Below are 56,735 nucleotides of genomic sequence, written 5' to 3'. Positions count from 1 at the left end.
GTTCCACAATTAACTTAACGGGCGAGACGCCCGTTCCACAATTAACTTAACGGGCGAGACGCCCGTTCCACAATTAACTTAACGGGCGAGACGCCCGTTCCACAATTAATGCAAATGATAAGCTGTTTTGCATTTAATTTTCACAATCCTCTCCCTTGTCTTTGCGGGCGGGCGATGCCGAACCAATTGTAGATTTACAAGGGTTATTAAATGGGGTTTACGATCGCGCCGCCTATGACTTGAGAATTGATTACACCGCCGCACCCCGAAGTGCGCTGTCGGAAACTCATGCTGCTTGGGCGGATGTTTTTTTGCGGGAGAGGAGATCGATCGGATGCTTGAGGGATGTTTAAGTGCGATGGCTCGCATATGTTGCAAGATGTGAGTTAAAATAAGCTTTCAAAAGATCCGCATTCTGACAACCCGCGATCGGTACAGGCTATAGGTTCAATCTAAAATCTAAAATCCCAAATCTAAAATCCGATGACTTCACTGCCAGCCAACCGCGCCAAAACACTCAAAGAAGCTTACCGCGCTTGCGATGTCAAGCCTCTAACGGGGGAAAATATGGCGCGATATTATGTTGAGTTGTCCGCAGTACGCAACACTGAAGCCATCGAAGGTGTCAGCACAGATGTGGATATTCATGAACCGGGAGAATTTGACACAATTTTGTTTACCGGGCATCGGGGATGTGGCAAAACTACAGAGTTAAAACGCATTCAGTCGCAGTGCGAAAACGCATATCGGGTGATTTACAGAGAATTCGATTGGGAACGGGATGTTAATGATGCTGAATATACCGATATATATTTGCTTTTTATCAAAAAAGTAGCTGATGATTTAACTGAATTACGTTTGAAGTTTGACCCCAAACTCTTAGATAGTTTTGAAGCGTGGTTTAAAGATGTTACAGAAGAAACTGAAGCCACTGTTCAATCTTCCGTCAGCATCGAAACTGAAGCAAGTGCAGGGGCAGAAATTCCATTTGTTTCTAAGTTGGCGGCAAAATTAATCGCTCAAATTCGAGGTTCTAATCAACAAAAAAAAGTTATCCGCGAAACTCGTGGGCGCAATCTATCCCGCTGGGAAACAGATATTAATCTGTGGTTGGAAAATACTTTTGACAAGCTGAAACGCCAAGATGCAGACCGCTACCAAAAAGGATTTTTGGTAATTGTTGATAATTTAGACCGGATTCCTCCAAGTGTTGGCAATCATTTGTTTTTTGATGGCGCTCCACAACTCCAAGAACTAGACTGTACAATTATCTATACAGTGCCGATTTCGGTAATTTATTCATATAAAAATGTCAGCAATTTCTTTGGTAATCCCAACATTGTGCCAATGGTGAATATTTATGAAGTTAGTCGCAGTGAGTGCGATTTAAATTACAATCAGCAAAGATTGGATGGAGTGGGGAGTTTGAGCGATCGGCGGGTTGATGTAAGTGCCATATTTGCCGATCGACAGCAGTTACTAGATTTGGTAATAGCCAGTGGCGGCCATGTGCGACAGTTGATGCAAGTAAGTCGATCGGCTTGCCGCACTGCGATTACTCGCAAACACAGTAAAATTTTGGCTGAAAATGTAACTTACGCTTTAAAGCAACAGCAATTTGACTTGGAAAAATCTACTCCTGGATCAGAATATTATACAAAATTACCGGAAGTTGGCATCGAGAAAGAGATTACTAAAGATAAAAGCGGACAAAAGTTATTATTCAATCTTTCCGTTGTGGAATACAACGGCAATAGTCGGTGGAATTATGTCAACCCACTCGTAAAACAAAGCTATGCTTTCCAATAAGCCCTTGAATCAATCCAGGGAAATCCCTGAAATAGGTCGGCAAAGGATAATTGAACTAAATCAAGAGTCTTTTGACCAATTGCTGACGTTTGTCGATATTGTTCCCGACAATGCCTTTGATTTGGGATTTATCGAAAGTAATTTTGCGAAGGATAGGGATGCGATTATTCAGGCATTAATTAGCCATCCCGATTGTCAAGAGATGCAGTTTGAGATTTGGGATTTTCCCGATCCCGATCTGGGCTTTTTGATGGATGAAATTCTTAAGGTTTTGCCAACAGTCAAAGTTCAACCACACAAGAAGTTAATTTTAATTGTGCGGGGGTTGGAAAATTCGATCGGGATCGCGGGGGAAGATCCGCCGATCCTGGTAGATTTTAATTGGGTGCGAGATGCTTATCCGATTAAAGTGCCGCATCCAATGCTTTTTTGTTTGCCGCATTATGCGATCGCGCGAATTGCTAATTTTGCGCCGGATTTGTGGGCTAAAAATTCGGGGACTTTTGTGTTCACAACCCCTGCAAATACAAGAGATGATGCGGTTTCTCAAACTCTGGATGCTAGCAAGGGGATTACAAATTGCGAGGTGCCGGAAAAGCAGGAACGCATCGATTTATTAAAACGATTCTTGATGGAATATACTCCCTCGAATGGGCGCGGGGAAACTCAAGGGAATTTGAAAAATCGCATCAGAATTTTGAAGGAGTTGGGAACTGCCTATCGCAGCCGGAGTGAATACGCAACAGCAAAATACTATCTAGAACAAGCGTTAGATTTGGCGAAAGATGATGAAGAATTAAGATATTTAAAAGGAAATACTTTGCATGAATTAGGAATAAGTTATGCGAATCAAGGGGAAGTAGCCAAGGCGATCGCACTTTATGAAGAATCTCTCGAACTTACGCGAAAGATTGGCGATGTTCTAGGGAAAGCTGCTACTTTGCACGAAATAGCAGGAATTTATGCCAATCAAGGGGAAGTAGCCAAGGCGATCGCATTTTATGAACAATCTCTCGAACTTAAGGAAAAGATTGGCGATGTTCAAGGGAAAGCTGCTACTTTGCACCAACTAGCAGGAATTTATGCCAATCAAGGGGAAGTAGCCAAGGCGATCGCATTTTATCAAGAATCTCTCGAACTTCAGGAAAAAATTGGCGATGTTCTAGGGAAAGCTGCTACTTTGCCCCAACTAGCAATAATTTATGCGAATCAAGGGGAAGTAGCCAAGGCGATCGCACTTTATGAAAAATCTCTCGAACTTCAGGAACAGATTGGCAATGTTCAAGGGAAAGCTGCTACTTTGCACCAACTAGCAGGAATTTATGCCGATCGAGGGGAAGTAGCCAAGGCGATCGCATTTTATGAAGAATCTCTGGAACTTAAGGAAAACATTGGCAATCTTCAAGGGAAAGCTGCTACTTTGCACTGTCTAGCAATAATTTATGCGACTCAAGGGGAAGTAGCCAAGGCGATCGCATTTTATCAACAATCTCTCGAACTTAAGGAACAGATTGGCGATAGTCGAGGGAAAGCTGCTACTTTCGCAATGCTAGGACAGTTGTTAGCAGATAAGAAGGGAGATTTTGGCAAAGCCTTGAATTATTTACAGCAATCTTTGGACATTTTGCAGCATTTGGGATCGCCCGACGCGGAGACAGTGAGGCAACTTATTGCTGGGGTTCAGCAGAAGGCTGGAAATTGATAGTGAGTTAACAGTTTATACAATGTTAAGCGCTTAACCGCTTTTTCAAAGCATCCAAAAAATGAACAGACCAATATTCAAGAAAGCGCTTTTTCAGAGGTTTGATGAATTTATCCCAAGGATTGAGGTCAACAATATAATAACCGATTTGGATGCCAATCGGCTCTAAATGTTTGCCTTCTATTTCCTTGCTCAATAAAGGCAATTTTCTATTGCTTAGCTGTTCTATGAGCCAAAGTACATCGCTGTTTTTTTGTTGTTCGGGACTTTTGTTGATATCATTGGTAGAACCAGCAATTTCATCTCGATCGAAAGAAATTATTGCTGTTAAATTAAACAGAGAACTATTAGCAATAAAGCATTGAGTTTGTTCTCGGGTTGGTAGCACTCCTAAGCGGAATTTGTCTAACAATTGTGCTAGCGATCGCACTGGGATAGCGCTCTCTGTATTGCTGATATCAGGAGCAAGTAATAAGGACGGCTGGCCTTTAATGGAAGGTCTGTCGATGCCCAGATTTTCGATTAACCTTTGAATCTGCTCGCAGTCAGGGCGATCGCAGAATTTATCCACAATATTTGGATATCCATCGTCGCTTAAAAATTCTAAAAGAGCAATGTACTTGCATCCCAGACTGTGACCGACCCAAAAATAACTCGATAGTTCTTGATAAATTTCGCTTTCATAGCCTAATCTTTGAGCAATTTTGGTCAGTTCTGTTCTCAGAATCTCCTGCTCTTTTAATAACCCAATAGCTATCGGCCAGTGACGAAAAGTAAATCTAAACGGCAAAGCAACTACGGTATAACCTTCTTCAAACAACTGCTGTAAAAAATATCGATAAAACAAAGTTGGCAAACTACCAAAAAAAGTTCCACCAATAAATTGAACAACACCTTTGGGCTGGGGATGAACAGCTACCCAACTAAAAGAAACAGGCTGAAATTTAAATGAGTTCGACATTTTAATAAAGCTCAATCAGTGTATAAGCGGGCGTAATTAAACGTAAATAAAGGTAAGGTGGGCAATGCCCACCCTACAGTTACTTACCTTTTAACAGTTCTAGATGCTAGACATTCTGACAGGAATATCGATTTTTTCCATCACTGTACTTAGGTCTTTCAAATTGACCTCACTGGCATCGAGTTGGGCTAGCAGTTGCACTAGCATTTAAGCTTTTTTTGAATTGTCGGCTACCAAACTAGCCAAGTCCAAAGTACCGTTGCGTAACTGTTCCAAAATTGGCTCAAGAGTTGGGACATCGAGGGTAAAAGATGCGGAGTCTGTTTCATTGCCTGTTACATTAGGTATTTCGTTCAAGCCTTTTCCACTGGCGATCGCTAAAGTGTAATTGATTTGATCGAAGTCTAGTTCAGTAGGAACTACTGATGGGAAATTATTCGGCAAGAAAGTACCGCGAATTTCGGGATTCAATAATACCTTGACTGGTGGGAAGGATGCGGGTGGAAACCCAAATACTGCGCGCGATAGTGAGACATATCCGCGCACTTCCAACAAACCTGGAGTCAGAACGTTTGGCAGTTTAGGCAACAATTGAACAGATGCAGTTTTGTGAGCGGGTATTGTGAAAAATCCGCGATATACCTCAGGTTGCCCCGACACCGGAGTCAGAGGTACCTCGGTGTTAGCGCCTTCAAAATCAACAAGTAAGACAGCGTTGTTGAGCAAGATTTTATTCGGGTCTGCCGGCACGGGTAAGCTGATGGTAAAGTCAATCCGATATACCACGCTGAACGCTTCGAGATTGGAGATGGTGAGAAAGTATCCCTGAACGATTCGGCGAGCCACTGGGAGGAGTGCTGGAGGGAGGCCCATCACAGGTGCGATTGGTGCGGTGAGGAGTTCAAAGGTGGAAATTTCCATGTTGTTTTCAGAGTAATTTAACTTTTTGGGCTAGTCTTTACCTGGAAAAATTTGTTTCTGTTTTTCCGTGGCTATATCTATGAATAACTGCCGGTCGCGGTTGGTTAACAGTCCCTTTTTCTGGTGACACTCGTTTGAGTTAACTCAAGTGAGTGTCGCTTGAGTGTGGGACTTGACAATTTAAAAATTTTTGTTAAAGCGCACAGGAACACGGATCGGGACTTTAATTTATCCTCCTGTATCTGAAGATCAAAATAAAATATCGAATCGATCGTCAGCCCGATCGCACATTAATCTGTTGGTAAGCTGTTGTGCATTTAAATTGTATATTTCGAGTCCCGATCAAAAATCGTCAAATCCTCTCCCCCTCTCCCCTTCACCCCCTCTCCCTCTCTAATACCATAGGCAATCTAGATGCAACACAGCTTACAATCCCCCTTCCAGGGGCCCGCGGCGATCGAAAAACTAAAAATAGCTACACAAAACGTTACATATTTGTTAATATCGGGACGAGCCTGTCCTCAGCAGCGCCTCTGTTAACCTTCTAAACTAACGACTATGAGTCAACCTCCCTCAGCACTTCCCGCCTCGGAAGAGTCCGCCGAAACCCCGACAGCGCCGACAAACAATGCACCTCCACCGAGTTATGTCAAGCTGGCGATGCGGAACATGGTTCGCAAGCGGGCGACTTCTGTGTTTCATTTTGCCTTGACAGCGGCCGGACTTTTAGGCGTACTCGTCGGTTTGGCATTTCTCGATCGATATTTCAATTCTTAATTGGGGATTCAAACAATCAGCCTCTAATTTCCGCTGATGTTTTTCATCTTTCTTAATTGAGAGTTAATCTGATTGTGTTCTCGGGCTGTTGCAATCTTCAACAGATTATTGTAAGGTGCCTGCTGAAAGCAAAAAGTAATTCTGCTCGATCGCGCAATTGGAGATTGTAAAAAAATTGAATATATCGCTTGACAGGAGATTATAAAAATGCTAATTGAGGTGAACGTCGAAGACTGTTACGGGCGAAGCCAGCGGTCAGCCGACGCTTCCAACCTCCCTGAGAGTGCAGCCAGCGGGGAGATTTCAGCCCAAACGTGGGAAAATTGGTTTAGCGTTTGGCTGCAAAACCAGGAGGCCGATGTGCCAGTGGCTCCGGGCTACGAAGTCAGTCTGCGTTTAACCGCCGATCACCAGATGCAAAGCCTCAACCTCCAGTACCGCCAGCTCGATCGACCGACGGATGTCCTAGCTTTCGCAGCTTTAGAGGTAGAGTGTCCTCAGCTAGAGGAAATGCTGTCGTCTCAGCCCTTATACTTGGGTGATATCGCGATCTCGATCGATACAGCTCAGCGACAAGCCCAGCAGCAAGGACATTCCCTGAAGACCGAACTAGCTTGGCTCGCAGCCCACGGTTTTCTGCACCTTTTGGGGTGGGATCACCCGGATGAAGAAAGTCTGACTCAAATGCTCGCTCAACAAGAAACATTGCTGCAGGCGATCGGTCTTGCGATCCAAACAGCATAACTGAAGTTGATCGTTACTTAACAAATCGTGTCAAGCCCCACATAACTTTCTGAAATTACACCAAAACTTTAGTAAAAACTTAGGAAAGTTACCGAGACTTGATGAAATTAATTTGAAAAGTCTAGCTTTCATTCATCTCTGGAACTTAAAGTTGGTTGTTTATGACACTAAATAAACCCTCAATTTCATCAAAAATCGCACAGTTTCTGCCCATGCCTCAAGACTCTTCCAGCCCGACAGTCCACGAGTCTACAAAAGCCTTGAAATACAACCGAGAATTGTCCTGGAAAATCGCATCTAGCTTAGCTACGAGTTTTATATACGCTTGGGGGGGCCTGAGTTATGCTTTTGAAACTCAGCGAAATTTTAGGATTCACACTGTTATAGGAACATTGGCGATCGGACTGGGGCTATTTTTGCACTTGAAACCAGTAGAAATATCTGTGGTCGGTGTCACCATTGGCATAGTTTTAGCAATGGAACTGTTGAATACGGCGATCGAATCGGTGGTAGACTTGACCGTCGGGCAATCTTGTCACGAACTAGCCAGAATTGCCAAAGACTGCGCTGCCGGAGCAGTTCTGGTATCGGCAATGGCTGCGATCATCGTCGGTGCTGCACTTCTGCTTCCTCCTTTGTGGGCAGTCGTTCAAATTGCGATCGCCCGTTAGTAACTTATTGGGCGATTAAGAGCCCGATAGCTTCGCTTCACGCAAATTTTAGGTTTTAGATGACCAATTTGAGGTTTTTAGTTTTATTTGTCTATATTGCAGCTATTTTTATCTTCGGCATCAATCTAAAATCTTGAAACCCTTGCTTTCAGGCACCGAGTCAATCTAAAATCTAAAATCTCCAACCTAAAATATAACTTAACCCGTGATTATAGTCATCGATAACTACGACAGTTTTACATACAATTTGGTACAGTATCTAGGAGAACTCGGTGCTGAGTTGCCGGTAGCAAGGGAAGTGCAAGTCTACCGCAACGACCAAATTTCGTTAGCCGAAATTCGCCAATTGCAGCCAGCAGCAGTGGTGATTTCTCCAGGCCCGGGGCGGCCGGAAGATGCGGGAATTTCTCTGGAATTAATCAAAGAATTGGGGCCGACTCTACCAATCTTAGGCGTGTGCCTCGGACATCAAAGTATCGGTCAAGTATTCGGCGGCAAAATTGTTTCTGCACCCGTGTTGATGCACGGCAAAACTTCTCAGGTAGAACACGCAGGAGTTGGAGTTTTTGAGGGCGTCGAATCGCCGATGATTGCAACTCGCTATCACAGTTTGGTAATTGAAAAGCAGAGTTGTCCAGAAGTTTTGGAAATTACGGCTTGGGTTGAAGACGGAACTATTATGGGCGTGCGGCACCGGGAATATCCGCATATTGAAGGTGTGCAGTTTCACCCGGAAAGTATTTTGACGACTGCGGGAAAGCAATTATTGCGAAATTTCTTAGAAAGACTTTAGTTGAATTTCTAAGAATTTGTAGGGTTCGCTTTTCTAGCACCTTACGGTGATAGTAGGGTAAACATTTTCGCACCTGAACCGCCCCAAAAAGGATACAAGCCTCCCACTCCTGTCGTGGTGAACCCCAAATTTTAGACTCCTGTTCGAGATTCCAGATTCAATGCTGCAAGTAAATCTAAAATCTAAAATCTAAAATCTAAAATCGACTGACGGTGTTTTGTGCTATAACAACAAACGACCAACCCCCGACAACCCCAACCACAAGGTAAGCAACCCCAGTCTAAAGACACGGGGCTTTAGCAAACAAGCTAAAGCCGTGCTTACCCGCTATCGTCTTAATTGACTACGTTATTCAGGTCATAACACTCCTTGAATGCGACGCTAGTTTTCCGCTCTGTTGTTTGCAATTAAACAGTTCTAAGGTCACGCTCAACAGTGTTGCAAGCGCAAAAAGCCTTTATAACTTTGGCAAAGCGAACTTTACGAGGAATCGAAGGGACACAACAATGTCTATCCTAAAACCCAACTACGTCTTTGTTCTAGATGCTAACCGCAAACCACTAACACCATGCAAACCATCTTTGGCGCGTAAATTGTTAAAGGTTGGTAAAGCTAAAGTTTTCAGGCTTTACCCTTTCACAATCCTCTTGAAAAAAGAAGTAACTGAAGACCCGCAGCCTGTAACTCTGAAGATTGACCCCGGCTCAAAAGTTACTGGACTTGCCATAATTCTAGATTCCAGTCTAATCTGGGTGGCCGAACTAGCCCATCGCGGTCAAGCAATTAAAACATCGCTAGAGTCGCGTCGTTCTCTGCGGCACGGTCGCAGAAGTCGGCACACAAGATATCGTCAAGCGAGATTTTTAAACCGGACTAAACCCAAAGTTTGGTTGGCTCAAGGCCTTCGACACCGCGTAGAGACAACTTTAACTTGGGTCAACAAGCTATCAAAACTTGCACCAGTTAAAACAATCTTTCAAGAATTAGTCAGATTTGATTTACAGAAGATAGAAAACCCGGAGATTTCAGGAGTTGAGTATCAGCAGGGTGTGTTAGCTGGTTACGAAGTTCGCGAGTATTTACTCAATAAATGGGAGAGACGATGTGCTTACTGTAGCGCGGAAAATATACCGCTACAAGTTGAGCACATTCATCCTAAAGCGTCGGGCGGCACCAATAGAATATCTAATCTATGCTTAGCCTGTGAACCTTGCAATACCAAGAAAGGGACTCAGGATATCAAGATATTCTTAGCAAAAAAGCCCGATATTTTGAAGAAAATCTTGGTACAAGCTAAGCGCCCGTTGAAGGATGCCACTGCTGTCAACTCAACCCGATGGGCTTTGTTTACTCGCCTAAAAGAGACAGGCAAAGTGATTATCGCGGGTTCTGGCGGGTTGACCAAATTCAACCGCCTACGGTTGGGATTACCAAAAACCAACTTCTTTGATGCTGCTTGCGTAGGTGATACGCCTAATATTTCCGTATTAGCAAATCAGCCCCTAAATATCAAAGCTACGGGGCATGGTTCAAGGCAGATGTGTCGCACAGATAAGTTTGGATTTCCTTCTCGGTACGTTCCTAGATTCAAGTTTGTCAAGGGTTTTCAGACAGGCGACATTATAAAAGCCGTTGTTACTTCGGGCAAGAAGGTTGGAACTTATACAGGTAGGGTCGCTGTTCGCTCATCTGGTAGTTTTAATGTGTCAGCAGTCCAGGGATTAATTCAAGGAATCAATCACAAATATTGTTTTTCTATTCATCAAAAGGATGGATATAACTATGGATTTTAAAAGTCTTGACGGGACACTAAAGTATCCCGTGTCTCTTTTCCTCCCAGGGCTAAAGCCACTGGGTTTCCAAGCTCGCGTGAGGTTTTTATGAAACGGCGACAATTAATACGTTACGCACAGACGGGTTTGCTAGCAGCTTTAGCAACTGGCTTGCCCTCTGGATGGGAAAGCTATCAAGCTCAAACTTCTGATTCTTTGTCGGTTCAGTGGTTGGGCCACACTTGCTTCTTGTTCGCCGGAGGCGGTGCGAGGGTGCTGGTGAATCCTTTTCGCCCCCTGGGCTGTACGGCAGGCTATCGCTCTCCTAAAGTGCCAACAGATTTGATTCTGATTAGCAGCCGGTTGCTCGATGAAGGGGCGATCGACGGATTTTCCGGCAATCCCGGCCTTTTGTACGAACCGGGCGCTTACAACTCTAACGGACTGCGGATTCAAGGGATTCGGACTCAAAAAGACCGTGAGGGAGGAAGGCGATTTGGGGTCAATGTGGCTTGGCTGTGGCAGCAAGCGGGCGTTAAGATTTTACACTTGGGCGGAGTTGCTGGTCCGATCGGCATTGAAGAACAAATCTTGATCGGGCGGCCCGATGTAGTGCTGATTCCCGTGGGCGGCGGGCCGAAAGCTTACACTCCGGCGGAAGCGAAGCAAACTTTGCAACTTCTCAAACCAAAGATGGTGATTCCGACACATTTCAAAACCCAAGCCGCCGATGCTGCTGCGTGCGATTTGGTACCGCTAGATGAATTCTTGGCGCTGATGGAGGGTACGCCGGTGCGCCGATTGAATAATGACACGATTTCGATCAAATCTGCTGACTTACCCCAAACTGGTTCGGTGATTGAGGTTTTGAGTTACAGATTTAGCGGTTGATGCCCGATTTCTCAGCTTGCGTTATAGTAAGGAAGTTTTGGTCGATCGCGGATCGAAGAGAATTTTCTCTCTACCTTAGCCTCTGGCAACCTTGCTTTTTGTCGAGATTTGGCTAACATAACAATTCATGTTCACTGTTTTATCTCCTAAGGAAATGCAAGCGCAGTCAGGAACCTCAGCCTAAAAGCATGAGGCTTGAAGGAGGAATCTAACAAGCCATTCTGACCAGCCTAAGTCTTAACTGACTACGTTTTTTGAGTCACGATACCCTGGGATGCGTAGCTAGTCCCTTGCTCTATCGTTGAGAGTTAAACAGTTCTAAGGTCACTGGAACAGTGCTTTCAGCCTAACAAGCTCACTAAACATTGGCGAAGCTAACTTTACTCCGAAAAGAGATTGAGGCAACATACCTCACCGGAGGGGCAACCATACCCCTCCACCCCGCGAGGGGATTCAATTCAATGTAAAGCCGTCCTAAAAGGACGGGGTTTCAAACCCATAGTTCTGATGAAAAATCAAAATTTACCTAGCTGGATGAAACAACTCACAGGTTTCGCAGGAGTAATCGGCGCTACCGCGTTGATTGGTTTCCCTGCTTGGGCTCACATCACCTCCAACACCAGTGTTGCCAATGCAACTCAAACTCAACAAGTTGCAGGAAATGTGAAAACCGCTGCTTCACCGGCACCAAATGGCGCTTCACCGGCACCAATGGCCGCTGGTAAGGATATTGTTGCTATTGCATCTGGCGACGCTCAATTCAAGACGCTGACAAAGGCTTTGGGATCTGCTGGTTTGGTTACAACTTTACAAGGCAAAGGTCCTTTCACTGTTTTTGCTCCGACTGACGCGGCATTTGCTGCTTTGCCAAAAGGAACTGTGGAGGATTTGCTCAAACCGGCAAACAAAGCCAAACTTACTAAGATTTTAACTTACCACGTTGTTCCTGGTGCGGTTTTATCTACTAGCCTGAAATCCGGCGATGTTAAAAGTGTTGAAGGCACCTCGCTGAAGGTGGCAGTTAGCCCAGGCAAAGTTACTGTCGGCGGCGCTAATGTTGTGAAAGCTGATATCAAAGCTAGCAACGGCGTTATTCACGTAATTGACAAGGTATTGATGCCGGCCGATGGGATGTAAAAATAGCCGTTTTTGCATCAATTGATGTCAGATTCGGTTAAATGAAGGCGAAGTAAGGACACAACATTGTTGTGTCCTTATTTGTATGGCAGGCAATTCAGAATTAATATAGATAAAGCTTTAGCTAGCTGCGGGTATTTACAAAAAGGGCTGCCAACCCTTACCCCGATAGCCAAAATCGAAGATTTCGGGATGGAGAATTTCTGCTAAAATTTCTAACGAATCAACCAATCTCGGTCCCGGCCGATTAAAGTAAGAATTGCCGTCAGTTATGTAAACTTTCCCGGTTTTTACTGCTTGCAACTTAGGCCATTCTGCGTATTTAGTTATCTGCATTGCTTCGCTGCGAGTTCGGCTTAAATCGAAGCCGCAAGGCATGAAAATAATTACATCGGGATTAGCTTCTACTAGCGATTCCCATTTTAACCAAGGGGAATGTTCGCCGACAATTCCAAATAGCGAATTGCCTCCCGCCATTGCTACTAATTCGGGAATCCAGTTACCCGCAGCCATCAAAGGCTCAATCCACTCGATGCAAGCTACTTTGGGAACTCTCTCTTTTGTGGTAAGAATAGATGATGCTTGTGTTTGGGAGATAATAGCATCGATGCGGGAGTGCAAAAGATCGATCGCACTTTTGCCATCTACGCCCAAAGCATCAGCAACTCGCTGAATATCCGTCCAGATTTCTGCTAGCAGATTCGGCTGCAAAGAAATAATTTCCGGCTTGCTATTTACTAGGGTGCTTACTGCTTGTTCAACTTCTGTTAGAGAACAAGCGCAGACTTCACATTGAGCTTGAGTAATAATGTGAGTCGGCTGCAATTTTTCCAAAGTATCTATTTCTACTTTATACACGCTGAGGGCATTTTGCAACAATTCTGTCACGCGGTTGTGAATTTCGCTGCTAGTTCCTTCGGGATTGAATTTAGGCTGAGTGCAAACAGGTAAATTTTGGATTTCTGGGGGATAGTCGCATTCGTGGGAACGGCCCACAATTGCATCGGTTAATCCTAAAAGTGCTACAATTTCGGTGGCACTGGGAATTAGAGAGACAATTCTTGGTTGGTTCATTGGTTTTCTGTTTTTTACCGCTTCGGAAGCACAGGCGAAGCACAGGCAAGCACAGGCGAAGCACAGGCGAAGCACAGGCGAAGCACAGGCAAGCACAGGCGAAGCACAGGCGGGACGCCCGTGCCACAATAAAAGGGGTTGTTAAATTTTTAGTTTTTTTAAGTATTGCAAATCTTGCCATGCTTGAATGAGATTACCTTGCATCAGAGCCGCTACACCGTTTAAAATTCTAATTTCCGGTAGATTGGAGTTGAGAGCGAGAGCAGGTTTTAAGGCTGTTTGAGCGGCTTTGGGATGCCAGCCGTAAAGCTGGACGAAAGCGAGATAAGCATAGGCGTATGGGTTTTGAGAGTCGAGTTGGGTAACTTTTTCTAAGGCGGCGATCGCACTTTTGACATTCTGCTGCAATACTCGAGAAAATGCCAAAGCATAAGCCAATTCTAGATTATTTGGTTCCTGTTTCAACCGATATTCTAACGTTTGTTCCGCTTGCACGGTATAATCTTGAATTGGGTCGTACTGATTGATGCGCCCAATCTGCTCGAACACGGGTTCTAAACCTGGCAATCCTTTGGGTAAATTAGTCGCCATCGCCCGCAATTGAGTCACCAAATCTAACTCAGGCTTATCTGTATTATCCTCGTTCCCAGGCTCTGCCTGAGAACGCATATCCAGAGGCTCTGCCTCGATTTTAACACTAACTGCCGGCACATTAATCGGATAAGTTTCGCCGGTTTTCCGATTTAGATAAGTAGCTTGCAGATTGTAAGTTCCCGGGGCAATATTAGCAGGAGGAAGCATCGCCGTGCGATCGACAACTCGAAACCCCACAGCAAATTTATCCGCTTCCAGCATCCCCGGATGCAAAGTCGCCTGGGCGATCGCGCGATCGTGTAAAATCCTGAAAGTCTGTCCCGGTGGAATATTGCCAGACTGCTGATTTTGCCACGTTACCAACACTAAACCAGACTGCAACTGCTGCCAAGACCCAGACCAAGTATAAGTAACTGGCAGCGCGACTCCGGGAACTGCTTTTGCAGCGACAGTAACTCGATCTAATTGTACTTGCGATCGCCCTTCATTCAACGGCTGTACTTCGACAGGCTGCTCTCGCTTGCGATAAAGATTTAAATTAGTATAATCCGGCAAAATCCAAGTTTTTTCTAACTGAAACTTATCACCGTTTTCAATCGCGGTTACTGCTGCATTTTGAGCTTTTTTAATCCGTTCGCGAATCGAACCTTGCGGGCCAGTTTTGGTTACGAACCAAGAGAGCGATCGCACATCTTGCGGCACTTGTTTTAAATTCGTCCCCACCTGCCGCCCGTAAACCTGAAAATTAGCCAAAGCACCGTAAAAATTCAAATTATGCTGGTTAATTTCCGGCGTCGAAGGCAACACGCCTAAAGTAGATTGTAAATAAGGTTCCCTATCAATAATTTCTGCAATTACCTCTCGGTGCGGCCACTCTTTCCCCAAGTAAGGATAGTTAGAATTGCCGGGACTGATAATTTGGACTAAGCTATTTCCCAGAGCACCTCCCAGCGGCAAGATATGGAACAGCATCGCCAGAATTGCCAAGCCAATTGTACCCCAGCGAATTTGTCGTCCCCACCGAGAAGGCCACAGCGTTAAACAGTATGCTAAGAAAATAGATAAAACTGGCAAATAAGGTATCACATATCGGTCGTCTTTGTTGATATTTAGAGAATTAATTAAATAAGCTCCTACCCAGAAAACAGCCAGCCACCGACAGGAGTTGAGATAAAAGATGGACGAACTATCTTGCCGACGACGCCAATAAAGTATCAATCCTACTAAGGGAATAAGTAACAGAGGCCAAGAAATGTGTTCGGGTAAGTGCTGACCGTAGTAAATCCAAGCGTCGATCGTATTGATGCCCGGATCTCCTTCGGCGATCGCAGAATCCAGCGTTGCCCGTTTTCCCCCGGTCAAAATTAACAGCCAATTGGTTTTCGCCCACGGGCCAAACACCGCCGCCGACAGCAACAAAGCACCAGTTAATTGACCTAATCTCCCCCAAGCTTTTTGCCGCACAGCACCAACAGCCAACCACACAATCGGGGTAAACAGAAATAATACGGTAGTGTGTTTAACTAATATTGATAAACCGAGAGAAATTCCAAAGGCGATCGCCCAAAAGAAAGACGACGGGGAGAGGGGGAGAGTGGGGGAGGGGGAGAGGGGGAGATTGGGGGAGGGGGAGAGGGGGAGAGTGGGGGAGGGGGAGAGGGGGAGATTGGGGGAGGGGGAGAGGGGGAGATTGGGGGAGGGGGAGAGGGGGAGATTGGGGGAGGGGGAGAGGGGGAGATCCGGAGAATGGGGACAATCTTCCTTGATTTCTCTTCCTTGATTTCTCTTCCTTCTTCCTTCTTCCTTCTTCCTTCTTCCTTCTTCCTTCTTCCTTCTTCCTTCAGAAGCCTTCCACATTGTCAGACAATAGAAAGCAAAAGTAATCGCAGCAGTGAGGGGATAGTCGAGCAAAAATTGCAAGCGGAACCGATAAAGTCCCGGTAACAAAACGCAAATTGCAGCGGCCCACAAACCGACTTGCCGGTTAAACAGTTGGACGCCCAGACTGTAGACTGAGGCGAGGAGAATAGCACTAAATAATAAATGAACGAGGGTTGCCCGATCGGCCCCAGTACCGAAAACCTGAAGAAACGGAACCGTTAAGATGTATGCCAAGGGCGGAATTTTCGTCGAAAGCAGCCAGAAGTTTGTCCACCACTCCCCGGAAAGCCACTGAGGATGCTGCAACGCCTGCAAGTATTTCAGGCTGCTAGTCAGATAGTCTGCTTGATCCCACGCCGGGACAGATCGATCGAGGGCAAACCAGAGGCGATCGCTAATTGCCCCCAGCAGCCAAATTACTCCCAAGACAAGCAGACTCTTACTTCCACTGTCCCGATGTTGCTGTGCCATTGCGATTTTTGGATTTTAGGTTGCAGCTTTTAGCTTACAGGCGGGCGGTTCCGGGCGATCGAAAAATTAATTTGAAAAAGTGCTTGCTAAATTCTGTATGTGTCTGCTAAGATAGTAAAGCGCGAAAAAACAAGCCGGGATAGCTCAGTTGGTAGAGCAGTGGACTGAAAATCCACGTGTCACGAGTTCAAGTCTCGTTCCTGGCATCGCAAAGCCCTCACAATGTTGAGGGCTTTTTTTTTAGGAAAAATGCGGGCCATGCAGCTAATCAAAATGTAGGTTTGCCGGTGGGGGGGGTGACAAGCCCGCCGGAAACCCAGACAGAGCTAATATTTGACCGACTTGTACTAAAAAAAACATAGGTCAAATCAGACAAAAATTACAATCGAGTATAGTTGTCAGATTAATAAGTCCAGTTTTGCTTGGTCTGCAAGCTATAGGTTCCATCTTTCACATTCACCCGCTCAGGAATCAGACCTAAATCTTTAAACATATTTGCCTGGTGCTGTAGGGCCGTGAGCGATTGGTCGTCGATCGGGATAATAGCGCGTTCGGCACTGCGTTGCTGTAAAATTTCTACAATGGATGGATCTATTTCATGGTGTTCTGCCAATCGCACAGTAGCTTCTAATTCCTGTTTCTTAGCCCAAGCTCCCGCTTCATTTACCTCTTCTAAAATCACCTTGAGCAAGTCGGGATAGTCGCGTACCAACTCTGGAATCGCGTAGTAATATGTCGGAACTTCTAAAGAGGCTTTGTCACCAAAGATGCTCTCTAAGTCTGCAATCGAGCGCCCTGGATAAGCACTTCGGACTTGAGTTGTCGTGTAGGGAACCCAAATCACCCAAGCATCGACCTCACCCGCGCGGAATAGGGGCAGCGCCTGTGGCTGGGTCAGATAAATTGGCTCAATGTCACTAAACTCTAATCCCACTTTTGCCAGTGCTCGCACCAGCACATAATGAGCGCTTGAGCCTTTGTCAAAAGCTATCTTTTTACCCTTCAGGTCGGCAACCGTCTGAATTGGCGAATCTTCTGGTACTAGAATCGCTTGACCTTTGGGAGCAGTATATTTTTCTTTAGCCACCCGCACAAACACATGATCTGCTGCTTGCGAGAAGATGCTGGCTGTACCACCGCCGCCGCAGAAATCGATCGTCCCATTGCTTAATGCTTCTATCAAAGCAGAAGCTGATAAGAAGCTTGTCCAAGTAACACTCAGCCCAAATGGTCCCAGACGGCTTTCGAGCAAACCTCGATCGCGCAGGACTTCCAGATTTGTCATACCCTCTGGATAACCGATTTTGAGTTGCTTGAGCCGCCGCGCTTGCTCAGCTAAGGGTGTGTTGCCCGATTGAGCAGAACGGTTAGAAAACCAGCGATCCAAAACTATACAGAAAATGATGCCTCCCACAAACAGTCCCACAGTTTCCAGTACCCGAGTTGTTGAGTCTTTAGGTAGTGCGGTCTGATTTACCTGACTGACTAGAGGGGAGAGTACATTGCCAGAGGCAGAAGCGGCAACAACATGACTGTCAGAAACCAGACTCAAGACCAAAATCGTGGCAAGACTGAGGCAAAATCGCACTGCAAACCGATAGGCAAGCGATTTGGGAATAACCGATCTGAGCGATCGTAAGATGTGGCGGCCTGTGCCTCTAGGCAGACGGTCAATCAAAGGGCTAATCATCAGAAAAATGGGTAGAAACCCCGTCCTTTTAGGACGGCTTTACAATTGAATGGGGGGGGGAGGATTAGTCCCCCGTTAAGCTTGCTACCGCCTTGGAACTACTAAATGCCGTGTACTTTTGTGCTGTACTTTCGTCGGGACAATTGCCGGCTGACACTGTTTGTCCTGTACGCATAGCAAGTGGCGGTAAGCCCGTGTGTATATATCCCTTCGCTACTGACTATTCGAGAGGTTACAGACTAGGGAAGCATCCAGTAACGTCGTTCGGTGTACCACCACCAGATAGTTCAGTTTGGGTTCGAAACCCGCAAGCTAGACACTTTTTTAGTCTCAGATTTAAAAGGTGGTGAGCCTTTCTCTTCTTTGCCCCATTCCTTTAGGCTGGGGTTGGTGACAATGACTCTTTTAATAAACACAGGTGATGGATGCTGGATCGATTGAAGATGGGGGATCGAGTCAAAGCACCGCTTGATACGGATAAACTACCAGATTTGCTCGCTCGTTACACCCAATATGCGATACTCACACTATCCTATCGACATTGTGGTAATTTGTACAATGGTTGAGCGATCGCTCGTTGCGGCGATCGGATAGGTGTTAAGTGAGGAATGGTAATGGATTGGTTAATTGCAACGCTTAAGATCGGGCTAGCTGCTGCAGTGGCAACAACGTTTGACGACAATATTTATCTGACGGCCTTCTTCAGTGAAGTTAATCGTACTTTTCGCCCTCAGCACGTTGTGGTTGGTGAGCTTCTAGGGTTCACGGTATTGATGATAGTAAGTTTGGTTGGTTTCTTTCTGGGGCTAGTGATTCCGTCCACTTGGACTGGTCTACTGGGGATTCTGCCGATACTGATTGGCTTGAACAATTTGCTCAACCTCAATAAGGATGATTCATCCGAAGATAAGTCAGATAATCTGAAAAGAAACTCTAAATTTCGGGGATTTGATTCAAGAAGGCGATCGCTCTGGGACGTAATCCGCGATCCGCAGACCTATCGCGTCTCCTCGGTCACGATTGCTAACGGCGGCAACAATCTTGGGATCTATATCCCTTTGTTTGCCACTAGCTCAATCCAAAATCTGTCCGTAATTATACCCGTTTGCTATTTGATTGTTTGCTGCTGGCTGTTTATGTCCTATACTCTGACGCATCTACCCGGTATTGCTTTGGTACTCAGCCGTTATGCGAGCAAGATTTTCCCTTTCGTGCTGATGTGGCTGGGTTTCAGAATTCTGATGGACAGCGAATCCTATCGTCTTTTTCTACCGAACGCTTGACAGACTCATGCGATCGAAGCATCGAAAAAATCCATGACAACAGTAGCATTCCCTACAATAAAGGAAGAAAAAAGACTTTAACATAATAGAATAATACAAAAAAAAGCGAGGCCGTAAATCCCAAATTAGTCGTCTATCAATTTAATCTCCTTGCCATTCCCGATCTTGGAGATCCTTTTGAGGGAGTAGCGACGTGCCTTCAATTTCTTGCCGGATTTCTGTTGTGACTTCGCAGTTACTATTCAAGCAGTCGATCGGGAGTTGAACGGATGCAGAGGTAAAAATAATCTCTGCGTCGCTGGTTGTGCTAAGCTGTTGTGCATTTAAATAGAATGTCAACAAACAATTCGGTGTCTTGTGGGGTGGGCGTCTCGCCCGCCCTGAATATGCAATTTAAATGCGTGACAGCTTAGTCATTCATACCCGCCAATCCATTCTCAACAGTTTCCCCGGAAAATACTTGTTAATGGCAACGCCATCAAGCATCGGAGTGACAATAATCATTCCCTGGACACCTTGGCAACCCTGCTCGGATTTCAACCATTGCCTTTGAGTTTTATGCTGGTTCTGGGGGCTTTGGGTGCTGGTTGCGTTACTGCAGCCGAGAATGTGAAACGAGTGTTTTCCATTCTCGTAAAATTTTATTTTTCAAGCCGCAGCACTTATGAATTTAGACATACCTTCCTACTTTTTAGAGCTATTATCGGCTTCAGTAAGCTAGCCACTCGAGATTGCCGCGGAGCGATAGGCGATCGCTTTACTTAACCTCCAACGTTATATTTGATACCAATCTCTAAAATAGTTAAACTTTATAAATTGCTGCAATTACCAACTTTAGAATAAAGATAACTGTGCTTCTTTAAGTTCCTTGTCCCTCACAAAAATATCGATTCTATTAGCCACAATCTCACAGTAATCAGCCCTAATTTCAAATCCAATAACTTGTCGCTGCAAACCCACAGCCACAATTGCTGTAGTCCCGGAACCCATAAACGGATCTAAAACAATTTCGTTTAAATTCGATGCAGACTTGATGATGCGATCGACAACAGCAACAGGAAATTGAGCGGGGTGAGGCGTGCGTTCTTTTGAAGCTCGGTTTTTCCCCGACGTAACTTTTGGGAACTGCCAAACATCCGTCGGATTTTTGCCTTTTAAGTTTACTTTTATCTTGCCGTTCTTTTTCTGATTCGGATATTTCACATTTGGGTCGCGGACTTCATCCAAATTAAATGTATACTTATCTTGATTTTTCACATACCAGAGAAACTTTTCATTGCGGGGTGAAAAGAACTTGCTGCCCGCAACTCCCGCGCCGTAGTTCCAGACAACTTCTTGAATCAGATAAAAAGGCACTTTATCCCAAAGCAGGTAGGAAATCGGAATTGCTTTTGCCCGATCGCGAATTGACAAATAACCTAAATTCAGCCAAAATGCTCCTCGATCGAGCGTTACCCGGTAAACCTCGGCTATCCACTGCTCGCACCAGTTTAAATACTCCTCTAACACCAAGGATTTTTCGTACTCTTTGCCGATGTTATAAGGCGGGCTGGTAACAGTTAAATCTACAAATTGATCCGGCAGCAGCTTCAATGCTTCCAAACAATCCAGGTTATAAATTAGGCAATTAGGAGCTTGGAAGTACGGTTTACCTAAAAGCTTCGCGATATCAGTCAAGCTCATGAAATATTAGGGATCTATTTTGTTGACAAAGTACAAGGTTTATAGTAAATGAGTTCAGAAATCTTGTCAAACTCATCTCGATCGGGGAATGCCCCTGCCGGAAACAAAAGGTTACAATCACAAATAGATTCTATTTCCATAACATTACAGTTTATAGCTTGAACTCCTCAGTGCAAAATAACAACACCTCAACTCAATCCTTTCAATTTGACTCAATTGACAGCGCCCTTGTAGACCTCAAAGCAGGTCGCCTCCTGGTAGTAGTCGATGACGAAAATCGCGAAAACGAAGGCGACGTGATTTGTGCCGCCCAATTCGCCACCCCCGACAACATCAATTTTATGGCCGTGAACGCCCGGGGTTTGATTTGTCTGGCTTTGAGTGGCGAAAGGCTCGATCGCCTGGAACTGCCCCTCATGGTCAGCAAAAACACCGACAACAACCAAACAGCCTTCACCGTCAGCATTGATGCAGTCAACGGTGTCAGTACCGGCATCTCCGCCGAAGACCGGGCGCGCACCATCCAAGTAGCCATCCACCCGGACACCAAACCTCAAGACTTGCGCCGTCCCGGTCACATTTTCCCCCTGCGGGCGATAGACGGTGGCGTCCTCAAACGCGCCGGTCACACCGAGGCCTCGGTTGACCTCGCCAGACTCGCCGGGCTGTATCCCAGCGGCGTGATCTGCGAAATTCAAAACCCCGACGGTTCGATGGCGAGGTTGCCCGAATTAATCGACTACGGCAAAACCCACAACCTTAAAATAATCAGTATTGCTGACTTAATTAGCTACCGGCTCAAGCACGATCGATTCGTCCGCCGCGAAACCGTCGCCAAATTGCCCACTCAATTCGGCGAGTTTATGATTTACGCCTACCGCGACACCCAAGACAATTCAGAACACGTTGCTATTGTCAAGGGCGACCCGGCAGAATTTAAAGAAAAACCCGTGATGGTGCGGGTCCATTCCGAATGCCTGACCGGCGATGCTTTGGGTTCCCTGCGCTGCGACTGCCGGATGCAACTGCAAGCGGCACTGAAAATGATCGATAATGTCGGTTCTGGCGTCATAGTTTACTTGCGCCAAGAAGGTCGGGGCATTGGATTGGTAAATAAACTAAAAGCTTACTCGCTGCAAGATTTGGGATTCGATACCGTAGAAGCCAACGAGAGGTTGGGATTTCCCGCCGACTTGCGGAACTACGGCGTCGGAGCGCAAATGCTCAACGATTTGGGAGTTAAAAAAATTCGGTTGATTACCAACAACCCCCGCAAAATTGCAGGTTTGAAAGGTTACGGAATTGAAGTAGCCGATCGCGTCCCCTTACTGATTGAAGCCACAGATTACAACTCGATCTATCTGGCAACAAAAGCCGAAAAACTCGGTCATATGCTGCTGCAAACTTATTTAGTAACAGTGGCGATTCAGTGGAACGAAACGAAGGAAGAAGCCAGAAGCCAAAAAGCAGAAGGAAAAGAGGAAGATTCTGCAATTCAAAATCGGTACCAACACCTGGAGAAACTGCGGCATTTGGCGGCTGGCCAGCACTTGCTGCTGCAAGAAGAAGCGCGGCCGGTAGGAATAGCCCTTTTCGGAGAAGGCTCCCTCATCGTTCACCTTGGCTTCGATCAAGCCGGACTCGCAGCCCCCAACTGGTACTCTGAGGTAAACCATCCTTACGTCAAGGCGATCCGCCACATTCTGGCCGACCTCAGCACTGAGCCGAATTTGCAAACATTAGAATTGATGGTTTCCTCCGGTGCAGATCCGCTCAAAACCCTGCAAGTCCAGCTCGATCGCGAGACATTCCCTTTGTCGGAATTAGTCGGAATTTGCGATCGGCTCGAACCTCAAAAAATCTACAGTTTTGCCCCTATTCCCTGAAGGCAGAAGGTAGAAGCCTTCCCCCCTATCCCAGCAGGGGGGAAGGCCGGGGCCCAGAAAAACAGTGAATTTCCGAACAATACTTGTTGATACCAACATCTTCCTTTCCTCAGAAAGCAGCAGCCCCGAAAAACAGTGAATAACAATGTTGATTGCAGTCTAACAAGTCGAGGCAGCGAACATTTGAGAGAGTATCGTAGATGCACATTTATCTTTTTAACAAGTATTAAGAGTCATTAAATCATTCGATAGGGATTTTACTTAATGTTAATTTTCTTAGATATTGATGGTGTCCTTATTCCTAACAGAACACATGAAAAATATGGAGCGCCAGCAGACATAATGAAATTTAATTCAGCTTGCCTTAATCAATTGGAAAATGTCCTTCGTTCCTATCCTAATACGCGAGTAGTAATTTCATCCTCTTGGCGTGAAATATTTCCCTTCGAGGTAATCCCTCCATTATTTTCACCAGATATCGCTATCCGTATTATCGGATTCACCCCTTTCCTCAATCCCAAAAATATTCACCAACACAAATATCTACGACACCAGGAAGTTCTTGAGTATCTTCGACAAAATCAAGCAGAAAATTCAGCTTGGGTCGCCATTGACGATATTCCCGAACACTATCCGCCAGATTCGCCAGTTGTGGCTATTGATGATTACAATGGTTTTGACCAGAACTCAGCAAAGGTACTTTCAGAATATCTAACTTGATTTCAAATGTTAGGAAAAAAGTATCGGAATAGAGAGGGCGCATTGATATGGAAATGAACGCTGGTGACTTACTGCAGCGGCTCGACCTCAGGGGACAAGCGCTTAAAGGCGCCAACCTCGGAGGTGCGGAACTCCGGGGAGCCAACCTCAGAGGCACCGACCTCCGAGAAACCAACCTCAGCAACGCTCTTCTCAGGTATGCAGACCTGATCGACGCCGACCTCACCGGCGCCAATCTCAGCGGGGCGGATTTAGCTGAATCATTTCTCAATTTAGCTAACCTCACTAGAGCCGATTTGACCAGTGCTGTCCTCCGAGAAGCTACTCTTGTAGGAGCCGAACTCGTGGGCGCCAACCTCAAAGGCGCAAGTTTGATCAAGGCTAATTTAGTTGGAGCAAATCTCCACGAAGCCAACTTAACCAGAGCCAACCTCAGCGGAGCCGATTTCCGCGGTTCTCAGTTGAGCAGTGCCATTCTAGACAAGGCCGTATACAACAACCGGACTATCTTTCCCGAGGATATTGACCCGGGTGCAATGGGAGCATTTTTGCTAGCTCCCAATGCTTCGCTCGTCGGCTTAAATCTGGCTATGGTAGATTTGACCGAAGCCGATTTAAAAGGAGCCGATTTGCGGCGGACAAATTTATACAAAGCTATTTTATTTGGCGCAAAACTCGATCGGGCAAACTTAGCAGGAGCCAACCTCAGCGGAGCGGACTTGAGGGAAGCCAGTTTGAACGCCACGATTTTAGAAAAATCTGTTTATAGCAACAAGACTTTGTTTTCAGCAGGTATCGACCCCAGTCTGGGCGGAGCTTATTTGATTGCTCCCAATGTATCGCTGCAAGGGGTAAACTTAACCGGAGCCGACTTAAACGGGTCAGATTTAAGTGGAGCTAATTTGAGCGGTTCTAACTTAAGTTCGGTCAATCTCAGAAATGTAGACCTCAGCAGAGCTAGCTTAAAAAAAGCTGACCTCAAAGGTGCAAACTTGGAGGGAACAGATTTGAGAGGAGCCGATTTAAGCGGCGCAATTTTAAACGAAGTAAACTTGAGTTCTGCTGACCTCCGGGGTGTAGACTTAACAAGGGCAGACCTCAGTGGCGCTAATTTAAGCGATGCCGATTTGAGGGAGACAGATTTCACCGGAGCTACTTTGCTGTTCGCTAACTTGAGCGGGGCAGACTTAAGAGGTGTAGACTTGACAAAAGCTGACCTCAGCGGCGCGAAGTTAAACGAAGCTGACCTTAGAAAAGCAGATTTGATGAGAGTAAATTTGGAGGGAGCAGATTTAACTGAGGTAGACTTGAGCGATGCTCATTTATTCCGGGTTAATCTCAGAGGTGCTAACCTCAAAGGTGCTAACCTCAAAGGCGCAAGTTTAAAAGGGGTATTTTTGACCGACGCTTATTTGAGCGAAACGGATTTGACCGATATAGAGCTGAGCCCGAGTTTTTTTGAAGTGCCAGTAGAATCGGAATGGTAATTCCTTGACTGTTAACAATCGAAAATCAAAAATAAAAAAGCTCCCAGCGAAAATTGCTCGATTATTAACAATCTAAAATCTAAAATCTAAAATCTAAAATGGATCGACCGTTAGGCTCTGTTATTCAAGGTTCCCTCAGCAAGGGATTAGAAGTGCGACTGCACGCCGATGTTTCGGTGGAAGATATGAGGGTGGGGAAATTTCTAGTAGTGCGGGGGGTGCGATCGCACTTTTTCTGTATGCTCACCGACGTGTCTCTCGGAACTTCCAGCGCTCGCATTTTATCGAATCCTCCCAATCCCAACGACGATTTTCTTCTAGCAGTGCTAGCCGGTAGCAGCACCTACGGCACGATAGAACTCTCGCCGATGTTGATGTTGACTGCAGAACGAGAAAAACAGCAGGCAATTTTCGACCCCAAAGGCGGCCCAGTCCGCGAGAAAAAGTTGGCGTTAGGAAATTTGGCTTCTTTTGAGTCACAAACGGGTGCGGATATTGAGTTGCTGCCGGTCAAAACTATTCCCAGCCACTTTTCCCAGGTGTTTGATGCCAAAGAAACCGATTTTCGGGCAGTTTTTGGCTGGGAAGATGACCCGTACCGCCGCAATTTTGCGATCGGCAAACCGATTGACATGGACGTTGCTGTGTGCTTGGATTTAGACAGGTTTGTGGAACGCAGCAACGGAGTTTTTGGCAAGTCGGGAACGGGAAAGTCTTTTCTGACTCGCTTGCTTCTATCGGGAATTATTCGCAAGCAAGCTGCTGTTAATTTAATTTTCGATATGCACTCGGAGTACGGGTGGGAAGCTGTTTCGGAAGGGAAACAGTTCAGCACAGTTAAAGGTTTGCGGCAGTTGTTTCCCGATAAAATTCAGATTTATACCCTCGATCCAGAATCGACCAAACGCCGGGGAGTCCGCGACGCTCAAGAGTTGTTTTTGAGTTTCGATCAAATTGAAGTGGAAGACATCGCCCTAGTGCAGCGCGAGTTAAATTTGTCGGAAGCTAGTATCGAAAATGCGATTATTTTGCGAAATGAGTTGGGAAGTGGTTGGATCAACACGTTGCTGGAAATGACCAACGAAGATATCCAAATGTTTTGCGAAGAAAAGCGGGGAAATAAGTCTTCGATTATGGCTTTGCAGCGCAAATTAGAGCGATTGAATGATTTGAAATACATTCGGAAACGCTGTCCGAAAAATTATGTAACTGAAGTTTTGCAGTGTTTAGATGGTGGAAAAAATGTAGTGATTGAGTTCGGTTCGCACTCGGATTTGCTGTCCTATATGTTGGCGGCAAACGTGATTACTCGCCGCATTCACCAAGCTTACGTGCGGAAAGCAGAGAAGTTTTTGCAGAGTAAAAATCCGTGCGATCGCCCGCAGCCGTTGGTGATTACCATAGAGGAAGCTCACCGCTTTCTCGATCCGGCGATCGTCCGATCGACTATTTTCGGTACAATTGCCAGAGAAATGCGAAAATACTTCGTAACTCTGCTGATTGTAGACCAGCGTCCCTCCGGCATCGACGCCGAAGTCATGTCGCAAGTCGGCACCCGGATCACAGCTTTGCTAAACGACGATAAAGACATCGATGCTATTTTTACCGGCGTTTCAGGGGGGCAGAGTTTGCGTTCAGTTTTGGCAAAACTCGACTCCAAACAGCAAGCATTAGTTTTGGGCCACGCCGTACCGATGCCCGTAGTCGTGCAGACTCGTCCTTACGACGAGCAATTCTACAGGGAAATCGGGGATATTGACTGGCAAGAAATGCCCGACGAACAAGTATTTGCAGAAGCTGAAGCTGCTAAAATGGATTTGGGGTTTTAGATTGACAACTCCTAGATTAATTACTTGACACTCCCTAACCTAAAGGACAGGGATTCTTAATTCAGCGACTGACCTTAAAATATTGCGTCATGAAAGGCAATACTCAAACTTTTTAACCGTAGAAATCCTACCAATTAACGAGCCTGATTCGCAGTCAGCCCTTCTTGGTCTATCTCCAAAAGCGTACTAGGATATTCACAAGCGAGTTCGGGTATGCCCTACCCTACTTAACAAGACTAAAGAGTTTGTTTCTCTGGTTAAAGGAACTGTGTTAAGCTCCTAGCTGTTTATAGAGTTTTCGCCCCTATGAGTCCCCCGGTTTACGCGCCAAAGTGTGTCGTTAACTGTTTTTATGCACTCCGGGCGCAGGAGTTTAACCTTGACGAATCTAATATACTAGAAATTTCCTGACTTTTAGGAAGGGATTTAAGAAATTAAAGCCGTCCTAGAAAGACAGGGTTTTAGACCCAATTTCCTTGATAAGTTAGGCAAATGTTACTGTAAATTAATCCTTGCGAAAAATTGGCGATGGCTGGCAATGACGGAAATACCTGATTTTTGCCTCAGTTATATAATGAAAAAGTGCGATCGAACGTCAAAAAAATTAGCCCCCAGCTTTCAGTCAGAAGCTTTTCCCCTTTCACCCCCTCACCCCTCATCCCTAACTTCACAAAATTTGCCTAAGCTTAAATATGGTTGAGCCTCGCGGCACAATTCAACTCAAACAGCCCAACAGCCAGCTTTGATACACCTTTACTTCCTCGCAGCCAAATTTTAATAGCATATTCCCAGAAAAATGTCAATAAATATTGAAAATATTTTAAAGAGTAAGTGGCAGCGAATACGGCGATCTAGTTCGGTTATCTCGCATCTCAGCATCTAGGCAGGGAGAAAATTTCAAGCGATGATGGAACAGAGAGCAAAACAAAGCCCTGGAATTGCATGAGTCTGTTTGCATGAGTATTGTGAAGTTGAGTGACGGTTAAAACGACCAGGGAAATTAAAAGCTTAAGGAAAAATGTAGAATCTTGACCTTAAGACAGAGGTTTTTACCCTTTACGATCCTCAAAATTTGGAATAATATTGAAAAAAGTAAAGTCTTACTTCACTTCGCCTTGAACTAGCCGTTAAAGCTAGCGAGTTATCCAAAATCGATGGGGATTACTGGGAAATCAAGCACACAAGTAATCCCAAACAACAAGCTTCTACCGATCGTTACCGATAAACAGGAGGGGAAACATCCCCCTTGTCGCAGTCTTTATCCCACTTGCAAAAGTGGGACAGAGTATCACCAACTTTTTATCTGTTGTTACAAGGAGTGCAAAACTCACCCATGTCCACCACCACCCCCAAAAACAAAACAGTGAAAGCCGATCGCATGGGCAGCCGGCCATACTCCTCAACGGATACGGTTCGTGCCTACCTGCACGAGATCGGTCGCGTACCCCTGCTAACCCGAGAAGAAGAAATTGTTTTCGGGAAGCAAGTGCAGCAAATGATGAAATTAATCGAAGCAAAACAAGCACTTGCTAAAGAATGGCAGCGGGATCTGACGAATCAAGAGTGGGCTGCCGAAATGGAGTTGACCGAACCTGAACTGAACCGGATATTGCAGTTAGGGCGGCGCGCCAAGCAAAAGATGATTGAAGCGAATTTGCGGCTAGTAGTGGCGATCGCCAAAAAATACCAGAAACGCAATATGGAATTCTTGGATTTAATTCAAGAAGGTACTCTCGGTTTAGAACGAGGAGTCGAAAAATTTGACCCGATGCGGGGATACAAATTTTCCACATACGCCTACTGGTGGATTCGGCAAGCAATTACCCGCGCGATCGCCCAACACGCCCGAACCATTCGATTGCCAATTCACATCACCGAAAAACTCAACAAAATCAAAAAAGTGCAGCGGGAACTCACCCAGCAGTTGGGCCGGTCTCCCTCCCCAGCCGAAATTGCCACCGCCCTCGAACTGCACCCTTCCCAAATTCGGGAATACCTGCTGATGGCAAGACATCCAGTTTCTTTGGACTTGCGGGTAGGAGATAACCAAGATACCGAACTCCAAGAACTCTTAGAAGACGAAACTGCATCTCCAGACAACTACATTACCTCGGAATTGCTGCGGCAAGACCTCGATACTTTGATATCAGAACTTACCCCCCAGCAGCGAGATGTAATAATTCTGCGCTTTGGTTTGGAAGACGGCACCGAAATGTCTCTGGCCAAAGTCGGAGAACGGCTCAATCTCAGCCGGGAACGGGTGCGGCAGCTAGAACATCAAGCCCTCGCCCACCTGCGGCGCCGCCAAGCTCAAGTCCGAGAATACTTGGCTAGTTAGTCGGTAAAAGAGTTGAGATTTTGGGAAAAATCTCAACTCTTTTTTTCGTGTTGGCGTTGCTGGGAAGAATACTTTTATACCAGTAAAAAAAAGCAACTGTAGGCCCGTGCTTCAAACCCTTAGGGAATAGGTAACGCCAAATTATTCAAATCTTTAATCTAAGCGGTTCAATGTCAAATCTAAAATGGTATTATATCGCAAAGATGAGGTATTCACCAATTAATTAACAATTCCCCAATCCCCCAATCCCCAATCCCCCAATCTAAAATCTAAAATCTAAAATCTAAAATCTAAACTTGTACCTCATCTATATGAGAAAGGCTATATTTGAGGGGTCGATCGCGCGATCGGGGCGGACGCAAAATTAGTCAAAACTAATCTTAGATTTAACTTCAGGCGGCGGGCGATCGTTCATTCAAGTTAATACCCAGCGTTAAGCTGTTGAACACAAAGCGGTAAATCTGTTTAAATCTGTGTATAATTGTGCAGATTAGTAAATTGCTTAGATTAAGGAAAGCGACGAAATATGGCAGGTTCCAAGAAACAACAGAAAACTGAAGAAGTTTACACCCCGGTAATACCTGTTGTCTCTTGTGCCGACGAAAATCAGGTTGACCGGATCGTGGAACTGTGCAGAATCCCCACAGCTTTAACTTACAACAAATTAGGTTCTGTAAAGGGATGGCGACTCGGCTGGAAGAAGGCAAACCCAATTGTTCGTAAAATTCAAAAAGCCACAGATATCAACTTGCCGTCAAAGTTATGGGAATGGTCAATTAGCGACACAATGAAAGCGATTGCCGCCCTACAAGAAGCCGCGAAGGTTTACCTTGTCCGTGAGATTTGGTGCAAATATCCTTTAAGCCCACTCGAAAAAAAACGCATAAATTGGTTTAAAACAGCCAAATCCACCAAAAATGATGCACTATTAAAGTTTCCGAAAGCGGAAACGGAGATATTGCGAGACAATCTCTTTGATTTACTGCACAACGACCCAACAGCAAATCCTTGGCTACATCATATTTTTAGCTGAAACAAAAAGAAGCCTCTCGCCTACCCTTCGGGAGGCGATGAGATGATTTTTTGGGCAATGACGAATTGACCCACAACCGATTCAATCCGTAGGATTGACTTCCCCGGTGGGTCGATGAGGAATCGCCATTTTTAACACTCATCGCGAATCTATAAAATCTTCGATTACATGAGTCATGGTTTTATAGTTTTGAGACGAGTATAAGCGTAGTTTGTTTAATCTACGCTCGGAGCTTCTCAAATTTAATGCTTTGTTTTTCATCAATGCCTACATAACGTCTTTGCATTGATGTTATACTTTTTGTAGGTCGAAAACAAAGGATAGCAATGAGAACTTCATACCAGTACAAAATTAAACCAACTCAAGAGCAAGTAGAAAAAATCGCTCGAACGCTCGAAATGCTGCGTTGTCAATATAATTATCTACTTGCTCAAAGGTTTGATTGGCATGGGCAAAATCGTTGTCCTCTAGATAGATGTCCCTTAATTTGCCAGATACCCGAGTTAAAAGAGCAGCCTAACTATTACAGTCAAAAGGCATCTCTCACCCAACTTAAAGTAGATAGACCTTGGTATAAAGAGATTCACTCTCAAGTATTGCAGGAAGTCCCTAAGAAAGTAGAGATAACTTTTGAACGATGGTTAAAAGGTGATAGTAATGGAAAGAAATCTGGTAGACCTAGATTTAAAGGCGTGGGGCAATACAAAACATTTACGTACCCTCAATTCAAGAGACATCATTTTGCTAACAACAAAATCACCCTGTCAAAAATTGGGGAACTTAAGGTAATTGTTCACCGTCCAATACCTGTAGGGTTTGATATCAAGACCGTATCAGTCACCAAAAAAGCAGATGGTTATTATGTAACCCTAAGTCTTGATGACCAAACGGTTCCCACAATCAAACCGGATTTTAACTCTGACAATATTGTTGGTATTGATGTAGGCTTAATCGATTTCTATGTTGCTTCGGATGGTTCGAGAATTAACGCGCCCAAACATCTACGTAAAGCTGAACGCAAATTAAAATCAGCGCAATGTCGTGTTGCTCGGAGAAAAAAAGGTTCTAACCGTCGCAAGAAAGCTATTAAAAAACTAGCTATCCAACACAAAAAAGTTGCGGATACTCGTAAAGACTTCCACTTTAAGACAGCTAGAACGCTGCTCGATAAGTACGATATCATAGCTGTGGAAAAGATGAATATCAAAGGACTCGTTAAAACTCAACTGGCTAAAAGTATTAATGATGCTGGGTGGGGACAGTTTATCATCATACTTTCAAACAAAGCCGAAAATGCTGGATTGAAAGTAATAACTGTAAATCCGAACGGCACAAGCCAAGAATGTTCTAACTGCGGTCACAAAGTTAAAAAGCGGCTATCCCAAAGAATGCACAATTGCCCGGTATGCCATACAAGTTTGTGCAGGGATTTGAACGCGGCTATAAACATAAAGGCGCGTGGGACGCACGCCCTCAAAGCTCAATTAATGTCCTCATAGAGGAGTCGTTGAGAAGCCCACACTCACTCGAAGGGGAGTGTGTGGAGTACGTCACGAGCTTTTTGAAACGGGTACAAGAGGTGCTTTGAGGCAGATATTTTAAATTTTGGGGTCTGGAGTGGTTTTAACTTATTTGATATTGACAGGAAGTTTAGAAGCGATCGCGATCGTGCTTGGTCTCTCGCCCGGTAACTTCAGCATCGCATTCCCCGCACCCCGGGCACAGGATCCGGACATCACATCCAGCGTTTTCAGGTCGCAATCTCCCCCAAATCCGGCGCCAGATACAGCTAGCACAGGTTTAGCAGATGGCATTTACCTCTACGGCCAGTCGAACAAGCCAGATGAAATTAAACAAGAATATTTTGTATTTGAAATGCGACAGAGTAAGGTTGTAGGCGCTTTTTACCTGCCTCGGTCTGCTTTTTACTGTTTTTACGGCACAAGCGATCGAACTCAGTTAAATTTAATAGTGGTCGACAGTTACGACGGCAGTCGCTCTCCCTACTCCGTAAACCTGCAACAGTATTACCGAATTTCCGCCGTCAGCGACAACGATCGTCGCATCTTGGGTATTTGCAAGGAAGCTCACCAACAGCAGGCGTGGGAAAAGTAGCTGACAGGTGCAGCCCCAGCAGTCAGGGTTCAGGGAACATCAGTAAAATTGCTCCTGAGTTGAGAATTTCGGACGGACACCACACACACGGCAAGATGAAACTGCGTCGGAAAACATTATCTATCGTTGGCATTACCATCGCTGGACTGACTGGCATTCTGTATGCCGCCTCCTCAAGCATCCTCTTAGGCAGCCTTATCAAAGCAGAGGAACAAGAAGCCACACAGGTGGTCAAGGGAGTGCTCAGCGTGTTCGGGCAAACAGCAGACGACTTCAACTCGCGCTTTGCCGACTGGTCCGCCTGGGACGACACCTACGCTTTCGTCCAAAACCGCAACTCAGAATTCATTGCCTCCAATTTAGTTCCAGAAGGGCTGGCTAATGCGAGAGTTAATATAGCCGTATTTGTCAATACTTCTGGCAAAATAGTTTACGGTACGGGTTTTGACAGCGAAAAGCTGAAACTAACGCCTGTTCCAGAAGCATTAAAACGGCACATTTCTCTCAGCGATCCGCTGTTGCAGCACCCCCACCCCAAGAGCAGCCTCGCTGGTATCCTGCTGCTGCCCTCAGGGCCGATACTGATTGCTTCCCGGCCAATTATCACGACTAAAAGCACCGGCCCGATCCGGGGTACGCTGGTATTCGGGCGCAATTTGGATGCTGCGGGCATTGCGAAGCTTTCTAAAATTACTCGCTTGCCGCTGATCGTACACAGCCTTAATGAGGCCCGGTTGCCTGCTGACTTTCAGAAAGCGCGGGAGATACTGTCGGAAAAAAAACCGATTTTGGTGCGTCCTTTAAGCCAAGAGTCGATCGCGGGTTACGCTCTGATCGACGATATTTACAACCAACCTGCGCTGCTATTGCGGGTGGATATCCCCAGAGAAATATACCGGCAAGGTGAGATGAGTTTGCTGTACCTGTTGGTGTCTGTAGCGTTAGCGGGAATTGGGTTGGTCGGCTGCACTCTGCTGCTGCTAGAGGGTCTGGTGCTATCTCCGTTGAGCGGTTTGGCGAAAGCAGTGAACCACGTCAGCAGCAGCCAAGACCTCTCGGTGCGACTGCCGGTGACGGGCGAAGACGAGTTGTCCGACCTTGCCCATACTATCAATGGAATGCTTTCGGCGATCGCGATCGCCGAAAGCGAACAACTTGAGGAAAAAGCCCGCTACCAAGCCGTAGTCGAGCAAGCTACAGATTGCATTTTCCTGTGGGACGCTCAAACCAAACGCCTTTTGGAAGCCAATACAGCGTTTAGAAACTTGCTCGATTACAGTCTTGAGGCGATGAAGCAACTGACTATTTACGATATCATCGCTTACTCTAAAGACCTAATTGACAACAATATCGAGTTGCTGCTGAGGGACAAACAATTCAGAATTGGCGAAGTTCTCTACCGCCGCCGAGACGGTTCCTGCGTGGACGTGGAAGTGAGCGGGAGCGTGATTTCCTACGGCGGCCGCGAGATTATTTGTACTGTTGTCCGCGACATTACCGAGCGCAAGCAAGCCGAAGCCGAACTGCGAGCCTCGGAAGAACGCTACAGACTTTTGTTTAGAAATAATCCCCATCCGATGTGGGTTTACGATTTAGAAACTCTGGAATTTATAGCCGTCAATCAGGCTGCTGTCGAACACTACGGCTACACTCGCGACGAATTTCTCAACATGACCATTGCGGACATTCGTCCCCCCCAAGATATGCCGAAATTGCTAGAAAATATATCCCAACAAGTAGCTGTCGGTAGTGAGTTTGCAGGTGTGTGGCAGCACCTAAAAAAAGACGGAACAATTATTGATGTAGAAATTACTTCTTATGCCCTGATATTTGATAGCAGAAATGCTAAATTAGTGCTGGCTCACGACGTGACCGACCGCTTGCAAGCCGAGGCAGAAATGTACAAGGCAAAGGAAGCAGCAGAAGCAGCTAGTTTGGCTAAAAGTCAATTTTTGGCTAACATGAGCCACGAACTGCGAACTCCTCTGAATGCAATTCTCGGTTACAGCGAGATTCTGCAAGAAGAGGCTTTAGATTTGGGCGAAGAAAATTTTGTGTCGGATTTGGAGAGAATTCACAATGCAGGCAAGCTTTTACTAACCTTAATTAATGATATTCTCGACTTGTCGAAGATTGAAGCCGGTCGCGCGGAAATTGAATTAGAAACTTTTGACGTGTCCGAGGTAGTTCAAAATGTAGCGAGAACTGTTGAACCGCTATTTGTGCCAAACACCAATCGCCTGAATGTTGAGTGTCCTAATAATATTGGCAAATTGTATTCCGATCAAATTAAGTTAACTCAAATTTTGTTTAATTTGCTCAGCAATGCAGCTAAGTTTACTGAGAAAGGGAGAATTACACTCAGCGTTGAAAGAATTAAAAATAACGAGAATAGTTGGGATTCTGAACAGTTAATTTTTAAGTGTACGGATACGGGGATTGGGATTACTTGTGAACAGCGACAAAAGTTATTTCAACCTTTTACGCAAGCGGATGCTTCGACTACCCGCAAGTACGGAGGTACGGGTTTAGGTTTGGCAATAGCGCAGAAATACTCTCAGATGCTGGGGGGAGAAATTACGGTGAATAGCGAGTTGGGCAAGGGGTCAACTTTTACTTTAATATTGCCAGCATAGATCTATTTTAAATTTAACATTTTAGATTGGGGAAAAACTCCTGACTGCAAACAATATGAATACGGGTTTGTAGTGAGGGCTTCAGTCCTGTCCCAATCAACTTTAAGGAAATTCGGGCGGCAGCATCCCATTTTTGCAAATATATCCTACAAAATTGGGATGCAGCCATTCGGGATCTTCGTCCTGAATAAAATAGTCCTGGACGCATGGGGGATCAGAAACCGGGTTTGATGGACGAAAAGACGCGTTGTGACCTGTATATTCGGTAAAAAACCCGGTTTCTTTGTCGGAGTGCGTCAGTTTTGTAAAAACAACATTAATACTCAATACCTGGTTGAGCTTTAATGCCTTGTTCTCGGAATGGATGCTTAACTAATGTCATTTCTGTCACCAAGTCTGCCCGTTCAATTAGCGCTGGCGGGGCGCCTCTGCCTGTTAAAATAATGTGGGTTTCTTCTGGTTTTTGTTCTAAGCCGGAGAGCACTTGCTCGACTTGCAAATAACCTAGTTTTAATGCTATATTGACTTCATCTAGCAGCACTAATTTAAATTCGGGATTGCAGATAAAAGTTACAGCTTTATCCCAGGCTTTTTGAGCTGTTTCAATATCTCGATCGCGGTCTTGGGTGTCCCAGGTAAAGCCTTCTCCCATTGCGTGAAATTCTAGCTGTTTTTCCCAGAGTTGAAAAACGGCTTTCTCTGCGGGTTCCCAGGCGCCTTTGATAAATTGTACTATGGCGACGCGGTATCCGTGACCGAGCGATCGCACAACCATTCCCAAAGCGGCTGTAGTTTTGCCTTTCCCGTTACCCGTATTGACTATAATTAAACCTTTTTCTTTTGAGGAGTTAGCGATTCGCTGCGCCTGTACTTCTTGGCGGCGCTGCATTTTCTGTTTGTGCTGTTCGGCTGTTAGAGAAGTGGTTTCTTTCGTTTCCATTAGATTTTTTTTAACCGCAGATGAACGCCAATAGACGCTGAGGAATGCAGACTTTTTAGTTATTGCCAGACTAGCTGCAAGTTTAGCACGAAACCGGGCAAAACATTTTCTCCTGATAGTTCTGCAGGAGATTCCAGTATTTCTACTTCTTGTCCTTGGCGATAGATTTCGACTCGGCGGGTTTTGCGGTTGATTAACCAACCTAGTTTTACTTGGCTGTTCATGTATTCTTGCATTTTGTCTTGGGTATCTTTTAAACTATCGGTGGGCGACATTAATTCCAAGACAAAGTCGGGGGCTATGGGAGGAAATTTTTGTTTTTGTGCGGGACTAAGTGCGTCCCATCTTTCCTTTTTTATCCAAGAGACATCGGGAGAACGATTTGCACCGCTGGGCAGTTTGAAGCAAGTTGAAGAATCAAAACAAATTCCCAGTTTGGTTTCTCGGTTCCAAATTCCCAAATCAGTAGCTATTTCAAAATTGTAATTTCCTGTTTCTCCTCCGGTAGGTGGCATGATGATTATTTCTCCTTTGGCGTTGCGTTCAAATTTGACATCGGGGTTTTCGCGACACAGTTGATAAAATTGGTCGTCGGTTATTTGGGCGATCGAGTTAAAGTTGATGGTAACTGCTATCATGGTATTTTATCAGGATGCGTTGGGATTTTTCAGCCACATAAGGTCTATGAATGCGGATAAATGCCGAGCGAGGTAGATGCTGTAAATATTATTGATGATGAATGCAGATTTTTTAGTTATTGCCAGACTAGCTGCAAGTTTAGCACGAAACCGGGCAAAACATCTTCTCCTGAAAGTTCTGCGGGAGATTCCAGTATTTCTACTTCTTGTCCTTGGCGATAGATTTCGACTCGGCGGGTTTTGCGGTTGATTAACCAACCTAGTTTTACTTGGCTGTTCATGTATTCTTGCATTTTGTCTTGGGTATCTTTTAAACTATCGGTGGGCGACATTAATTCCAAGACAAAATCGGGGGCTATGGGAGGGAATTTTTGTTTTTGTTCGGGAGTAAGTGCGTCCCATCTTTCCTTTTTTATCCAAGAGACATCGGGAGAACGATTTGCACCGCTGGGCAGTTTGAAGCAAGTTGAAGAATCGAAACAAACTCCCCGTTTAGTTTGTCGGTTCCAAATCACAAAATCCGCATTAATTTCTGAGTTATAATTTCCTGTTTCTCCTCCGGTAGGTGGCATGATGATTATTTCTCCTTTGGCGTTGCGTTCAAATTTGACATCGGGGTTTTCGCGACACAGTTGATAAAATTGGTCGTCGGTTATTTGGGCGATCGAGTTAAAGTTGATGGTAACTGCTATCATGGTATTTTATCAGGATGCGTTGGGATTTTTCAGCCACATAATGTATTTGAATGCGGATAAATGCCGAGCGATGCAGATGCTGTAAATATATTTATGTGGGAAGGAGGATTTGAGTTGTATTTTTGGGGAGGCACTTGTGATATCATTATATCATCTACTTATAACTAGCTATCAATATTTTTATAAAAAGTTTTAAAAAGGAAACACTTGCAGACACACCAATAATAAAACGCAATGTTGATTTCGCTAAATAATTTAGGTACTCCCTCTAGTAAAGTGGAATATATTTTGTTTTTTAAATGCAGGGAATCCACGCCGATCGCAAAAAACAACAAGCCCAAACCAGCTAACAATATTTGGTAGGGAGTACACTGTAGTTCTCGCCGAAAAAACCAGCCGTAGGATGACAAAACAACGGCGTACAAAAGACTTACTCCTAGCTTGGGAATTCCCACTGCTACCATATATATATGAATTCTGTAAATTTCATTTAGTAAAAATCCACCTGTTAACAAAGCCGAAAATAGAATAAATCGATTTTCTGAAGTGCGCGGTTGAAGACTTTTAGCTAATCCATAGGTAAAAGTACAAACAATGACTGGTACAGAACATAAAATCTGGAAAGTCCGAGTTAACAAGGCGACATTGGGATTGGGGGAAAAATAAGGGTGAAAGAATAAATCGCTGACTTTTAAGCCGGAAAGTTGAGTGAAAATTATCAGCAGCGCCACTAGGAGGAAGGATAAACAATTTAGTCTAACAACAAAGCGAGAAATAGTCACAAGCAATTAATACCACAAATTAGGTTTACTGCCGACATACAAAAAAATTATATCACCACTATCTCTGGATATTTTGCTAAACTTAATCAGGAGTGCAATCAAAACAAGGAGACAGTCATGCTGTCAGTGAAAGAAGCAGAATCGATTGTTCTAAATTTGGCGCAACCCCTCGACAGTCAGCGGGATGTAGAAACTGTAGACTTGCTGGCAGCATCGGGGCGCATTTTGGCGGCACCCGTCGCTGGTTCTCTCGATTTTCCTTATTGGGATAATTCAGCAATGGATGGGTACGCGGTGCGGTTTGCTGATGTTGAAAATTGTAGCGCCGAAAAACCAGCGGTACTCGAAGTAGTTGAGGAAATTCCAGCGGGCTATCGCCCTAAAAGTACGGTGCAATCGGGGCAAGCGGCGCGAATTTTTACGGGTGGTATGATGCCAGCGGGTGCTGATACGGTGGTAATGCAGGAAGAAACGAGGCGAGAGGGCGATCGCATTTTTATCTTAGTTTCTCCTGAAAAACCGCAAGCATTTGTCAGGCACAAAGGTGCTTTTTATCAAGCAGGAACAACTTTGCTAACTCCCGGTACAGTTATCAACGCCCCAGAAATGGCGGTGTTAGCAACTGCACAGTGCATTCAAGTTCCCGTTTATCGCCGGCTGCGGGTGGCTATTTTTTCTACTGGTGACGAATTGGTATCGCCTGATGAACCTTTGGCACCGGGAAAACTGGTAGACTCGAATCAGTATGCTTTGACAGTTTTGTTGGCCCAAATGGGATTTGAACCGATTCGATTGGGGATTGTTCCTGATAATGAAGATGCGTTAAACAAGGCGATATCTCGGGCTGTTGCGACGGCGGATGTGGTGCTTTCTACGGGGGGCGTCTCGGTAGGAGATTACGATTATGTCGAGAAAATTTTGGCAGATTTGGGAGGAAAAGTTCACATTAGTTCTGTGGCGATTAAGCCGGGGAAACCTTTAACGGTTGCTGAGTTTAAACGAGGTGAAAAAAATGATGATTCGCTGAGTTTGAGTTCGGATTGTCTCTATTTTGGTTTGCCGGGAAATCCGGTTTCGGCTTTAGTCTGCTGTTGGCGGTTTGTTGTGCCTGCTTTGAGAAAGATTTCTGGGCTTGGCCCGGATGCTTGGGGGCCGGAGTTTGTGCGGGTTCGGTGTCATGCCCAATTGCGATCGCACGGTCGGCGCGAAACTTATGTTTGGGGTAAACTGCATTTAGTTGCCGGAGTCTGGGAATTTGAACCTGCTAGCGGCAGCCAAAATTCAGCGAATTTAATTAATCTGGCGAATACGAGTGGTTTAGCAGTTTTGCCCGCATCGGAAACCTGGATTCCGCCGGGCGAATTCGTTGAAGTTTTAAAAGTTAGTCATTAGTCATTAGTCATTAGTCATTAGTCATTAGTCATCAGTCATCAGTCATTAGTCATCAGTCATCAGTCATTAGTCATTGGTTATTTGTTATTGGTTCGGTAGAAGTTCATGTAAAATATTAACAACTAAGTAATCTTCCTTCTTCCTTCTTCCTTCTTCCTTCTTCCTTCTTCCTGACATCCGTTACATCCGTTACATCCGTTACACAATCCGTTGCCGAACTTCCTTCGTATTATGAAAATTTTAATTGTTGAAGATGACCCGATGATGCAACTGGGATTAGAGCAAGTTTTAGCTGATTCCCCAGAAATAGAAATAGTAGGACAAGCAGAAGATGGGTATTTAGGCGTAGCAGCCGCACTGAAACTCAAACCTGATATTATTGTAATGGATATCGGTTTGCCGCGGCTCGACGGCATAGCAGCGACGCAGCAAATTAAAGCACAACTGCCAGAAGTTCGAGTAGTAATGTTAACTTCTCACACGGCAGAAACTGAAATTATTGCTGCCCTTTCTAGCGGGGCTGATGCTTATTGTATTAAAGGTGCTTCCGTAGACAGGCTGTTAGCCGCGATTGCAGCCGCAGCAGAGGGGGCTACATATCTTGACCCTCAAATTGCCCGGACTGTCATCGAACACCTCAAACCCCCGATACCTGCCTCTACAACTACTTTTGGTCAGTTGTCGCAGCGGGAATTGGAGGTGTTAAGATTAATGGTGGAAGGTAACAGCAATCCGGAGATAGCAGCGGCGCTTTACTTGAGTCCAAATACTATTAAAACTCACGTTCGCGGTATTATGAATAAGTTGGCAGTGGATGACCGCGTGCAAGCTGCAGTTGTAGCGCTGAGAACTGGATTGGTGTAAAGAAGGAAGAAGGAAGAAGGAAGAAGGAAGAAGGAAGAGGGAAGAGGGAGAAGATCCGAGGGAAGAAGGAATAAAAATAATTCAACATTTTTCAGTTGCCAATTCCCAATTCCCCATTGCGGATTCCCAATTCCCAACACCAAATTCCCCTTATCAATTACTAGCAATTTGAGTAATATAATCTATGTCTGAGTGGATAGAAATCGGTAAAATTGTAGCAGCTCAAGGTTTGGACGGGGAAGTGCGAGTCTATCCCGATTCGGATTTCCCAGAAAGGTTTATCGAACCTGGGAAGCGGTGGATTTTGCGCCCTAACAAAAGTGAACCGGAACCGATCGAGTTTTTGGGCGGTCGCTACATTCCGGGTAAAGGGCTGTATGCTGTAGAGGTAGAGGGTGTGGAGGATCGCGATGGTGCTGAGGCGCTGCGGGGCTGTAAGTTGTTTGTTGAAAAGACCGATCGACCTTACCTCGAACCTGATGAGTTTTACGTCCAAGATTTGATCGGGATGGAAGTTTTTAACCAGTTAACCGGGGAAATCTTAGGCAAGGTAAGTGATATTATTCCCGCAGGTAACGACCTTTTAGAAATAGAAACGAATCTAACGCCGCCGGAAACTGTCGTCGCAGAATTAGAAAAGCCAAAACAGCCTGAAACTCCCAAAGCAAACGCTGACCCCAGAAATACCCGCAAACCAAGAAAAACCCGCGTTAAACAGCCTAAATCCACAAAAATCTTGATTCCTTTTGTGGAAGAGATTGTACCAATTGTGGACTTAGAACAAGGCAGAATTGAAATTTTGCCTCCTCCTGGTTTGTTGGAATAATATGATGTCCGGTCGATCGACCGGACATCATATTAGTTATTAACAATTCCCAATCCCCAATTCCTAATGCCCACTACTACTGTTTCCTCTATTTGTAGACCGTACTATCAAGTAACTGATGGAAAGGGCGAAAATTGCTGTCGCCAAACCAATCAAGTCGGCTGCGGTTTTCTTTTCCAGGTCAAGAATGATGATTTTTCTAGCTACTGCTATCAAAGAAGTGACAATAACTAGCTCTACTTGAATTACGTGCTTTTTCAGATAAGCTGTAATATTTTCCAAGATTTCTAGAGCAATTAAAACATTTAAAAATAACCCAAATATGACAAACAAGGTGTCTTTGAACACGTGCTCCGGGTCGGTTAGCCATGTTTTCGCTAAAAAAATCAGCAAATCGCAAACGCTGACGAGAATTACCCAAATCATCGCCAGTGATAAAATTTTCGATATTATTACTTCTATACTTTCTGTAAAATGCAGAAAATTTTCCTCTGTGTTTGCCTTGCGAACTTGCTTCAGTATTTTTCCCAGCATAAAAGTGATTTAGTATTGATTTTGAATGATTTTCTCATTGTTCGCTACACTTGGCAAGTGCCAAACTTTACTCTGTGATTGCGTGGTTTCACGGCGCCACCCTGGCCCTGGGGAAGGCGATTCTCTCAGCTTGTTATTTTATAGTTTTTTGTGTCAGCTAGGAATCGATCGCACGCGATCGAACTCCCGATCAATAATTTTTGCCATAAAAAAGCCTCAAACTATTGCCTAGCAATATTTTGAGGATTTTAAGGCGCGGTGCGGCCGCTGAACTAACTATCTATTCTCAACAGAGAATGATTGTTGACTTCCAGCTTGCTCCGACGCAATATACAAGATAGCTAAAAATTTAGCTCGGGTGGTTTAGTAGCGACGAGAATTGCCACCGCGATCGTTGTTGCCCCAGTTACCGCTGTTAGAAGAACCACGTTCTTCGCGGGGTTTTGCCTTATTGACCTTGAGGTCGCGACCCATCCACTCAGCACCGTCAAGAGCCTCAATGGCTGCGGCTTCTTCGGCTTCAGTAGACATTTCTACAAAAGCGAAGCCCCGCATCCGACCTGTTTCCCGGTCAGCAGGCAACTGAACGCGCTTTACTGTTCCGTACTCTCCAAAAGTTTGGTTGAGGTGTTCCTGCGTTACTTCGTAGGATAAATTGCCGACATAGATTGACATTGAACATTCTCCAGAATCAGAGGGTGTAGAGATTTAAATCCGGAGGAACGCCGATAGAACGAACTGTACTGCCGAAAATAAAGCCTTGTAAAAACATCATAGCACCTATAGGTGCAAACTGCAATTGTCTGACTCGATTAATTAAAAAGAAGGCAGAAAGCTTTCGCCAGAAGACATTCTCCCGAAGGAAAAACCCCCCATCAAGAATGGAAAAACTCAGAATAAATAAATTTAATTTTCCTTGTTCCCGGGCCCGGCGGGGGAAACGCAGCTTGTAGGCCCATCCACGGCATAACGATTTTAGGTTTGATATCAATTCCGGTTACACCGTTCGGGATGGGGAGTCGTCCGTTGGGAGTCGCCCGTTGGGGAATGTGGAATTATTGACCTTGACTTTATCCTTCCCATGCAAGCGGAAACGATATGAGATTTGGGATTGGGGATTTGAGATTTATGTTTCGGGTGCCTCCGGGTTCAAAATGGCTCGATCGAGAGTCGTGGAGAGATCGAAATTTTAGACTCTTGTTCAAGATCCCAGATTCATCTGTGGAGTAAATCTCAAATCCTGCGACGTTCGTGCTCGCCGAACGTCTTGGGCCGAATGTCAACCCGGTTCCTCCCCATGTCGATCGCCTGGGGCTTGCCGCTCGTTCTGGGGTGAGTTGTAACATCCCTTTGTGGGACGGCATCAAGAAGTGACGGCGAGGGTGGATTTTGCCCAATTAAATTCCCCAACTTCTGCGGCAACTTCCGATCCAACTTCTGCTGCTGTTTCTGCCCCAACCAGCACCAACTGCACCGCACAAGCTTTTAACTCGGGCTGTTTGGAATCTGGACAGCTTGCAGAATGAGTCATGGCATTGGCTTCAGCCGCTTCTGCCCACAGAGAACCCCAGTGCATCGGTACAAATAGCGTACCCGGAGCGATCGCCTTTGTGACTTTTGCCGGAAACTGCCCCTTGCCGCGGCGCGATCGAACTTCCAGCAAATCCCCCTCCTTAATCTGCAATTTGGCAGCATCGCGGGGGTGAATTTCCAAAAACGGATCGGGGTGCAATTGATTAATTTTCTCTGTTCTACCCGTCCGCGTCATCGTGTGCCAGTGTCCGTAAAGTCTCCCTGTCGTCAACACAAACGGATAATTCGGATCGGGAGGTTCTGCCAGTCCCCGGGAGTGATAGGCCGAAAATCTCGCCCGCGCGTCAGGAGTGTGAAAACGCCTGTCAGTATACAGCCGTTTCGCTTCTTGGGCTGGATGCGGAGGCTGATTTTCTGGGCAGGGCCACTGCTGGGGACCTTCTGTGCGCAAATATTCGTGGCTGAGGCCTGTGATGTCGCAAGGCTGGCCCTGCGTCAACTGCACGTACTCTTTGTATACGTCAGCAACGCTGTCGAAAGCAAAGTGTTGGGCAAAACCCAACCGGCGGCCGATTTCGGCGAAAATGCTCCAGTCGTCGCGGGCTTCCCCGGAGGGAGTGTCGAAACCGGGACAAAAGGTAACCCGGCGTTCGGAATTCGTCATTACTCCGGTTTTTTCGCTCCACTGGGTTGCCGGCAGCAGGATGTGAGCGTAGGCCGAGGTTTCAGTGGGATAGTAAGCTTCTTGATAAATAGTAAAGGGCGATCGCAGCAAGGCGGCTTTTGTGCGTTCCAAATCCGGCATACTCACCACCGGATTAGTAGCAGCAATCCACAGCAACTCGACTTCGCCAGTTTCCAAACCGGTAATCATCTCCCAAGCTGTGCGGCCCGGATTCGGGGAAATGCTTCCCGGTGCGATTCCCCAAAACTCCTCGACTTGGGTTCTGTGTTCAGCATTTTTCACAAATCGGTAGCCTGGGAGCAAGTGAGAGAGTCCTCCCGCTTCCCGACCTCCCATGGCGTTTGGCTGGCCGGTGAGGGAAAACGGGCCGCATCCCGGTTTGCCGATTTGACCGGTCATCAAGTGCAAATTAATCAGCGATCGTACCTTTGCCGTGCCTTCCGACGACTGATTCATCCCCATCGACCACAGCGACAAAACCCGCTGCGACTGTTCCCAGTAGTTGGCTGCAGTTTCTAACTCGCTGACAGTAATGCCGCAGCGCGAGGCTACAAACTCCGGGGTGTAGCTGCTAATAACCTCAGCAAAAGCTGAAAAATTCGCCGTGCATTCTTGAATAAACTCAGGATCTATTGCTTGCCGGAGTAACAGCAAATATGCAATTCCGTTGAGCAAATCTATATCCGTACCCGGTTTAATTGCTAAGTGCAAATCCGCCGCTTCAGCAGTCGGAGTCCGCCTCGGATCTACCACAATCATCTTGACATGTGGATGCTTTTTGTGGTATTTTGCTAATCTGTTGAATACAATCGGATGGCATTCCGCTGCATTGCTGCCGATAATAAAAGCGCAATCTGTTAATTCTAAATCGTCGTAACAGCAAGGCGGTCCGTCCGAGCCAAAACTTTGAACGTATCCAGAGACTGCTGAAGACATACACAAGCGAGAATTAGCATCAAAATTATTAGTACCCAGACAACCTTTCATTAGTTTCTGGGCAACATAATAATCTTCTGTAACGAATTGACCCGAACCGTAAACGCACAAAGCATCGGGGCCGCTGCTGCTGCGAATTGTTTGGATGCGGTTAACAATTGCATCGAGAGCTTCCTCCCAGCTAGCGCGGCGGAAGGGTTGGTCGAGAGTATCTCGCATCATCGGATAAAGTAGCCGATCGCTCCGAATGGACTCTGCTACGGTTGCTCCCTTAATACAAACCATGCCTTGACTCGATGGGTGATTGCGATCGCCCCGCACTTTCCAACTTTGTTTTTTGTCGGGAACAACTTCTAGACCGCAACCTACACCGCAGTAAGGGCAAAGAGTTTTTATAGTTTCCATCTGGTGATTTTAGATGCTAATTTTTGAAAGCTAATGGGTAATTCGTAATTTGTCATTATAGTCGGAACTGAGGGCTCCTGCAAATAACGTGTCAATAATTACTAAATTACCGCAAAAATGCTTCACAGCAACGGACAATTCCCTGATTAAAAATTCACCGCTGTCTTACTAAAACTCGCGATCGCTCTCGATTGTAGCCAGCTTCTCGCTGTTCCTAAATCCCCCTACAGAGGTACTCGATACCTAAATTTTGTCGCCCCCACCTATGGGGAGCTAGGAGAAATTTTGGCAGGACTAAAACAGCGCGTTGGTTCTACTTTTGACCTGATTGTTTATAGCAATCTGAGATTTAGTGCGGGAGTATTATGTCGCCTACTTTCCTGTTTTAACTTCTAATACGCCGCCGTTTGTGGGGCTAAAAGTTACTTGGAATTCAGCAGTTTTTTCAGTTGCTGCTGTGGCATCGGCAGGAGTTTGCAAAATCGGCAGAGGAGTTTCTTTGACGAAATCTTTAGCTGCTTTATTTGTGGGATCGAACTGTAGGATATCGCCGTTTTCTTTGACTTTGACCCGATAAGTCAAACTTTCGGTAAATGTCGGAATTGTGCTCCAATTTTGGTCGATTTGTGCATACAACTGCTGTCCGATCGCATCGAGTTCGGCTTGGTCAGAAATCCCTGAGGCGGCACTGGTTGCTGCATTGGGCGCGGTGGCGCTGTTAGCAGCAGCGAGGGGTGCAGGACTTGCAGCAGCGATGGGTGCAGGACTTTCAGCAGCGATGGGTGCAGGACTTGCAGCAGCGATGGGTGCAGGACTTTCAGCAGCGATGGGTGCAAGGCCCGCAGCAGCGATGGGTGCAGGACTTTCAGCAGCGATGGGTGCAGGACTTTCAGCAGCGATGGGTGCAGGGCTAGCATTCGGGGCGATCGAACTTGCTGCAATTTGCGGGCTGGGGGGAGAACTCACAACCGCCGCCGCAGTCGTCGCCTGCGGTGCAGTTTCTCCTAATTTCGCTTGCTTTAGCTGGCTGGAAACACCAGACATATTGACTGCTGCTAAAGTAGCCATTGCTACCAACCACGAGACTGCCAGGATGCCGCCTTTAATCGGCGAGGCTTCAGGAAATTCTGCCGCGTGAGGCATAAAGGACACAGGTGGCATCGGCCTGTCAGCAACCGCAGGCTTTTTGCTAGCAGGTAATGGCATCGGTAGCGCGACGGCTTCTGTCTCCGAGTCCGTTGCTTCATCCTCTTCGTGGTGCGCGTAGCGAGAAAACAGGAACTCCAAAGCAAAGTTGCGAAGTTCGTAGTATTTCGGGTCTTCCATAATCCGCGCCCGGTTGCGGGGACGGCTGAACGGAACGTGCATATCTTCGCCGATGGAAGCTGCAGGTCCGTTGGTCATCATCACGACGCGATCGGCCAAAAACAAAGCTTCATCAATATCGTGAGTAATCATGACGATCGTAATTTTTTCCTGCCGCCAAATTTTCAGCAATTCTTCCTGCAACTCTTCCCGGGTAATCGGGTCTAGAGCTCCGAAAGGTTCGTCCAAAATCAACAGTTTGGGGCGAGTTGCCAGAGCTCTGGCGATCGCCACCCGCTGTTTCATCCCCCCGGACAACTGGCCCGGTCTTTTGTTACAAGCTTCCGTCAGCCCGACTAATTCCAAGTGTTCCTTGACGATCGTATTGTGTTCGTCTGCGGACTTTTCCGGGTAAACATTTTCAACCCCGAGGTGAATGTTTTCAGTAGCAGTCAGCCACGGTAGCAGCGAGTAGTTTTGAAACACCACCATGCGATCGGGGCCTGGTTCAGTAATCTGCAAACCTTCCAAAGCCACTTCTCCGTTTGTCGGCCCGTTGAATCCCGCGATCATATTCAGCAAAGTTGATTTGCCGCAGCCCGAGTGACCGATCAAACAAATAAATTCGCCTTCCTTAATAGTCAGGTTTACACCGTCTAGAACGACGTAAGGGCCTTTAGGAGTTTCGTAGACTTTCGATACATCTTTAATAGTAAGAAAGTCTTGCTTCTGCGTCTCAATTTTCGTTGTTTGGGGAGTTTTGAGAGTTTGCATATTTTCAGAATTTGGATTTTGGGTTGATGAATTAGACATGACAACTTTGGATTGAGAATTTGAAATTAGGGAGTTAGGAAGCGGGAAATGTGGAGTCTTGTTTCCTGATTTCTTGCTCCTCATTCCCTCTTCCTATTTGCTGGTTATGCTAGCAGTCTGATGGAACACTGACTGCCTATTTGTTCAATTAAGATTTCTTCAATGCGGACGCTGCGCTTGATTTTGACATCGTGAAGATACTGGACCGGGTCGTCTAGATTAAACACAGTGCCGTCAAATAGCTCGATCGTCCGGCTATCTCTGGCAATATCCGGCAAACCCAATTCGCGCACTGCTTGACCGAAAACATCGGGCCGCAAAACTCGATCGACCAGTTCCACCCAGTTTTTCGGGAACGGGATCAGTCCCCAGCGAGCCATCTGCGCCATCACCCACACCATTTGTAGGCGGTCTGGACAATTGGTTTTGTCAACGTAGAACTGGTTGAAGTTGTAGAGCATTTCGGGTTCTGCCCCCGTACCCGAGTTGTACGGGTCGAGGAACCCCGGACGGATGTCTTTGGGATCGGCGCCGATGTATTGTTCTTGGCTAATCAATCCTAGGACTTCTTCGCGGTTGCGGCGGTCGTCGCAGTAGTCGCAGGCTTCCAAAAGCGCTTTGACGAGGGCGAGGTGGGTTTGAGGATATTTCTGAGCCCAATCTTCGGTAACACCGAGAACTTTTTCGATGTGTCCGGGCAGAATATCGAGGGAACGGGCCATGACAACACCCGTACCGCTGTTGACTGCGTGGGAGTTCCAGGGGTCGCCTGAACAGTAGCCGTCAATGTTGCCTGCTTTTAAATTCGCTACCATCTGCGGGGGGGGAATCACCGTCAAGCCCACGTCGAGGTCGGGGTCGATGCCGCCAGCAGCCAGCCAGTAGCGGAACAGCAGATTGTGCATGGAGGCGGAGTGTACCATGCCCAAGGTGTGAACTTTATCCGGAGTCTTGCCGATCGCAGCTTTGAAATCCTCTAATGTCCGAATACCTTGTCTGTAAAGGTCTTTGCTGAAAACAATCGAATTGCCGTTGCGAGACAGCGTCATGGCGCTACAGACGGGCACAGGGGCTTCACCATCGAGTCCCAACAGCATACCGATCGGCATTCCTGCGACCATTTGCGCCGCGTCCAGCCGTCCTTCGGTGACTCCTTTGGCGATCGCTTTCCAGCTAGGTTCGCGGCTGAGAGAAACTTCTTCCAAGCCGTGGGCTTGGAAAAATCCTTTTTCTTTGGCTACAACTAAGGGCGCGCAGTCGGTGAGGGGAATAAAGCCGATGTCGAGGTTGATTTTTTCCAAGCCGTTGCGGGCGATCGCAGGCGGTTGTTGTTTGGCCCTGCGCTGTTTGACCCGCTTTTGCTGGTTGAGGAAGTAAACCATTTCGTTCCGCAGCGCATAGTAACTCGGATGGTTGACAACTTCCATGCGCTTGCGGGGGCGCGGAATTTTCACTTCGAGGATTTGCCCGATTTGCGCTTCCGGGCCGTTGGTTAGCATCACAATGCGATCGCTCAGTAATAAAGCCTCATCCACGTCGTGAGTTACCATCACGCTGGTGACTTTGCTTTCTTCGCAAATTTTCATCAACTGGTCTTGCAAACCGCCGCGAGTTAAGGCATCGAGGGCGCCGAAGGGTTCGTCTAGCAGCAGCAATTTCGGACGGATCGCCAGGGCGCGGGCGATCGCAACTCTTTGTTTCATCCCCCCAGAAATTTCGCTGGGGCGTTTGTGGGCGGCTTGTCCGAGTCCGACCAATTTAATGTGGTGTTCGATCACCAACTCGCGATCTTCTTTCGAGTTACTGCTGTAAATTTCATCTACTGCTAGGGCAATATTTTCGCGCACCGTCAGCCAAGGTAGCAGCGAGTAATTTTGAAACACCACCATTCTGTCGGGCCCTGGATCGCGGACTTCGCGCCCTTCTAAAGTAATCCCGCCCTGAGTTGCGTTGTCGAGGCCGGCGATGATATTTAGCAGTGTAGATTTGCCGCAGCCCGAGTGTCCGATTAAGGTAATGAATTCTCCCTTTTTAATTTTCAGTTCGATATTTTTAAGAGCGATATATTGCTCTCCATTCGGCAAGTTAAATACGCGATCGACGTGGTCTACTTCAACAAATACTGACATGGTAATTTTAGGTTAGTTTGTAATTTGTATGATGCTGATTATTAATTTGGCATTTGGCATTTGGCATTTGGCATTTGGCATTTGGCATCTGGGCATTGGGCATTGGGCATTGGGAATGGGGCAAACAGGGCATTGGGAATGGGGCATTAATTTACAACTAATTTCTAGCAGTTTGTAGTTGGCAACCATTCCCCATTCGCCATGCCCGATGCCCGATGCCCTGTTTGCCCCATTCCCAAATCCTATTTCTGTTCTTCAGGAACAACTTTGGAAGCGATGAAACCAACAATTCTGTCTAAAATCAAACCGACGATTCCTACATAAAGCACTGCTAGAATCACTGCACTGAGTCGAGAACTGTTGTAAGCGTCCCAGATGAAGAAGCCGATGCCGACGCCGCCGACTAACATTTCCGCAGCTACGATCGCCAGCCAAGACAAACCGATGCCAATTCTCAAGCCAGTGAAGATATAAGGAACTGAAGAAGGGAGCAGGATTTTCCAGAAGTATTTTTGGTTGGGAAGGCGCAAGACGCGGGCGACGTTTCTGTAGTCTTGGGGTATTTGTTGAACGCCTACTGTGGTATTAATTAGAATCGGCCAAATTGCTGTAATTAAGATTACGAAAAGAGCTGAAACTTCGTTAGCTTTCATCCCGATGCCTTCAAAGGGATTGAACTGTTGAAATACACCCAGGGCGATCGGCAGCCAAGCCAGGGGCGGAATAGTTCTGAATACTTGAAACAGCGGGTCTAAAGCATCGAACATTAAGGAGTTTGTGCCGATCAGGATTCCCAAACTGATGCCGAGAACTGCTGCCAAAGTAAAGCCGATCGCCACCCGCTGCAAGCTAGCCAAAATTTGCCAGAACAAGCCTTTGTCTGTACCGCCGTTGTCGAAGAACGGATTGATAATCAGCTCCCAGCTTTCTTGGACAGCTTTGATTGGTCCCGGCAAGCTGGACTCTGGACTGTGGCAGAGGATTTGCCAGATTATGAGCAGAACTGTAATTGCTACCAACGGGCGGATGATTTTTCGGCGGTTTTTTTGAACCTGATCCAGAACGAACATTACTGGATTTTTGCTTTTAGTAACAGCGAGGTTTGTTGCCATTTTTGTTTTTGCCGTATTGTGAATAATCGATTATTTGTAGATACTTTGAACAGAGTTCAGCAGGTTTGGTTCGTGGAACGAACTATCCGTTCCACTCCGCGCAACACCATCAATCTATTTTAGGGGTTTGTCAACTGTTAACAGTCAACAGTCAACAGTCAACAAACTAATTATGCTTTTTTGATTGCCAGACCCTTGAGATATTCTTCGGGTTTTTCTGGGTCAAACTTCACGCCGTCAAAGAAGGTTTCGACACCGCGAGAAGTGGTAGCAGGAATTTGGGCAGCAGGAACGCTAAGTGCTGTCGCAGCAGCTTTCCAAATATCTTCGCGGTTAACTTTATCAACCGTGGCTTTGATGTCGGTAGTTGCCGGCATATAACCCCAGCGAATATTTTCAGTTAAGAACCAAGCATCGTGACTCTTGTAGGGATAAGAAGCATTGTCAGCCCAGAATTTCATGGCCACTGGGCTGGCAGCTTCAATGCGGCCGGTACCGTAGTCAATTTGACCTTTCGAGCGACCGATAATATCTGCTACTGGAACTTTTAACCACTTATCTTGAGAGATGATTTGGCACATCTCATCGTGATTTTCTGCCTTGTCGCACCACTGCTGGGCTTCCAGTACGGCCATTGTTATTGCTTTAGCAGCTTTGGGGTTTTTCTCAACCCAATCTCCTCTTAAAGCTAAAGCTTTTTCTGGGTGGTCTTTCCAAAGTTCTCCGGTTACTAAGGCGGTGTATCCTACCTTTTGAGTAACTAGCTGAGCATTCCAAGGTTCGCCGACGCAAAAGGCTTCCATGCTACCAGATTTCATGTTCGCTACCATTTGGGGCGGCGGTATGGGAATCACGGAAACATCTGTATCTGGATTAATACCGCCTGCTGCTAGCCAGTAGCGCATCCACAAGTCGTGGGTGCCGCCGGGAAAAGTCATAGCAACAGGAACGTTTTGGCCAAAAGCTGCTTTCAGGGGTGCGCTGTCTGTACCTACTTTTAAATCTAGGTATTTTTTGCTGAGGGAAATTGCTTGACCGTTAGTATTTAACCGCGCCACAATGTTCATCGGCACTGGCTGATTGCCTTTGGTAACAGTGCCTAATGTCATTTGGTAAGGTAGCGGGGATAAAATGTGGGCGCCGTCAATGCCGCCTTTGTCGGAACCGAGTTCTAAGTTGTCGCGAGTAACTGGCCAAGATGCTTGTTTAGTAACTTGTACGTCTTTCATGCCGTACTTGGCAAATAACCCTTTTTCTTGGGCGATGATTAAGGGTGCTGAGTCGGTGAGGGCGATGAATCCGAGTTTGGCTGCGGTAACTTCTGGGGCGTCGGCGGGGTTGATGTTGACTGCTGGGGCGGCGCTGGGCGATGCGCCGCCGGCTGCTGGCGTGGCACCTCCGTTAGATGTGGTGGAACCGGAACTGCAACCGTGAGCGAGAAGGGTGCCGGCTGCTGTTGCTCCGGCGGTGATGATGAATTTTCTTCTGGAAAGGTTGCTCATTTGTCTTGAATTGTGGTTGTACTTGAGATGGTGGAAATGTCAGATGTGAGATTGATTGGCGACCTTGGCAATGACAGAATTCTGTTTGGCTGTCTCGGCTCTCACATTGTGAGATTAGGCGTCGATCGACACTCTGCCGAGAGCCCGCGCGCTGCAAGTTAAAATGAACCCTGGTTCTAAGCCGGCCGCCGCCTCGGGTTGGCTGTCGTAGGCCGCAATATTACCTTCTAGGAGTTTCTGCTTGCAAGTGCCACAAACTCCGTTTCGGCAATTGCTGTCAAGTTCGACCCCGGCCCGTTCGGCAACATCGAGAATGTACTCATCTTCGCTGCAAGCAACTTCTTTGCCCGATCGAGCGAAAATGACAGTAGATGTCTGAGGTTTGGGTGCCTGGGCTGCCTTTTCGCCCTCCTCAACCGTCAATTGGAGTTGCCGCTGCAGCACAGCTACATCCCCTGCAATCTGTTTGGGAACTGCCCCAAACTGCTCGACTAACAGTTGATGCAGCAGCGGTTTGAGGTCTTCGCAAGCGATGCCTTTTTGGACGCAAGCACCCAAATGAGCGTCTTTGCCAACTGTGCCTCCCATGTAAATGTCTACACCTTCGAGGGTTTTGCCGTTCTTGCGAACTTTTGTTCCCATCAAACCGATGTCTGCTACTTGGGGTTGACCGCAGGAATTGGGGCAACCCGTCCAGTGAATTCTGATTGGTTTGGGAAGTGAAAGTTCGACATCGAGTTCCTCAATCATTGCCACAGCGCGGCTTTTGGTTTCGATGAGGCCGAAGTTGCAATACTTGGCGCCGGTACAGGAAACCAATGCTCGCATCAGGGGTGCGGGCTCGATGGAAAAACGCTGCAACAGCGGTTCTTTGACCAGCGATTCAATCCGCGAGTCGGGAACGTTGGGAATAATGACGTTTTCTTCGACGGTGAGCCTGAGTTCGCCGCTGCCGTAAACCTCGGCGATTCTGGCCAAATCGAACAAATCCGATGCCTGCAGCCGTCCGACGGGAACGTGCAGCCCTACATAGTTGAGCCCTGATTGTTTTTGGGGGTAGATGCCGATGTGGTCGCGTTTGTCCCAGATGATTTCATCTTTGAGGGCGGCGGCGGGCAAAGTGCGACCAAATTCTTGTTCGACTTCGGCTCGGAATTGTTCGATTCCGAGTTCGTCAATCAGCCACATCAGCCGCGATTTTTGGCGGTTTGCTCTCGGACCTCGATCGCGAAACACAGTTAAAATTGCTTTGCACAAATCTACAACGTCGCTGGGACTTGCCCAGGCCTTGAGAGGAATTGCAGCTTCGCAGCGTTTGGCGGAGAAGAAACCGCCGACTAAAACGTTAAAGCCGATGTTGCCGTCTTTGTAAGCGGGTACGAAGGCGATGTCGTTGATTTCTGCGTGGACTGAGTTGTCGCGGCAGCCTGCGATCGCAATATTAAACTTTCTCGGCAAATTTGAAAACGCGGGATTGCCTTCGCCGCTGTTCGTAATCATGTCTTGGACTTGGTTCGCCAGTTCCCGCGTATCAATCAGTTCGTCGGCGTCGAGCCCGGCGACTGGGGAACCGGTGATGTTGCGCACGTTGTCCATGCCAGACTGGACGCTGGTCAGGTCAGCTTCTTTGAGGCGGCGGAAAATGTCCGGCACGTCTTCGATGCGAATTCCGCGCAGTTGCAGGTTTTGTCTGGTGGTGATGTCGGCGCTGCCGTCGTCGCCGTAGCGTTGGACGATTTCTGCTAGCGTTCTGGTTTGATTGCTGGTGATGACGCCGCTGGCCAGACGCATCCGCATCATGAATTTGCCGGGAGTTACTGGCCGAAAGAAGATGCCGAGCCATTTGAGGCGGTGGTCTCGATCTGTTTCGTCCATTGCTTCCCAGCCAATTTCGGCGAAGTGGTCGAGTTCACCTTTTAATGCTAAGCCATCTTTTTCGGCTTTGAGTTTTTCAAACTTGTTCAGGCTCGCTTGAGCTTTGGCTTCTACTGTTTGGGTCATCGGTTTACCCTCGCGGATGGCTGGTTCGGGGAGGTATTGACTTGGAGCATAAAATGTGTGTTTCCTGCTAACCTTAGTGAGTGTACGGATTTAAAACTGTATATTGAGTTACCATATCGAATTTCTTTTTTGCATGGTTTATCTTCTGTACATTTGAGTTTGACTGGGCACTGCCTCGAAGTCGCCAAACTATTTATGGTAATAGTTGCTACCGATGGTTCGGTCGATCGCTCCGTTTCGATGCACCTTAGTTACGAGCTAATGTATAGCGCAGCACAGTAAACATTCGTAGCTATTTTTACAAAATATTGAGTTTTATGAATTTTTCGCATAGGCCTGATGCGTTTTATACATGGGTAATGGGTAAAGACACCCACAGAGCGGAAAAATCTCTTTAAATCTTTAGATTTGGGAGGGGAGAGGGTCCATGTGGAAGATATAAAATCATTTTGTGACTACGATCGCAGACTTAAAACGCAGCTCGTCACACAATTAGAGTTGTGGCTGTCACACAGTTTGCCTCTAAAGATCACGTTCTCTGCTATGCCCGCGTCACTTTTGATTTTCCCAGAACGAGAGATGATATAAATATCGAATTAAGGGAATGTCTCATGTTTTTAGTTCAACTAATACCCGGCGCTATTTCCGAAATGCTTGCCTCTGTTACGGATACGGGTTGTTTGACTTTAGCCGATCGCTACGGTTTGATGGCTGCTGTTTTAGACGAGTCTCTCGACGATGAATACAAACTTTCGATCAACCGCCTGCTGCGGTCTGTGCTCAAGGGAAGAGTCAAGATAGTCAACGAACTGTCGGCGATATGGTAACAGCATTTAAAAAATGGCAAGGTTCAATAGTTGCGAGCAACTCTTTTTGAAATTTGATGGATTTATGCAGCGCTTCAAGTGCAGAAACCACCGCCCGAGTTAGAAGGAACCCACGATGCCTGCACCGGATCTAGGGCAAGAAGTTTCTTGAGTGTTATAAAAACGTGCGATCGCGAAGATCCGTCTGAAATTTTTTTGATGATCCAAGTCTCGCTTTGTGCGGCACTTACAGAAAAAGTGCCTCTCCACAGTTTGTCGATCGAGTAAGAGCCTGTTGGGTCGATCGCTTAGGGTAAAATTAGTAAAATTGTAGGCGATCGACTTTTTAGGAGTTTGATGAAGGAAGTCAATCGATTTTAGATTTTAGATTTTAGATTTTAGATTGAAGCATTGACCCCACGGATAAATTCAGGGGGCAAGTTTCATCGGATACAGGCTTTTTATTTCTGGGTCCTGAGTCTGGGAAGGAATGAATCCGGGGGCTTGTATCCTGGATGCTTTCGGTCATCACCACAAACGTAATTATAATTATTGAACAGCGCTGCAGATGACAGACAAGTTATGCAACTTATTAATCAAAAAATAGAAATATTAACAGAATCAGGCATCGGTCTCCACAACATCACGCCCCCACTTGTCCAGATTCATTGATAATTGAGAAAAAATCAATTAAGTCGATCGGCATCAAAAAACAATAATATCTTGTAGAGAAGGGTAAAGCCTATATCTGGACTAGCCGGCAGTTTAGGGCTGCTCTCAACCGCCCAAACCCGGTAGTCGGTTTATTTGCACCTAAAGTCGTGGACGCAGGCACAGTATATAGTGTGGCTGCGTCCACGACTTTATTTAGCTACTGGCATGGGTTGGTTTTTTTCAAACAATCTATCCTAACCAATCTACTTGATATGATGCAATTGCCAAACCAAATCTTTACCAAATTTTTATAAATTCGACCGGAATGTATGATTTCTTCAAAGTTTACCAAACTTTTATAAAAGTTTCCCGGAATGTATGATTTACTAAAAATAACAAACAGTCGATCGAGCCGACTTGAAACTTAAACACTCATTACCAGGTAGAATTTTATGAACAACTCCATTACTAAAAAAAGCATCCACTGGACTTACTCCGTGGCTGTTTTTGGTGCCCTTTTCGCACTACACCCACTAAAAGCTACAGCAGCAACCCTATCTAACGGCTGGAATTATGCGCTCGATTCCTTCAACGACGGCGTGACAGAAACGCAATTCGGCGGCGGCGCATTTGAATTTTACGGCATGGCAATCAATGAAACATCAGATAAAGTTTCGATCGCCATCAACTCCAATCTAAGTTTAGCAGGATATGCAGACAGCGCCGCTGCAAGAGGCAACATCAACTACGGCGATTTGTTCTTCAATTTTTCCGGTCAAAACTTCAATACAGCTAGCGCAACTAACAGCTTATTTGCCGTTCGCTTTGCCGACGGAAATGACTCAGGCGTGGCGACAACAGGCGTTTATAAGGATGTTAACGCTAAAAGCGTTACCCAAACTAACTCTGGCTTTAGCAATTTAAATCAATACAATACGGTAGTTGCATCTCAAGGCAAAACCCCATCACTGGGCGATTTAGCTGCCACAGACCCCTATTTTGAACAAACAGGAGACAACACTATCCTCACCTCAATAGCTGCGGGTACAAAAGTAGGAGATATCGAATTTTTAACCGCAGCAGCTTTGAGCGCCCTCGGTCTTAATTTCGCTCAGTTTGATGCAGTAGGTTCTCAAACAATCGGATTCAGTTTCAACAAATCCTTATTGCCTTCGGCGGAGTATATTGCTAACTTTATTGCCGAGTGCGCTAACGATGCGCTCGCCATTAAAGGAAAGTTTCAGCCTCTACCCGAACCAGTAAAGGTTGAGCCTCTACCCGAACC

General features: G+C 46.1%; 46 protein-coding genes and 1 tRNA gene. 28 read left to right on the top strand and 19 right to left on the bottom strand.

All coding sequences use genetic code 11. The features are described from left to right. Positions 1-155 precede the first annotated feature (155 nt). From QUB61_RS00430 to QUB61_RS00420, 3 genes are all read left to right on the top strand, one after another. Complete coding sequence (locus tag QUB61_RS00430; protein ID WP_333133373.1) at positions 156-353, top strand: DUF4058 family protein; 198 nt, start codon at positions 156-158, stop codon at positions 351-353. 130 nt (positions 354-483) lie between these two features. Continuing rightward, complete coding sequence (locus QUB61_RS00425) at positions 484-1,809, top strand: ATP-binding protein (RefSeq protein ID WP_333133372.1); 1,326 nt, start codon at positions 484-486, stop codon at positions 1,807-1,809. After that, on the top strand, positions 1,796-3,511 hold the full coding sequence (locus tag QUB61_RS00420; protein WP_333189752.1) for a tetratricopeptide repeat protein: 1,716 nt from the start codon (positions 1,796-1,798) through the stop codon (positions 3,509-3,511). The genes QUB61_RS00425 and QUB61_RS00420 overlap by 14 nt, the downstream gene beginning before the upstream one ends. A gap of 25 nt (positions 3,512-3,536) precedes the next feature. On the opposite strand, the gene QUB61_RS00415 is transcribed toward QUB61_RS00420, so the two are convergent. Both QUB61_RS00415 and QUB61_RS00410 read right to left on the bottom strand, forming a co-directional pair. Then, a complete protein-coding gene (locus QUB61_RS00415) occupies positions 3,537-4,472 on the bottom strand; it encodes a DUF1350 family protein (RefSeq protein ID WP_333133369.1) in 936 nt (311 codons plus the stop codon). Positions 4,473-4,679: 207 nt separating this feature from the next. Beyond that, a complete protein-coding gene (locus QUB61_RS00410; protein WP_333133368.1) occupies positions 4,680-5,393 on the bottom strand; it encodes a hypothetical protein in 714 nt (237 codons plus the stop codon). A gap of 558 nt (positions 5,394-5,951) precedes the next feature. Here QUB61_RS00410 and QUB61_RS00405 point away from each other — a divergent pair. The 7 genes from QUB61_RS00405 to QUB61_RS00375 all read left to right on the top strand — a co-directional run bounded on the left by QUB61_RS00405 (position 5,952) and on the right by QUB61_RS00375 (position 12,178). Next, on the top strand, positions 5,952-6,170 hold the full coding sequence (locus QUB61_RS00405; protein ID WP_333129669.1) for a DUF3285 domain-containing protein: 219 nt from the start codon (positions 5,952-5,954) through the stop codon (positions 6,168-6,170). A gap of 207 nt (positions 6,171-6,377) precedes the next feature. Further along, positions 6,378-6,914, top strand: coding sequence for an rRNA maturation RNase YbeY (gene ybeY / locus QUB61_RS00400; RefSeq protein WP_333129671.1), 537 nt, complete (start codon positions 6,378-6,380; stop codon positions 6,912-6,914). 161 nt (positions 6,915-7,075) lie between these two features. Further along, complete coding sequence (locus QUB61_RS00395) at positions 7,076-7,585, top strand: diacylglycerol kinase family protein (RefSeq protein WP_333129673.1); 510 nt, start codon at positions 7,076-7,078, stop codon at positions 7,583-7,585. Positions 7,586-7,790: 205 nt separating this feature from the next. Beyond that, complete coding sequence (locus QUB61_RS00390; protein ID WP_333129675.1) at positions 7,791-8,378, top strand: aminodeoxychorismate/anthranilate synthase component II; 588 nt, start codon at positions 7,791-7,793, stop codon at positions 8,376-8,378. A 506-nt stretch (positions 8,379-8,884) separates the two neighbouring features. Beyond that, a complete protein-coding gene (iscB, locus tag QUB61_RS00385; protein WP_333129677.1) occupies positions 8,885-10,171 on the top strand; it encodes an RNA-guided endonuclease IscB in 1,287 nt (428 codons plus the stop codon). An 87-nt stretch (positions 10,172-10,258) separates the two neighbouring features. Continuing rightward, positions 10,259-11,041: an MBL fold metallo-hydrolase gene (locus tag QUB61_RS00380; RefSeq protein WP_333129679.1), complete on the top strand. Its 783-nt coding sequence runs from the start codon at positions 10,259-10,261 to the stop codon at positions 11,039-11,041. 507 nt (positions 11,042-11,548) lie between these two features. Beyond that, complete coding sequence (locus QUB61_RS00375; protein WP_333129681.1) at positions 11,549-12,178, top strand: fasciclin domain-containing protein; 630 nt, start codon at positions 11,549-11,551, stop codon at positions 12,176-12,178. Between the two features lie 138 nt (positions 12,179-12,316). Here QUB61_RS00375 and QUB61_RS00370 read toward each other — a convergent pair whose 3' ends face one another. Beyond that, positions 12,317-13,252, bottom strand: coding sequence for a cobalamin-binding protein (locus tag QUB61_RS00370; RefSeq protein WP_333129683.1), 936 nt, complete (start codon positions 13,250-13,252; stop codon positions 12,317-12,319). A gap of 141 nt (positions 13,253-13,393) precedes the next feature. Beyond that, positions 13,394-16,198, bottom strand: coding sequence for a glycosyltransferase family 39 protein (locus tag QUB61_RS00365; protein ID WP_333189750.1), 2,805 nt, complete (start codon positions 16,196-16,198; stop codon positions 13,394-13,396). Between the two features lie 133 nt (positions 16,199-16,331). On the opposite strand from QUB61_RS00365, the gene QUB61_RS00360 reads away from it, so the two are divergent. Further along, positions 16,332-16,404 (top strand) — tRNA-Phe (locus tag QUB61_RS00360). A 197-nt stretch (positions 16,405-16,601) separates the two neighbouring features. Here QUB61_RS00360 and QUB61_RS00355 read toward each other — a convergent pair. Then, positions 16,602-17,888, bottom strand: coding sequence for an aliphatic sulfonate ABC transporter substrate-binding protein (locus tag QUB61_RS00355; protein ID WP_333129690.1), 1,287 nt, complete (start codon positions 17,886-17,888; stop codon positions 16,602-16,604). Positions 17,889-18,502: 614 nt separating this feature from the next. On the opposite strand from QUB61_RS00355, the gene QUB61_RS00350 reads away from it, so the two are divergent. Further along, the gene (locus QUB61_RS00350) at positions 18,503-19,171 is read left to right on the top strand and encodes a cadmium resistance transporter (RefSeq protein ID WP_333129692.1); all 669 of its coding nucleotides are present in this window, start codon (positions 18,503-18,505) and stop codon (positions 19,169-19,171) included. Between the two features lie 141 nt (positions 19,172-19,312). On the opposite strand, the gene QUB61_RS00345 is transcribed toward QUB61_RS00350, so the two are convergent. Further along, entirely contained in the window at positions 19,313-19,510 is a 198-nt protein-coding gene (locus QUB61_RS00345; RefSeq protein ID WP_333129694.1) for a hypothetical protein, read from the bottom strand. Between the two features lie 495 nt (positions 19,511-20,005). Next, entirely contained in the window at positions 20,006-20,854 is an 849-nt protein-coding gene (locus tag QUB61_RS00340; RefSeq protein WP_333129696.1) for a site-specific DNA-methyltransferase, read from the bottom strand. 170 nt (positions 20,855-21,024) lie between these two features. Here QUB61_RS00340 and ribBA point away from each other — a divergent pair, with 170 nt between their 5' ends. The 9 genes from ribBA to QUB61_RS00295 all read left to right on the top strand — a co-directional run bounded on the left by ribBA (position 21,025) and on the right by QUB61_RS00295 (position 34,898). Beyond that, positions 21,025-22,740 (top strand): bifunctional 3,4-dihydroxy-2-butanone-4-phosphate synthase/GTP cyclohydrolase II, encoded by a 1,716-nt coding sequence (ribBA, locus tag QUB61_RS00335; RefSeq protein ID WP_333129698.1) that lies wholly within the window; start codon positions 21,025-21,027, stop codon positions 22,738-22,740. Between the two features lie 264 nt (positions 22,741-23,004). Next, entirely contained in the window at positions 23,005-23,460 is a 456-nt protein-coding gene (locus QUB61_RS00330; RefSeq protein WP_333129700.1) for an HAD domain-containing protein, read from the top strand. A 47-nt stretch (positions 23,461-23,507) separates the two neighbouring features. Further along, positions 23,508-24,947 (top strand): pentapeptide repeat-containing protein, encoded by a 1,440-nt coding sequence (locus QUB61_RS00325; RefSeq protein WP_333129702.1) that lies wholly within the window; start codon positions 23,508-23,510, stop codon positions 24,945-24,947. A 98-nt stretch (positions 24,948-25,045) separates the two neighbouring features. After that, entirely contained in the window at positions 25,046-26,776 is a 1,731-nt protein-coding gene (locus QUB61_RS00320; protein ID WP_333129704.1) for an ATP-binding protein, read from the top strand. Positions 26,777-28,109: 1,333 nt separating this feature from the next. Beyond that, positions 28,110-29,114, top strand: a complete 1,005-nt coding sequence (locus QUB61_RS00315) for an RNA polymerase sigma factor, RpoD/SigA family (RefSeq protein ID WP_333129706.1) — start codon at positions 28,110-28,112, stop codon at positions 29,112-29,114. Positions 29,115-29,640: 526 nt separating this feature from the next. Continuing rightward, positions 29,641-30,147, top strand: coding sequence for a hypothetical protein (locus QUB61_RS00310; protein ID WP_333129709.1), 507 nt, complete (start codon positions 29,641-29,643; stop codon positions 30,145-30,147). A gap of 326 nt (positions 30,148-30,473) precedes the next feature. Then, positions 30,474-31,646 (top strand): transposase, encoded by a 1,173-nt coding sequence (locus tag QUB61_RS00305; RefSeq protein WP_333129711.1) that lies wholly within the window; start codon positions 30,474-30,476, stop codon positions 31,644-31,646. Between the two features lie 118 nt (positions 31,647-31,764). Further along, a complete protein-coding gene (locus QUB61_RS00300) occupies positions 31,765-32,262 on the top strand; it encodes a hypothetical protein (RefSeq protein WP_333129714.1) in 498 nt (165 codons plus the stop codon). Then, positions 32,223-34,898, top strand: coding sequence for a CHASE4 domain-containing protein (locus QUB61_RS00295; RefSeq protein WP_333129716.1), 2,676 nt, complete (start codon positions 32,223-32,225; stop codon positions 34,896-34,898). The genes QUB61_RS00300 and QUB61_RS00295 overlap by 40 nt, the downstream gene beginning before the upstream one ends. Positions 34,899-35,214: 316 nt before the next feature. On the opposite strand, the gene cobO is transcribed toward QUB61_RS00295, so the two are convergent. The 4 genes from cobO to QUB61_RS00275 all read right to left on the bottom strand — a co-directional run bounded on the left by cobO (position 35,215) and on the right by QUB61_RS00275 (position 37,953). Then, positions 35,215-35,838, bottom strand: a complete 624-nt coding sequence (gene cobO / locus QUB61_RS00290; RefSeq protein WP_333129718.1) for a cob(I)yrinic acid a,c-diamide adenosyltransferase — start codon at positions 35,836-35,838, stop codon at positions 35,215-35,217. A gap of 59 nt (positions 35,839-35,897) precedes the next feature. Beyond that, positions 35,898-36,476, bottom strand: coding sequence for a Uma2 family endonuclease (locus tag QUB61_RS00285; RefSeq protein ID WP_333129720.1), 579 nt, complete (start codon positions 36,474-36,476; stop codon positions 35,898-35,900). 116 nt (positions 36,477-36,592) lie between these two features. Further along, the gene (locus QUB61_RS00280) at positions 36,593-37,171 is read right to left on the bottom strand and encodes a Uma2 family endonuclease (protein ID WP_333129723.1); all 579 of its coding nucleotides are present in this window, start codon (positions 37,169-37,171) and stop codon (positions 36,593-36,595) included. A 164-nt stretch (positions 37,172-37,335) separates the two neighbouring features. After that, the gene (locus tag QUB61_RS00275; protein WP_333129725.1) at positions 37,336-37,953 is read right to left on the bottom strand and encodes a hypothetical protein; all 618 of its coding nucleotides are present in this window, start codon (positions 37,951-37,953) and stop codon (positions 37,336-37,338) included. Positions 37,954-38,070: 117 nt separating this feature from the next. Here QUB61_RS00275 and QUB61_RS00270 point away from each other — a divergent pair, with 117 nt between their 5' ends. The 3 genes from QUB61_RS00270 to rimM all read left to right on the top strand — a co-directional run bounded on the left by QUB61_RS00270 (position 38,071) and on the right by rimM (position 41,035). Then, on the top strand, positions 38,071-39,345 hold the full coding sequence (locus tag QUB61_RS00270; protein ID WP_333129727.1) for a molybdopterin-binding protein: 1,275 nt from the start codon (positions 38,071-38,073) through the stop codon (positions 39,343-39,345). Positions 39,346-39,576: 231 nt separating this feature from the next. Next, positions 39,577-40,209 (top strand): response regulator transcription factor, encoded by a 633-nt coding sequence (locus tag QUB61_RS00265; RefSeq protein ID WP_333129729.1) that lies wholly within the window; start codon positions 39,577-39,579, stop codon positions 40,207-40,209. 184 nt (positions 40,210-40,393) lie between these two features. Continuing rightward, a complete protein-coding gene (rimM, locus tag QUB61_RS00260; RefSeq protein ID WP_333129731.1) occupies positions 40,394-41,035 on the top strand; it encodes a ribosome maturation factor RimM in 642 nt (213 codons plus the stop codon). A gap of 63 nt (positions 41,036-41,098) precedes the next feature. On the opposite strand, the gene QUB61_RS00255 is transcribed toward rimM, so the two are convergent. From QUB61_RS00255 to QUB61_RS00235, 5 genes are all read right to left on the bottom strand, one after another. Then, positions 41,099-41,569, bottom strand: coding sequence for a phosphate-starvation-inducible PsiE family protein (locus QUB61_RS00255; RefSeq protein ID WP_333129733.1), 471 nt, complete (start codon positions 41,567-41,569; stop codon positions 41,099-41,101). A gap of 363 nt (positions 41,570-41,932) precedes the next feature. After that, positions 41,933-42,244: an RNA recognition motif domain-containing protein gene (locus QUB61_RS00250; RefSeq protein WP_332948676.1), complete on the bottom strand. Its 312-nt coding sequence runs from the start codon at positions 42,242-42,244 to the stop codon at positions 41,933-41,935. A 688-nt stretch (positions 42,245-42,932) separates the two neighbouring features. Continuing rightward, positions 42,933-45,128: a nitrate reductase gene (locus tag QUB61_RS00245; protein ID WP_333129736.1), complete on the bottom strand. Its 2,196-nt coding sequence runs from the start codon at positions 45,126-45,128 to the stop codon at positions 42,933-42,935. Positions 45,129-45,500: 372 nt separating this feature from the next. Continuing rightward, on the bottom strand, positions 45,501-47,246 hold the full coding sequence (locus tag QUB61_RS00240; RefSeq protein ID WP_333129738.1) for a nitrate ABC transporter ATP-binding protein: 1,746 nt from the start codon (positions 47,244-47,246) through the stop codon (positions 45,501-45,503). 104 nt (positions 47,247-47,350) lie between these two features. After that, the gene (locus QUB61_RS00235; protein ID WP_333129740.1) at positions 47,351-49,375 is read right to left on the bottom strand and encodes a nitrate ABC transporter ATP-binding protein; all 2,025 of its coding nucleotides are present in this window, start codon (positions 49,373-49,375) and stop codon (positions 47,351-47,353) included. 28 nt (positions 49,376-49,403) lie between these two features. Between QUB61_RS00235 and QUB61_RS00230 the strand changes: the two genes are divergently transcribed. Then, positions 49,404-49,553 (top strand): hypothetical protein, encoded by a 150-nt coding sequence (locus tag QUB61_RS00230; RefSeq protein WP_333129743.1) that lies wholly within the window; start codon positions 49,404-49,406, stop codon positions 49,551-49,553. 64 nt (positions 49,554-49,617) lie between these two features. Here the strand turns inward: QUB61_RS00230 and ntrB are convergent, their stop codons facing one another. The 3 genes from ntrB to QUB61_RS00210 all read right to left on the bottom strand — a co-directional run bounded on the left by ntrB (position 49,618) and on the right by QUB61_RS00210 (position 53,990). Further along, complete coding sequence (ntrB, locus tag QUB61_RS00225; RefSeq protein WP_333129745.1) at positions 49,618-50,487, bottom strand: nitrate ABC transporter permease; 870 nt, start codon at positions 50,485-50,487, stop codon at positions 49,618-49,620. A gap of 170 nt (positions 50,488-50,657) precedes the next feature. Beyond that, entirely contained in the window at positions 50,658-51,989 is a 1,332-nt protein-coding gene (locus QUB61_RS00220) for a CmpA/NrtA family ABC transporter substrate-binding protein (protein ID WP_333129747.1), read from the bottom strand. 114 nt (positions 51,990-52,103) lie between these two features. Beyond that, entirely contained in the window at positions 52,104-53,990 is a 1,887-nt protein-coding gene (locus QUB61_RS00210; RefSeq protein WP_445300234.1) for a ferredoxin--nitrite reductase, read from the bottom strand. A gap of 611 nt (positions 53,991-54,601) precedes the next feature. On the opposite strand from QUB61_RS00210, the gene QUB61_RS00205 reads away from it, so the two are divergent. The 3 genes from QUB61_RS00205 to QUB61_RS00195 all read left to right on the top strand — a co-directional run. Further along, positions 54,602-54,817 (top strand): hypothetical protein, encoded by a 216-nt coding sequence (locus QUB61_RS00205; protein ID WP_333129750.1) that lies wholly within the window; start codon positions 54,602-54,604, stop codon positions 54,815-54,817. 78 nt (positions 54,818-54,895) lie between these two features. Continuing rightward, complete coding sequence (locus QUB61_RS00200; RefSeq protein WP_333129752.1) at positions 54,896-55,084, top strand: hypothetical protein; 189 nt, start codon at positions 54,896-54,898, stop codon at positions 55,082-55,084. A gap of 818 nt (positions 55,085-55,902) precedes the next feature. Further along, a partial coding sequence (locus QUB61_RS00195) for an XDD3 family exosortase-dependent surface protein (RefSeq protein WP_333189747.1) occupies positions 55,903-56,735 on the top strand: 833 nt, incomplete at its 3' end.

Origin of the sequence: Microcoleus sp. C2D2 (genome assembly GCF_036702495.1) — a bacterium.
GTDB lineage: Bacteria > Cyanobacteriota > Cyanobacteriia > Cyanobacteriales > Microcoleaceae > Microcoleus.
The sequence above is the reverse complement of the archived record's forward strand: the minus strand, read 5'-3'. Positions and strand labels throughout refer to the sequence as shown.

Coding starts and splice junctions, on each gene's coding strand:
- QUB61_RS00340 (WP_333129696.1), bottom strand. CDS start 20,854: ATGAGCTTGACTGATATCGCGAAGCTTTTAGGTAAACCGTACTTCCAA.
- QUB61_RS00395 (WP_333129673.1), top strand. CDS start 7,076: ATGACACTAAATAAACCCTCAATTTCATCAAAAATCGCACAGTTTCTG.
- QUB61_RS00350 (WP_333129692.1), top strand. CDS start 18,503: ATGGATTGGTTAATTGCAACGCTTAAGATCGGGCTAGCTGCTGCAGTG.
- QUB61_RS00320 (WP_333129704.1), top strand. CDS start 25,046: ATGGATCGACCGTTAGGCTCTGTTATTCAAGGTTCCCTCAGCAAGGGA.
- QUB61_RS00255 (WP_333129733.1), bottom strand. CDS start 41,569: ATGCTGGGAAAAATACTGAAGCAAGTTCGCAAGGCAAACACAGAGGAA.
- rimM (WP_333129731.1), top strand. CDS start 40,394: ATGTCTGAGTGGATAGAAATCGGTAAAATTGTAGCAGCTCAAGGTTTG.
- QUB61_RS00375 (WP_333129681.1), top strand. CDS start 11,549: ATGAAAAATCAAAATTTACCTAGCTGGATGAAACAACTCACAGGTTTC.
- QUB61_RS00405 (WP_333129669.1), top strand. CDS start 5,952: ATGAGTCAACCTCCCTCAGCACTTCCCGCCTCGGAAGAGTCCGCCGAA.
- QUB61_RS00280 (WP_333129723.1), bottom strand. CDS start 37,171: ATGATAGCAGTTACCATCAACTTTAACTCGATCGCCCAAATAACCGAC.
- QUB61_RS00410 (WP_333133368.1), bottom strand. CDS start 5,393: ATGGAAATTTCCACCTTTGAACTCCTCACCGCACCAATCGCACCTGTG.
- QUB61_RS00310 (WP_333129709.1), top strand. CDS start 29,641: ATGGCAGGTTCCAAGAAACAACAGAAAACTGAAGAAGTTTACACCCCG.
- QUB61_RS00415 (WP_333133369.1), bottom strand. CDS start 4,472: ATGTCGAACTCATTTAAATTTCAGCCTGTTTCTTTTAGTTGGGTAGCT.
- QUB61_RS00240 (WP_333129738.1), bottom strand. CDS start 47,246: ATGTCTAATTCATCAACCCAAAATCCAAATTCTGAAAATATGCAAACT.
- cobO (WP_333129718.1), bottom strand. CDS start 35,838: ATGGAAACGAAAGAAACCACTTCTCTAACAGCCGAACAGCACAAACAG.
- QUB61_RS00285 (WP_333129720.1), bottom strand. CDS start 36,476: ATGATAGCAGTTACCATCAACTTTAACTCGATCGCCCAAATAACCGAC.
- QUB61_RS00245 (WP_333129736.1), bottom strand. CDS start 45,128: ATGGAAACTATAAAAACTCTTTGCCCTTACTGCGGTGTAGGTTGCGGT.
- QUB61_RS00425 (WP_333133372.1), top strand. CDS start 484: ATGACTTCACTGCCAGCCAACCGCGCCAAAACACTCAAAGAAGCTTAC.
- QUB61_RS00250 (WP_332948676.1), bottom strand. CDS start 42,244: ATGTCAATCTATGTCGGCAATTTATCCTACGAAGTAACGCAGGAACAC.
- QUB61_RS00305 (WP_333129711.1), top strand. CDS start 30,474: ATGAGAACTTCATACCAGTACAAAATTAAACCAACTCAAGAGCAAGTA.
- QUB61_RS00205 (WP_333129750.1), top strand. CDS start 54,602: ATGTTTTTAGTTCAACTAATACCCGGCGCTATTTCCGAAATGCTTGCC.
- QUB61_RS00210 (WP_445300234.1), bottom strand. CDS start 53,990: ATGACCCAAACAGTAGAAGCCAAAGCTCAAGCGAGCCTGAACAAGTTT.
- QUB61_RS00270 (WP_333129727.1), top strand. CDS start 38,071: ATGCTGTCAGTGAAAGAAGCAGAATCGATTGTTCTAAATTTGGCGCAA.
- QUB61_RS00420 (WP_333189752.1), top strand. CDS start 1,796: ATGCTTTCCAATAAGCCCTTGAATCAATCCAGGGAAATCCCTGAAATA.
- iscB (WP_333129677.1), top strand. CDS start 8,885: ATGTCTATCCTAAAACCCAACTACGTCTTTGTTCTAGATGCTAACCGC.
- QUB61_RS00380 (WP_333129679.1), top strand. CDS start 10,259: ATGAAACGGCGACAATTAATACGTTACGCACAGACGGGTTTGCTAGCA.
- QUB61_RS00370 (WP_333129683.1), bottom strand. CDS start 13,252: ATGAACCAACCAAGAATTGTCTCTCTAATTCCCAGTGCCACCGAAATT.
- QUB61_RS00230 (WP_333129743.1), top strand. CDS start 49,404: ATGATGCTGATTATTAATTTGGCATTTGGCATTTGGCATTTGGCATTT.
- QUB61_RS00355 (WP_333129690.1), bottom strand. CDS start 17,888: ATGATTAGCCCTTTGATTGACCGTCTGCCTAGAGGCACAGGCCGCCAC.
- QUB61_RS00235 (WP_333129740.1), bottom strand. CDS start 49,375: ATGTCAGTATTTGTTGAAGTAGACCACGTCGATCGCGTATTTAACTTG.
- ybeY (WP_333129671.1), top strand. CDS start 6,378: ATGCTAATTGAGGTGAACGTCGAAGACTGTTACGGGCGAAGCCAGCGG.
- QUB61_RS00365 (WP_333189750.1), bottom strand. CDS start 16,198: ATGGCACAGCAACATCGGGACAGTGGAAGTAAGAGTCTGCTTGTCTTG.
- QUB61_RS00265 (WP_333129729.1), top strand. CDS start 39,577: ATGAAAATTTTAATTGTTGAAGATGACCCGATGATGCAACTGGGATTA.
- QUB61_RS00330 (WP_333129700.1), top strand. CDS start 23,005: ATGTTAATTTTCTTAGATATTGATGGTGTCCTTATTCCTAACAGAACA.
- ntrB (WP_333129745.1), bottom strand. CDS start 50,487: ATGGCAACAAACCTCGCTGTTACTAAAAGCAAAAATCCAGTAATGTTC.
- QUB61_RS00315 (WP_333129706.1), top strand. CDS start 28,110: ATGTCCACCACCACCCCCAAAAACAAAACAGTGAAAGCCGATCGCATG.
- QUB61_RS00325 (WP_333129702.1), top strand. CDS start 23,508: ATGGAAATGAACGCTGGTGACTTACTGCAGCGGCTCGACCTCAGGGGA.
- QUB61_RS00220 (WP_333129747.1), bottom strand. CDS start 51,989: ATGAGCAACCTTTCCAGAAGAAAATTCATCATCACCGCCGGAGCAACA.